A 57,671-nucleotide genomic window follows, 5' to 3' on the forward strand; every position below is an offset into this window, starting at 1 on the left:
GAAGCGGTTCCGCGGAACACCAGCCACAACGATCACGACGTCCGATCATCCCGGACGACCGTACGGTCGGACGGTCGGCCAGCCCGGTCAGTCGATCACGGTCAGGCCCTTGCCGACGACGGTGATGCCGCCCGGACTGACCGTGAAACCGCGGGCGCGGTCGCGTTCCTTGTCGACACCGACCTGCGCGCCCGGCGAGACCTGCACGCTCTTGTCCAGGATCGCGTCGCGCACGACCGCGCCGCGGCCGACGACCGCGTTGTCGAGCAGCACCGCCCGGTCGATCTCCGACCAGGAGTTCACCCGCACCCCGGGCGAGAGCACCGAGGAACGCACCGTCCCACCGGAGACGATCACTCCGTTGCTGACGATGCTGTTCACCGCGCTGCCGGTGCGCAGTGGATCATCGTGGACGAACTTCGCCGGCGGCAGCGACGGCACACTGGTGAAGATCGGCCACTGCCGGTTGTACAGGTTGAACACCGGGTCGAGAGCACACAGATCCATGTGCGCCTCGAAGTAGGAGTCCAGGGTGCCGACGTCACGCCAGTAGCCGTGGTCGCGTCCGGTGGTGCCGGGCACGTCGTTGGCGGCGAAGTCGTAGACGGCGGCGGTGCGCTGCGCGACGAGCATCGGGATGATGTCGCCGCCCATGTCGTGGCGGCTGTCCTCGTCGGCGGCGTCCTTGCGCAGCGCGTCGATGAGCACGTCGGTGGAGAAGACGTAGTTGCCCATGGACGCGAACACCTCGTCCGGGCTGTCGGGCAGGCCCGGCGGGTCGGTCGGCTTCTCGAGGAACGCCTCGATGGTCCGTCCGTCCGGCCCGGTCTGGATGACCCCGAAGCCGCCGGCCTCGGCGCGCGGCACCCGCAGCCCGGCCACCGTCACCCCGGCGCCGGACGCCACGTGCTGGGCGACCATCTGCCGCGGGTCCATCCGGTACACGTGATCGGCGCCGAAGACGACCACGATGTCCGGATCGTCGTCGTAGACGAGGTTCAACGACTGGTGGATGGCGTCCGCGCTGCCGGCGAACCAGCGCGGCCCGAGCCGCTGCTGCGCGGGCACCGGGGTGATGTAGTTGCCCAGCAGGTTGCTCATCCGCCAGGTGGTGGTGATGTGCCGGTCGAGGCTGTGGCTCTTGTACTGGGTCAGCACGGCGATCCGCAGATAGCCGGCGTTCACCAGGTTGGACAGGACAAAGTCGATCAACCGGTACAACCCGCCGAAAGGAACGGCGGGTTTTGCCCGGTCGGCCGTGAGCGGCGACAGCCGCTTACCGGCTCCCCCGGCCAGTACCAGGCCGAGGACCCTGGGGCTCGGCACGGTCAGGCTCCCGTCTTGCGGCGCGATGGGACGACGACCCGCGGGATCTACCCCCCTGGCCGGCGGGAAACCTCCCTGAAACGAGCGGATTCCACCGGGATGACCAGCTCACCGCCAGTCGCCACTTGCGACCCTACAAGTCCAGTTCGCCGGCTCCACCGGGGGTGCCACCCTCGCCCGACCGGGCTACGCCCCGCAGCCACCCGGCCGCAGCCACCACCACGACCGCCCCGGCCGGCTGTCGCTGCCCAACGGCAACACCCACCGACAAGGCGTCAACATCGTCCGGGTGCGGCGCATCTTGCCGGGACTGCCCGGCCAGCATCTCAACAGGCCGGCGGATAGGGTAAATGCCCCGACCTGGAAGTAAACGGAGGAAACCGGTGGCAGCGTTATCGGACATCGAGCGCCTGATCGCGCTTGAGGACATCAAGCTCCTGAAGGCACAGCGCGACCGGTTCGTCGACACGAAGGACTGGGGCGCCCTGGAGGCACTCCACGCTCCGGATCATCGTTCCGAGAACGGCGACTACCCACCGTGGACGACCGCCACCGAAATGATCAAAAATGTGCGGGTCATCATGGAGCGGCTCAGGACCGCACACCACTCGCACACCCCGGAAATAACGTTCGACTCACCCGTAAGAGCACGGGGTATCTGGGCGATGACGGGTGTTTCCATGTGGGACCAGGGCGATGAGGAGCACTGGTTCGTGGCCTTCGGGCACTACTTCGAGACCTACGAGAAGCGGGACGGCCGCTGGCTTTTCACCAGCCGGAAGCTCACCTACCTCTTCAGCAGGACCTCGCCGGGTGGGATCTTCCCGCCGCCCGCACCGTCGCAGACATGACCGTTCACAGGCCGGTTGCGGACGCCGTCCTCGAGCCCTTCCGGGCGCGGGTGACCGAGGCCGAGGTCGCGGACCTGCGCGAGCGGCTCGGTCGCACCCGCTGGCCCGACCAGCTACCCGGGACCGGCTGGGGCCTCGGCACCGACCGCGGCTACCTGGTGGATCTGTGCGGCTACTGGCGGGACGCATACGACTGGACGGCCCTCGAACGACGCCTGAACGCCTTCCCCCAGTTCCGCACACACATTGACGGTCAGCGCCTGCATTTTCTGCATGTCCGCTCGCCGGTGCCGGAAGCCAGGCCGCTGCTGCTGGCCCATGGGTGGCCGGGCTCGATCGTGGAGTTCTGGGACGTGATCGGACCGCTGACCGATCCAGCTCGGCACGGGCTCGATCCGGGTGTGGCCTTTGACGTGGTGGTACCGTCGCTGCCCGGCTTCGCCTTCTCCGGCCCGACCACCGAATCCGGCTGGGACAGCCGGCGGATAGCCCAGGCCTTTCTCGAACTGATGACCAGGCTCGGTTACCCGCGCTTCTTCGCCCAGTGCGGCGACTGGGGCAGCACCATCGTCACGTTGATGGCCGATCTGGCTCCGCGGCGAACACGCGCGGTCCACGTCAACTTTCCCCGGCCCTGGTGCGAAGCCGCCTATCCGACGCTCTGCCACTGGACACAGATGCCCCGCGGCGGCCATTTCGCCGCCCTGGAACAACCCGACCTCCTCGTCGCCGACCTCCGCACGTTCTTCGGCAACCAGGAATTCTGACCCGGATCCGCCAGCGGCGGCCGAAGCCGAGGACCTGTGGATCATCTTCCACTCCGTGGGCTCACCCTGCGCCTCCCGTCCGAACCGCCGCGCGCCTCCCCCACCGGAGGGAGTGCAGTTCCGACGGCCGGGGGATCCGCTCACCGCATCGATGTCGTTTCCTGGTGCCATGACGACCAGGGAACGACGACCTCCCGGGGCATGCATTGACGTTCGGGATGTCAGCAAGCACTACGGATCGATCGCCGCGGTAAGCCGGCTCACCTTTGCGGTGGAACCGGGTCGGGTCACCGGTTTCCTCGGTCCCAACGGGGCGGGCAAGACGACCACCATGCGGATGATGCTCGGCCTCGACCGGCCGACCCGCGGTGAGATTCTGGTCAGCGGCCGTCCGTACGTGCGGTTCCAGGAGCCGTTGCGGCAGGTCGGTGCGCTTCTCGACCCGTCCGCTGTACACCCTGGGCGGCGGGCTCGTGACCAGCTGCTGGTCCTCGCCAGGAGCAACCGCATTCCGGACGCGCGGGTCGACGAGCTGCTCGACCTGGTGGGGCTGGGCGCCGCGGCCAGACGCCGCATCGGCGGGTTCTCGCTGGGGATGCGCCAGCGGCTTGGGCTCGCGGCCGCACTGCTCGGCGATCCTCAGGTGCTCATCCTGGATGAGCCGCTGAACGGTCTCGACGCGGAGGGCATCCAGTGGGTCAGAGGCCTCCTGCGGGATCTCGCTGACGATGGCAGGGTCGTCCTGGTCGCCAGCCATCTGATGAACGACATGGCGGTGACCGCCGACCATCTGATCATTGTCGGCCGGGGTCGGCTCCTGGCGGACGTCAGCATGACCGGGTTCAGCGCCCGGTACGGCCACGGACGGGTACGTCTGCGTACCACGCGGCCCGAGCGGCTGGGTAAGGCTCTGGCAGCGGACGGGTTCGCCCTCACACCGGTGAACGGTGGGGCGTGGGAGGTGCCCGAGGCCCGCACCGAGCAGGTCGGTGCGGTCGCGGCGCGGGAAGGCGTGCCACTCCAGGAGCTCCACCTGCGCGAGGACTCCCTGGAGGAGATGTTTCTCCGCATGACGGCGGATTCCACCGAGTTCGCCGTCGCGCCTGGAAGGGCATTCTGAGGTGGCCCTGAAACCCGTTCTGTATTCGGAACTGACCAAACTCCGGTCGCTCAGATCGGTCGTCTGGTCGTTGGTCCTGGCGCCTGTCCTGCTCCTCGGAGCCGGTTGCCTCGCGTGCGGGGTATATGGTGACGGCGAGGCGGCCCAGGATGGCTTCGATCCCCTGGCACTGGGATTCTGGGGAGTGAACTTCGCCCAGGTCGCGGTGGCGGTCTTCGCCATGCTGGCCATGGGTGGGGAGTACGAGAAGGCTACAATAGTTCCCTCGCTCACCGCGGTTCCCCAACGGGGCCGATTCTACGTTGGCAAGATCCTGGCGACCGGAATCCTGGCTGTGAGCGCAGCGATTCCGGCCGCACTTCTGACGTTCTTCCTCACCCAGGGCCTGCTGGCCGGAAACGGAGCGTCCCCTGGCAGTCCCGGAGCGGCACGCGGCATGATTTCACTGATCTGCTATTTCCCACTGCTGGCCGTCCTGTGCGTGGGAATCACCACCATCTTCCGCTCGCCGGCCGCGACGATGGGGCTGTTCCTTCCGTTTCTGTTCCTGCTGTCACCCCTGAGCATGGCGGTTCCGAGCCTGCGGACCTTCGCCCAGTTCCTTCCCGATCGGGCCGGACTGTACGCGGCCATGAGTCTCCACGCCGATCCCGATATCGTCTACAGCGCATGGCTGGGCATACCGATCATGGCCGTGTGGACAGCCGCGGCGGTCTTCGGCGGCTGGCAGGTGCTGCGCAGCCGTGACGCATAACCGTCGGGAGGAAGGCCGATTTTTTTCTCCGCCCTGTTCCGGTCCGCTGTCTACACACGCTGGCTGCACGTGGCCACGGGTGGGATCTTCGCCGGCATCTGTGTCATGGTGGTCCCCGGTTTCGGCGAGTCCCTCCCACGTACCCTGCTGGCCTGTCTGGGCTCTCCGCTGCCGGTCCTGGCGCTCGCCGCGCTCGTGCCCGGGACCCGCCAGGCAGAGGGCGTCCAGGCCCGCTGGCTACTGCGGCCACCGGACAGCGCCGAGATCGGCCTCGCTCCCTCACGCACCCTGACCGACCGCTGGCGCACCGGCCTCTGGCTGGTGTTTCGTACGTGGTTCGGCGTCGTCGTCCTGGCTGTGACGGTGAACATCGCCGCCCTCGCCGGGCGGCTCGGGCTCGCCCCGTTGCGGTCGGCGCCGCTGCGGTTCGCCGGGATTCGACTTCTGGGCAGCGACTATCTCCTTCTGGGTCCGATCCTGGTTGCGCCGCTGGTCCTCACACTGCTGTGGATTGTTGTCGGCGCCGGCGCGCTCGACCTGCGGGTGGCTCGGGCGCTGCTCAGTCCGTCTCCGGCCGAGCGGCTGGCGCAGGCCGAGCAGCGGGCCGAGCAGCTGCTGGAACGCAACCGCCTCGCCGCCGAGCTGCACGACTCCCTGGGCCATGCACTCACCGTGACCGTCCTGCAGGCTGGCGCCGCCAGGCAGGTCGCAGCGACCGATCCGGCGTTCGTCCAACGCGCCCTCACCGCCATCGAGGAGGCCGGCCGGCGCGCCCTGGACGACCTCGAACGGACCTTGGGGATCCTGCGTGACGCCCCGGTGGAGGCTCGGGCCCGGCCTGCCCTGGGTGAGCTCGACGCGCTGCTGGACGCCGCCCGGATCGCCGGCACTCCGATCCTCGCTGACGTCGAACCGCGGGTCGCAGACATCCCCGGCATCGTGTCACGGGAGGCCTACCGAATTCTGCAGGAGGCCGTGACCAATGCGCTGCGACATGCACCGGGCTGCCCGATGACGATCAACGTCGGAGTGGACGGCCCCCAGCTGAGATTGCGTGCCGTCAATCCGCTACCCGCGGGGTCGGGCAGCCCACCCCGACAGAACGGCAAAGGCCTGCGCGGAGCGCGCGAGCGCGCGGTTCTCCTCGGCGGCGAGTTCGACGCGAAATCCCAGGAAAACCACTGGATCGTCGAAGCTCGACTGCCGTTGGGTACACAGCCCGGGTCTGCGTCCACATCCCGCACCACTGCCCGTTCCAGATATGACACCGCGCCAGGTACGGGATGACCCATGGTTAGGTTTGCCGGGTGACGATTTCGGTCCTGCTCGTCGACGACGACGAGCTGGTACGCGTGGGGCTGCGGGTGATCCTGGAAGCCGGTGGCGAGATCAGCGTCGTCGGGGAGGCCTCCGACGGTGCACAGGTCGTGCCGCTGATCCGCACGACACGTCCGGATGTCGTGCTCATGGACGTCCGCATGCCGACGGTCGACGGGCTGGCGGCCATCCGGACGATCCTCGCTGACCTCGCCGAGCCGCCGAGGATCCTCGTTCTCACGACCTTCGAGCTGGACGACTACGTCTACGAAGCGCTCCGCTGCGGGGCGCACGGATTCCTGCTCAAACGAGCCCGACCGGCCGAGATCGTGCAGGCCGTCCAGATGATCGCCGCCAGCGAGACCCTGCTGTTCCCCGAAGCGATCCGGCACCTGGCCGGCAGGCGGGGGAACCGCACCGCCCGTGCGACGGTGCAGCGGGCCATGCTCACCGAACGGGAGTCGGATGTGCTCCGGCTGGTCTGTGCGGGAATGTCCAACAAGGAGATAGCCGGCCGCCTGTACCTCGGCGTCGAGACCATCAAAACCCATGTCGGCAGCGTGCTCGCAAAACTCGGCGCACGCGACCGCACCCAGGCGGTCATCATTGCCTACGAGGCCGGCATCGTCTGAGTCCCGGACCCTGGCGGCCTCCTACGTGTGGGTTTCGAAGGCGGTGACGAGGGCGGCGTAGCGGCCGCCGCGGGCCAGCAGTTCGTCGTGGGTGCCGATTTCGGCCACGCCGCCGGTGTCGACGACGGCGATCCGGTCCGCGCTGCGGACCGTCGACATCCGGTGGGCGATGACGAGGACGGCCCGGTCGGCCGTCGCCGCGACCACCGCGGCCTCGACGAGCCGCTCCGTACCGGGGTCGAGGCCGGACGTGGCCTCGTCGAGCACGACGACGTCCGCGTCGAGCAGGCACACCCGGGCGAGCGCGACGAGCTGCCGCTCGCCTGCGGACAGCAGCGATCCGCCCTCGCCGACCTCGGTGGCGAGGCCGCCGGGCAGGCGCTCGAGCCAGTCGCCGGCGCCGACCGAGGCCAGTGCCCCGGCCAGCTCGCCGTCGGTGGCGGCGGGGCGCACCGCCCGCAGGTTGTGGGCGAGCGTGCCGGTGGTGAGCTGGCCGTCCTGGGCGACCATCACGACCCGTGACCGCAGTGCCCGCCGCGTCACGTCCCGCAGGTCCACCTCGGCATAGCGGACCTGGCCGGCGGTGGGATCGAACAGTCGGGCCATCAGTTTGGCGAGCGTGGACTTGCCGGCGCCGGTCGGCCCGACCAGGGCCACCCGCTCGCCGGGGCTGATCGTCAGGTGCACCGCGTGCAGGACGTCGGGCTGGCCGTCGGCATACCGGAAGCCGACGTTCGCGGCGTCGAGCGAGCCGACCGCCGGCAGTTCCCGGGTGCCTTCGGGCAGGTCCACCGGCTCGTCGAGCAGGCCGTAGATCTTGCGCAACGCCGCGGCCGCCAGTTCCAGCGTCGTGACCAGGAAGCTCAGCGACTGCACCGGCTCGAAGGCGAGCAGCAGGTAGAGCACGAAGGCACTGAGGGTGCCCACGGTCACCGCGTCCCGGGTGGCGAGGGCGCCGCCGGCGGCCAGCACCGCCGCGATGCTGCCGACGGTCGCGAACTCCATCGCGGTGAGGTAACAGGACTGGAGCCGTACCGCGGTGATGTTGGCGCCAAGCTGGCGGCGGCTGCGTCCCCGCAACGACGCGATCGTGCTGGCTTCCTGGCGATACGCCCGGACCACCCGCAGCCCGGCAAGCCGTTCGGTCAGTTCGGTCACCGTGTCCGCGACGCGGTCGCGCACCCGGGCGAACGCCGAGCGGGAGGCGCGGCGAAACCACACCGTCGCCGCGAACAGGGCCGCCGCCGGCAGCGCGCAGACCAGCGCAAGCTGCCAGGACAGCGCGAAGAGGATCGCGACCAGGAACACCAGGGTGAGCACCGCCTGCGTGAACGGCACGACGCCGAGCTGGACGGCGTCCTGCAGCGCGTCGACGTCGGCGGTCAGCCGGGACACCAGCACCCCGGCCGGGGTCCGGTCAAAGTAGCGAACCGACATCGCCATCACATGATCGACGGTGCGGCTGCGCAGCTCACGCACGAACCACTCGCCGATCCGTCCCACCAGCTCGGCCTGCAGCCGGGACAGCACCAGACCGGTCACCGCCAGACTCAGGTAGAGGATGCCGGCGCGAGTGATCACCCCGGTGTCGGGCCGGTCTCCCACCAGGCCTTCGTCGATGGCGTGACGCAGTATCCACGGACCGGCAAGCGCCGTCGCCGTGGTCGTGGCGAGCAGCATCACCGCCAGCGCGACCATCGGCCAGCGTGGCCGCAACAGCAGCAGCGTCCGTACCAGCAGCCCATCGGGGCTTCGCCGGGACGTCACGGCGTCACCAGGGCGTCACGGCGAGCCGGGGCTTCGGGGTCGGGCCCGTCGGGGCCTGCCGGGCCGTCGGGACTGACCGGGCCATCGGGCTGGGTGGCCAGCACCTGCCGGTAGTAGGGCGAACTCGCGAGGAGTTCCTGATGGGTGCCGGTGGCCGCGACCCGGCCGCCTTCGAGCAGGACAACCTGGTCGGCGAGGGCGATGACGGCGGGACGATGGGCGATCAGGATCGTCGTGCGCCCCCGGATGACGGTCGCCAGCGATGCGACGATCTCGGCCTCCTTGGCCGGGTCCACCGCGCTGGTCGGCGAGTCCAGCAGCAGCACCGGCGGGTCCGTGACCAGTGCGCGGGCCAGCGACAACCGCTGTCGTTGGCCGCCGGACAGGCCAAGGCCCCGTTCACCGACCGGCGCGTCACAGCCGCCCGGCCGGCCCGCCACCACGTCCTGCGCACCGGCGAGCCGGACCGCCGCCCGCAGCTGATCATCGTCGGCCGTCGGCGCGCCAAACCGAAGATTGTCGCGGATCGTGCCGCTGAACAGGAACGCGTCCTCGAACCCCAGACCCAGCTGGGCGCGCAGTTCGGTGAGCGACCAGTCCCGGACGTCACGGCCGCCGACGTGAATCCGACCGGCGTCGACGTCGTAGAAACGGGGCACCAGCGCGGCGAGCGTGGTCTTGCCGCTGCCGGTCGCACCGACCACGGCGACGCAGGTGCCGGCCGGCACCACCAGGTCAAGCTCACGAAGGACGTGCCGCTCCGGCGCGTAGCCGAACGTCACCCCCTCGAACCGCACCTCAAGCCCCCCACCAGACCCGGCGGGCGGCGCCGCGCTGGCCGTGGTGGCCGGGCTGCCAGCGCTGGCCGTGGGCTCGATCGCTGTCGGTTCCGGTTGCTCGTCGAGGACCGCGGCAATCAGTCTGGCCGACACCGCCGATCGCTTCAGCTGTGACGCGGTCATGCCGGCGATCCGTAGCGGACCGACAATGATCAGGCCGAAGTAGCTGAACTGGACGAGTTCGCCGACCGTCAGAGCCCCGTGGGCGACGCGGAGCCCACCGATCCACAGCACGCCGACCAGGCCGAACGCCGGCAGCAGCTCGACGAGCGGCAGGTAGGTCGCCCGGACCGAACTGAGCCGCAGCGCCGCCCGCTGCACCTGGCCGGCCTGGTCGCGGACGCGGCGCCGCTCGTCATCCTCGGTGCCGAGGCCCTTCGTGGTGCGCACCCCGGCGATCGACTCCTCCACGATGCCGGCCAGCACCCCGAGCTCGGACTGCAGCGCCAGGGCCCGCGGTCCCAACTGCCGGGTGAACCGAACGGCGACCGCGAACACCGCCACGGCTGGCGCCAGGGCGACCACCGCCAGCACCGGGTCGATCCAGGCCAGCAGGATCGCCGTCCCGACCAGCATCGCCACGTTGGAGACCATGATCGGAATATTGATCAGGGGCTGCTGGACCTGCTGCAGGTCGGTCGTGACCCGGGCGAGCAGCACACCACTGGGATACCGGTCGTGGTACGCCGCCGGCAGCCGCACCATCCGCGCCAGCAGCCGGTCCCGCAGGTCGGCCTCCACCACGAAGGCAAGGGACTGCCCGAAGTAGCGGCGCAGCCCGGCGAACCCGGCGCCGACCACCGCCAGCCCGGTGAAAAGCGCGACCCCGAGCCACAGCTGGCCGGAGTCGCCGCCGAGTACCCCGGCGTCGATGGTCCGCGCGACGAGCAGCGGCGCGGCGAGTTTCGTCCCCGTCCAGAGCAGGCCGGCACTGATCCCGGCGGCCAGCAGCCGCGGTTGGCGACCTACCGCCGCCGTGACCAGTGCGAGTCCCGGTCCGCCCCTCACCGCCTGACGCCGTCGGACGGACCGGGGCCACCGATCACGGCCCGGTCCCCGACGCCGGCCAGGCCCACGATGAGGGTGATCGTCACGCGGAACCGCCGGGGGCCGCGGCCAGCGCCGCCGACACCGGGGCGATCGCGTCGCGCCGGGCCGCCTCGCCACGGTCGCGGCGGGCCACCTCCTCGCGCACCAGCGGAATCAGGTGGCGACCGTAGTCGATCGCGTCGTCATACGGGTCGTAGCCGCGGATCAGCAGCGTCGTGACGCCGATGTCGACGTAGTCGAGCAGCGCCGCGGCCACCGTCTCCGGTGTGCCGACCAGCGCCGTGGAGTTCCCGCCGCCGCCGATCGCGGCGGCCAGCGGCGTCCACAGCGCCCGGTCGTGCAGCTCACCCTTGGCCGCGGCGGCCAGCAGCCGCTGCGAGCCGACGTTCTTCGGCGCGTTGCGGTCGTTGCCGAAGCCGCGGAACTCCTTGAAGTAGGCGGCGGCCTTGCCGACGTTCTCCTTGGTGGACGCCAGGATCCGGTGTGCCCGCTCCCAGGCGAGTTCCTCGGTGGGCCCGAGGATCGGCCGGAACGACACGCTGATCCGCGGCGGGGTGGTCCGCCCGGCCGCGGCCGCGGCGGCGTTCACCGCCGCGATCTGCTGGGCGGTCTCGGCGAGCGGCTCGCCCCAGAGCGCGAAGACGTCGGCGTGCCGGCCGCCGACGCGGTAGGCCGCCTCCGACGATCCGCCGAAGTAGATGGGCAGGTGCGGCTGCTGCACCGGCAGCACGCCGGACAGGTGATCGTCGAGCTGGTAGTACCGGCCGTGGTGGGAGAACGGCTCGGTGGCGGTCCACGTCCGGCGGACCACCTCCAGGTACTCGTCGGTGCGGTCGTAGCGCTCGTCCTTGTCGAGGTAGTCGCCGTCGCGGCGCTGCTCGACGTCGCTGCCCCCGGTGATGATGTGGATCGCCACCCGGCCGGCGGTGAAATGGTCGAGCGTGGAGAAGTAGCGGGCCGCGACGGTGGGGAACACCACCCCGGGCCGGTGCGCGACCAGATAGCCGAGCCGCTCGGTGTGGGCAGCCGCGTAGGCGGCGACCTGGATGTTGTCGACCGAGCCGCTGCTGTACCCGATGAGCACCCGGTCGAAGTCGGCGTCCTCGTGGGCGCGGGCGAACCGACGGGTGAAATCACGGTCCACGACGGGACCGGGAGTGAACGTGCTCGCCTCGGAACCGGGGCGGGTGGCGATCAGACCGACGAACTCAACCGGCATGGTGGGGTCTCCTTCCGGACGGGGACAGGTGGTGGTGGCACGGGGACCCGGCGCACGGCGCCGCTGTGTCGACCAAGTCGATCGGCAAGATGAACTTCACGCCGCGAGGTGCCCAGGGCGAATCCGCTACGACGCCCTCTGGCGCGCGGACCCACCCCGGTTCTCGCGGGACGGCGTGGTGTTCTCCGTGAGCGGTGGCCCACCCCGAGGCGGACCTGGATCGTGGGCGCCTGGTCTTCGGGGCCTGGATCCGTGGGCGCTCAGACCGTCGGCGGCCTGCCGTGACAGAGCGCGCTCGACACCCGTCGCAGACTGATGTGGCGCCGCTGAGCTGCACGCAGGCCCAAGGTCATGTCCCGCAGACTGACCGAACCGGACGAACCTGTCAACAAAAGACCAACCAGTGACTACATCGCCACATAAAGCCAGCGTAGAGCCCGTACCCCTACGTAACAGCTGGTCGTCTGCCCGCCACCACAGTCCGCCTCCTCGACCACATGGAGCCCCCCGCGTGACGTAACTGGCGGCGTACGGTCGGCTCGAGGTAACCCGAATCAGGGAAAGCCACCACATGACGAAGAACGCCGAGGGGCGTTTCACGGTCTTTCCTGTGCATCCGGGTCACGACATTCCGATCGGGACACCGCGTCGGATCAGCGGAAGTTACGAACAGGCCGGACCGTGAAAAACTGGACACGATGAGTCAGGGAACGTGCCGGCCGACCAGGGTTGCCATGGGAACGTCATCCGGAGCTTACGTGTCGTGAACACCCGCTGGTGACTATCAACCGATGGCGTGTCTTGAGTTCCGGCTGCTCGGCCGCGTCGAGGTGTATCGGGACGGAGCACCGGTGGATGTCGGCGGCCCGAAACACCGGGCTGTCCTTGCCTCGCTGCTGCTGCGCGCCGGCCGGGTGGTGTCGGTCGACCAGCTCATCGACGATCTGTGGCCGCAGCAGCCGCCGACCCGGGCGGCCGCCACGGTGCAGGTCTTCGTCTCCCAGCTGCGCCGGGCGCTGGAACCGCAACGGTGCCGCGGGACGGCGGCGACCGTCCTGGTCACGGCGTCTCCCGGCTACCTGCTCGACATCGACCCCCACACGGTGGACGCGCATGCCTTCGCCGATCTGGTCGCTGACGGCCGGGCGGCGCTCGAGGCCGCGGACCCCGAGCGGGCGGCCCGGCTGCTGCTGCGCGCCGAAGGGATGCTGCGCGGCCCGGCGCTGGCCGATGTTCCGTCCACGCCGTTCGCCGGGGCGGCGGCGGCCCGGCTGACCGAGCTGCACCTGGGTGCGGTCGAGGACCGCATCGACGCCGAACTCGCTTTGGGCCGGCACGTGGCCCTGGTCGCCGAGCTGGAGCAGCAGGTACGCCGGCATCCGCTGCGCGAACGGCTGCTGGCCCAGCTGATGCTCGGGCTGTACCGGTGCGGGCGGCAGGCGGATGCGCTGGCCGCCTACCGCGAGGCCCGCCGGGTGCTGCTCGACGAGCTGGGGCTGGAACCCGGTGTCCGGCTGCGGCAGCTGGAAGCGGCGGTCCTGCGCCACGACCCCACCCTGGCCTGGTCACCGGCGGTGGCCGCGCCGACCTCGGCACCCGAGGGCACGGTGGCGGACCACGGTCCACCGTCCGTGGATCGGCCCGGCCGGGTCCTGGTGGTCGACGACACGGCCATCAACCGCACGATCCTGGCGGCGGCGGTGACCCGGCTCGGTCACGAGGTGGAGACGGCCGACGACGGCCACCGGGCCCTCGAGCTGCTGCGGGCCGCCCCGGACAGCCCGCAGGGGTTCGACCTCGTCCTGCTGGACCTGCTGATGCCGGTGCTGGACGGCTACGCGACGCTGACCGCGATCAAGGCGGACCCGACCCTGGCCGCCATCCCGGTCATCATGGTGTCGGCGGTGCCGGAGCTGGAGAGCGTGGTGCGCTGCATCGAGCTGGGCGCCGTCGACTACCTCCCGAAGCCGTACAGCGCGACGATGCTCCGGGCCCGCCTCGGCGCGTCCCTGCAGGCCAGGCGGTCGGCCGCGGCGCGGGAGAAGGCCCTGCAGGCCGAGATCGCCACGCTGCGCGCCGAGGTGTCCCGTACGCGGATCGGCACCGGACCCGATCACCTGTGAGGCTGTCCGCGAACCGGCGACCGATGTCGCTGCGCGGGCTGGTGCGGGGTGGTGTCGGTCTCGGTGTGCTCGTGCTGGCCGCGCTGCTGCTGGTCAGCCTGAAGGCCGAGAGCAGCACGCGGCAGACGGCGGCGGCCGAGGCGCGGCGGTCGCAGTCGCTGCGGCTGGCCTACGAACTGCGCCAGACCTCGGACGACCTGACCCGGATGGCGCGCACCTACGTGGTCACCGGGCAGGCCCGCTACCGCGTCTGGTTCCAGGAGATCCTCGCGATCCGGGACGGCACGGCGCCGCGTCCGGCGAACTACGACAACATCTACTGGGATGTCGTCACCGACACCGGCCGGCGGCCCACACCGTCCGGTCGCCCGGTCGCCTTCGCCACGCTGGCCGCGCGGGCCGGGTTCACCGGCCAGGAGCTGGGCCTGCTGACCACGGCCAAGGCCCGTTCGGACGCCCTGGCCACCGTCGAGCAGCAGGCGTTCGCCCGGGTCGCCGCCGGCGGCGCGGCCAACCGGCAGCGGGCGACGACCATGCTCTTCGACGCCTCCTACCTGCGGGCCAAGGACGAGATCATGGCGCCGATCGGGCAGGTGCTGACGCTCGTCGACGCCCGCACGGCCCGGGAGACCGCCCGGGCGACCCAGGCGGCCCGGGGCTGGTCCGCGGGCGCCATCGCGGCGGCGCTGCTGCTGCTCGGCGGCATGGCGGTGTTCGCCGCCGTGACCCGCCGGGCGGTGCTGCGTCCCGTCGCGGAGCTCGACGCCGCGACCGCCCGGATCGCCGCCGGGCACACCGACGCCCCGGCCCGGGTCGCCGGGGTCGGCGAGCTGCGTTCCCTGGCCCGGCGCTTCAACGAGATGACCGGCCGGGTCCAGGGCCGCACCGCCGAACTCCAGCTGCTGCACCGGGTGGCCGACACCGCCCATCGCGCCACCGACCTGGCCACGGCCGCCACCGACATGGTCGATCTGGTCCGCGCCCACACCGGCTGGCCCGCCGGCCGTGCCTACCACCGGGACGGCGACCGACTGGTGCCGTTCGTCCAGGTGGACGGCGTCGGGCCGCTCCCCTCCGTGACACCGGCCGCGCTCGCGGCCGAGGCCGCCCCGCCCGGTCAGGCCGTGTGGCTGCCCGACCTGCCGGGGATCGCCATCGCGGTGCGGGCCGGACGGGGCGCGGCGGCGCGGGTGGTCGCCGTGCTGGAGTTCCGCACCACCGACGCCACCGCCCCGGACGAGACGCTGCTGGCCCTGCTGGCGGACGTCGCGGCCCAGCTCGGTCAGGTCGCCGACCGGATGCGCAGCGCCGATGCGCTGCGCGGCGCCGCGTCCGCCGCGCAGCGCGCCAACGCCGCCAAGAGCGACTTCCTCGCCACGATCAGCCATGAGATCCGGACGCCGATGAACGCGGTCATCGGCATGTCGGGGCTGCTGCTGGACAGTCCGCTCGACACCGCCCAGCGCCATCTCACCGAGATCGTCCACGACAGCGCCCACTCGCTGCTCCTGATGATCAACGATCTGCTCGACTTCTCCAAGATCGAAGCTGGTCAGCTCAGCCTCGAACGGGTGCCGTTCGAGGTCGGCACCTGCGTGCGGGCCGCTGTCGACCTCGTCCGCGCCGATGCCGCGACCAAGGACGTCACGCTGACCTGCACCCTCGAGGCCGGCACCCCACGGGCCATGGTCGGCGACCCGACCCGAATCCGACAGATCCTGCTGAACCTCCTGAGCAACGCCGTGAAGTTCACCGAGCGGGGCGAGGTGACCATCACCGTGGGCGCGGTGCCGAGCGCCGTGGCCACGCCCGCGGGCACGGCGCCCGGCACGTCCGACGGCTGGTACGAGTGGCGCTTCACCGTGCGCGACACCGGGATCGGCATCCCCGCCGAACACCTGGAGTCGATCTTCGAATCGTTCACCCAGGTGGACGCGTCCACCTCGAGGCGCCACGGCGGCACCGGGCTGGGCCTGGCGATCTGCCGGCGGTTGACCACCCTCATGGACGGGACGATCCTCGTCACCTCCCGGCCCGGTTCCGGCACCACGATGACCGTCGCCCTGCCCGCGGCGGCGGCGCGGATGCCGCCGCGGACGGCCCGGCCCGGCCGTTCGACCCTGCCGGTTCCCCAGGCCACCGCCCTCCCCCGGGCCAGCACGGCTCTCCCCACCGCGGCGGCCCGCCCGGCCGCGGTCCGCCGGATTCTGGTCGCTGACGATCATCCGGTGAACCAGCGGGTGGTGCTCCTGCAGCTCACCGGTCTCGGCCACCGGGCCGATCTGGTGAGCAGCGGCGCCGAGGCGGTGGCCGCGGTGCGGCGCGCGCACTACGACGTCGTGCTCATGGACGTCCAGATGCCCGACGTCGACGGTCTGGCGGCCACCCGACGGATCCGGGCGCACTTCGGTGGACGCGGCCCGTGGATCATCGCACTCACCGCGGGCGTGCAGCCCGGTGCGCGACAGGCCTGCCTGGCCGCGGGCATGGACGACTACCTGACCAAGCCGCTGGTGATCCCCGACCTCGTCGCCGCGCTGGCCCGCGCACAGCCACCGGGCGGCGACCCCACCCTGGACCCGGCCGCCCTCAACCGGCTGGGCGAGCTGGTCGGGGGCGACAGCGCGGCCCTGTCCAGCCTGATCACCGACTTTCTCACCGACACCCCGAAGCTGCTGGACGCCCTCACCACGGCCGGTTCCGATCCCGTCGCGGTCCGCCGCGCCGCCCACACCCTGAAGGGTCTCGGTGCCACCTTCGGGGCCACCGGCCTCGCCCGGCTGTGCCAGCGGATCGAGATCCGGCCCGGCGCCGACGACGAGCTCGCCCTGCTGCTACCGGAGATCGCCGCCGAACACGCCCGCGTCGCCGCCGCCCTGCGCACCCTCGTCTGACCGCCGTGGCCGCCCGGCCACGGTTCCCCCCGCTGGCCCCGGCACCCGGCTGACCCGGCACCTGGCTGACCCGGCACCTGGCTGACCTGGCACCTGGCTGACCTGCGGCGAGGGCGCTTGGCCGCTGCTTGGCGGTTGCTAAGCGGTGCCCTGTTGGCTGACCAGCAGGGGTCAGCGCCGCCCCCGTCGCCCCGCCACCCGCTCCCGCGGTGGCCTCGGACCCGCGCCTGTGCCCCCTGAGAAAGGCAGTCCGCGATGAGCACCGTCAGCCCTCCGCACGACCCGGCCACCCATCCCGGCCCACCCTCCGACCACACCGGTGCCGCCTCCAGCGCCGCGTCCGGTGCCGGGAAGGAGACCCTCGAGGACTACACCCTCCGGTTCGCGCCGCGCAGCTACCGGCGCTGGGGCACGGGAATGGTCGCGATCTCGGCCCTCGGCGGCATCGCCTATCTCGCGGACTTCGCCATCGGGGCGAACATCGGCCTTTCCTACGGGACGACGAACGCCCTGTGGGGCATCGCGGTCTTCACCGTGGTGATCTTCCTGACCGGTTTCCCGCTGGCCTTCTACGCCGCCCGTTACAACCTGGACCTCGACCTGATCACCCGGGGCAGCGGTTTCGGCTACTACGGCTCGGTCGTCTCGAACGTGATCTTCGCGTCGTTCACGTTCATCTTCTTCGCCCTCGAGGGTTCGATCATGGCCCAGGGTCTGAAACTGGGCCTGCACATCCCACTGTGGCTGGGCTATCTGACGTCCACCCTCATCATCTTCCCGCTCGTGGTCTACGGGATGAAACTGCTGTCGACCCTGCAGCTGTGGACCACACCGCTGTGGCTGGTGCTGATGGTGCTGCCGTTCGGCTACCTGCTGATCCGTCATCCCGACTCGATCAGCGCGTTCTTCGACTACGGCGGGCAGGACGGCAAGGGCGGTTTCGACCTCGGTTCGGTCTTCCTGGCCGCCGGCATCTGCCTGTCACTCATCGCCCAGATCGCCGAGCAGATCGACTACCTGCGTTTCATGCCGCCGCGCACCCCGGAGAACTCGCGCCGCTGGTGGACCGCGATGGTGCTGGCCGGGCCCGGCTGGGTCTTCTTCGGCGCCGCCAAGCAGATCATCGGCATGTTCCTGGCCGTCTACCTCATCGCCAACGTCGCGGACGGCGCGGGCGTGGCGAACCAGCCGGTGCACCAGTTCCTGGAGATCTACCAGGATGTCCTGCCGCACTGGGCGGCGCTGGCGCTGGCCGTCGCGCTCGTCGTGATCAGCCAGGTCAAAATCAACGTGACCAACGCCTACTCCGGCTCGCTGGCCTGGACCAACTCGTTCACCCGGATCACGAAGACCTACCCCGGACGGCTCGTCTTCCTCGGTTTCAACCTGCTGGTCGCGCTGATCCTGATGGAGGCTGACATGTTCAGCTTCCTGAACACGATCCTCGCCTTCTACGCGAACTGTGGCATGGCCTGGGTGGTCGCGGTGGCCTCCGACATCGTGTTCAACAAGTACCTGCTGAAGATCTCGCCGCTGCGGCCCGAGTTCCGCCGCGGCATGCTCTACGCGATCAACCCGGTCGGTTTCGGCTCGATGATCCTGGCCGCCGGCATCTCCATCATCGACTTCTACGGGGGCCTCGGCTCGGGCCTCAAGCCCTACTCCCCCCTGGTCGCGATCGTGCTCGCCCTCGTCCTGCCGCCGATCCTGGCCGTGGCCACGAAGGGGAAGTACTACCTGCGGCGCACCGACGACGGCATCGACCTGCCGATGTACGACGAGTACGGCAACCCGTCCGGCGAGACCCTGACCTGCCATGTCTGCGAGCAGGAGTACGAGCGCCCCGACATGGTGCGGTGCGCGACGCACGACGCCTACATCTGCTCCCTGGACCTGTCCACCGACAAGGTCGGCGACCACGTCCTGCCCGCCCAGGCCTGACCTTCCAGACCGACCCGGCCCGGCCCTGACCCGCCCGGCGCACCGTTCTCGGAGTCAGCATTCACCGCGTGGGGCCTCCTGGTCGCCGCACGCTGCGGACAGTGAATGCCGGCTGATCGTCAGCCGAGCAGGGCGGCCACCATCGGTGCCGGGATGGCTCTGACCGGGCCGTCAAGTTCCAGAATGGATTTGGTGGCCAGGATTCCGCGGCCGTACTTGCCTTCGATGCGGCGAGCCTCCGAGCGCCAACCCGAGTCGATCCACTTTGATTCGATGGGAGTGGTCATCATCGGGCCGGCGGGGCTGGGAACACGGACGGGGCCGAGATCGATCTCGGCCCCGGAGCCGGTACGGGAGTATCCGATCGTGTCGTCGGCGATCCAGCGCCCCTCGTCGTGCGCCTCAATGGCACGCGCGAGCGCGACGGCCAGGGCCATCTCGGAGAGCGCGGTGAACGCCGGGCGTGACAGGCCGGGGCTGGTCAGTGCCGGCAGCCAGGCGAGAATCGGGTCGGTCAGATACATCTTGGGCTGAGTACCGGCGATGATCCGTCCTTCGTCCGTGCGCTGACGACAGCGCAGTGCGGCATGCGAGTTGACCAGCCGGATGAGGCGGCGTTCGAACAGGTCACGGTTGGGATATCCGAGCTCCGCCGCGGTGCCGGTGAGGTTCAACGGGCTGGTCATACGCTCGGCAAGGCCGGCGAGCAGCAGCGGGACGGAGTCGGTCGGCGCGTCTGGATCCACGTCGGCGCGCAGCCACGCAAGCAGGTCGCGCAGGTAGGCAGGACTGACGCCGCCGGTGCGCTGATGCTCGGCGACCGCCCGGGGAAAGCCGCCACAGCTCAGATAGTCCTGCCAGGCGAGATCGAAATCGTCGACGCCGAACGCGAGGGCGGACAGTGCATGAGCCGTCGGCGCGCTGGCCAGCTCGCCAGGATGCGTGATCGGAGGAAGCGGCAACTCAGGGCGGGTAGCGGCGAGGTAATCCCGAAAGCTCATGGGCAGCAGCTGGCGGAGGCGGTGCCCGGAGCCGGAACCGGCCCGTCCGGCGAACAGGTTGCCCTGCACGTCCTCGGTGCTGACCCAGCGGCTGCCGGTGGCGACGACCGTGTCATCGCCGAAATCACCGGTGTCGCGGGCGGCCTTCAGCACACTGCTCCAGCCGATGATTCCGGAGATCTCGTCGAAGAGCCACACTCGCCGCCGAGACTCCGTTCCGTCGACGGAACGGGTGAGGGCACGCCCGAGGGTGACCAGTCGTCGTAGGTCACGAGCGGCCATCCCGTCACAGGACAGGTAGATCACCTGCCGCGGATCCACCTCGGGGTGGGCACACAGATGCGCCGCGGTGTCGAGGAGCGCGACCGTCTTGCCGGCGCGCCGGGGACCGGTGAGCACGGTGAGACTGCCCTCGGGCGGACCATGGGCGATGTCGTCGAGGATGCGGGACCGGTAGCCGAGGTCGTGGCTGGCCCGATCGCGCAGCACGCGGTTGGCACGGGTCCAGGCCGTCGGGTCCGTGCCCGCCGCCGCACTCGCCCACCACGGGTTCGCATCAGCGAGCAGGCGGCGCAGTTCGTCATCTCGCACCGACCGAGACTATCCATCAGCACCACAGAAGGAGGGGGTAAAGGCACCCCCGGCACCACAGAAGCAGGGGGGTACGAGGCAGGCGGCACCACAGAAGGCGGCAGAGGTTGCTGTGCCTCGGCCCGGCGGGGCGCGGGTGGGCGGGTCAGCGGGGTTCGTCGCCGCGCAGGGTGACGCGCTGGATCACGCGGTGGGCGTCGCCGAAGTCGCCGGCGACGGCGTGCTGGGTCGCCCGGTTGTCCCAGAAGGCGATGGTTCCCGGCTGCCAGTGGTAGCGCACCGTGAACTCGGGGCGGACCGAGTGCTGGTAGAGGAAGGCCAGCAGAGCGTCGCTCTCGGCGATCTCGAGTTCCTTGATCCGGGTGGTGAAACCCGGGTTCACGAACAGGGACCGGCGGCCGGTCTCCGGGTGGGTGCGCACGACCGGGTGCTCGACCGACTCGAGCTTGGTGAAGCTCTTTCCCTCCCAGTGCCCTTCGCCGACCAGGTCGAGGATCGCCCGGAACTGGTCCTCGCCGTCGTGCACGGCGGTGAGCGTGCCGAGGAACCCCCGCAGCGCCGGACTGAGATCGGCGAGGGCGGCCTCCTGGTTGGAGAACAGCGTGTCGCCGCCGGCCGGGGGCACGACGACCGCCCGCAGGATCGAACCCAGCGGTGGGCGCGCCACGAACGTCACGTCGGTGTGCCAGTGCAGGCCGCGGGAGACACCGCCGATCCTGCCGTAGGTGGCGGCCAGTTGCCGGGCGACGCTGTAGTCGATCTCGAACACCTCGGGCTGGTCGGCCAGGCCCGGGATGACCGGGTGGCCCTCGGTCGGCTCGCCGAAGCGGCGGGCGAAGGCGAGGTGCTCGGACGGGGTGAGGTCCTGGCCCGGGAAGAACACCACCTTGTAGTGCAGCCAGGCGGCGCGGATCGCGGCGATCTGGGTGTCGTCCAGGGTGCGCAGGTCGAGGCCGCGCAGTTCGGCGCCGATGGTGCCCGACAGCGGGACGACGTCGAACGGCAGCTCGGGTGCCACGGACCCGGCGGGCGTCTGGTCGGTGCTCGCCGTGGTGGCGGCCCTCGCGGTGGCGGCCGCGTCGGTGGCGGCGGCCCTGATGTCCGCGATCCTGGCGTTCGTGTCGGTGGTGACGGTCATGACGGAACTCCTTCGTGATGGATACCGGCGGCGCTCTCGTCGATGCCAAGCTCCCGCAGCAGCCGGGTACGCAGCGCGGTGAACGCGCCGTCTCCGCGCAGCCGGGGGTGGGGCAGCTCGACCTGGAGGTCGAGGGAGAGGCGTCCGTCGGTGAGGACGAGCACGCGGTCGGCGAGCAGGATCGCCTCGTCGACGTCGTGGGTGACCAGCAGGACGGTGGGGCCGTGCCGGCTGCACAGTTCCTGGACCAGGGCGTGCATCCGGATGCGGGTCAGGGCGTCGAGGGCGCCGAACGGTTCGTCGAGCAGCAGCAGCCGCGGCTCACGGACCAGCGCGCGGGCGAGGGCGGCGCGCTGCGCCTCGCCACCGGACAGGGTCTTCGGCCAGTCCCGCTCGTGGCCGTCGAGGCCCACCTCGCGCAGCGCCGTCTGGCCCCGTTCGACCGCCGCCGCACCGCGCTGACCGAGGGTCACGTTGTCGAGCACGCTCTTCCACGGCAGCAGCCGCGGATCCTGGAAGACCACGGCTCGGCGCGGCGGCACGAACAGGTCCCCGCCCGCGTCCGGGTCGAGGCCGGCGAGTGCCCGCAGCAGCGTGCTCTTGCCCGAGCCGCTGCGTCCGAGCAGCGCCACGAACTCCCCCGGCGCGGCCCGCAGGTCGAGGTCGCGCAGCACCTCGCGCGGCCCGAACGACCGGGTGAGACCACGCGTCTGGAAGCCGACCTGGGTGCTCACCGTCCCGGCTGCCATCTCAGTACCTTTCGATCGAGGAGTCGGATGAGCCCGTCCGAGATCAGGCCGAGCAGGGCGTAGACGACGAGGCAGAGCACGATCACGTCCGACTGGAAGAACGTCTGTGCGCGGATCATGAGATAGCCGATACCGGAGTGGGCGTTCATCTGTTCGGCGAACACCAGCAGCAGCCAGGCGACGGCCATGGCCAGGCGCAGTCCGACGAGGAAGCCGGGTAGCGCGCCCGGCAGAACCACATGGCGGATCAGGGCGCCGCGCCCGAGTCCGGTGACGTCGGCGAGTTCCCGCCAGCCCGGGTGCAGCGACTTCACGGCCACCGACGTGTTCACGTAGATCGGGAACGCCACTCCCATCACGATCAGGCTGATCTTCGCCGTCTCCCCCAGCCCGAGCCACAGGATGAGCAGCGGCTGCAGGCCGATGATCGGCACGAACCGCAGCATCTGGACGTTGGCGTCGACCAGATCGTCGCCGACGCGGGTCAGGCCGGAGGCCAGCGCCAGCACGACGCCCAGCGGAATGCCGATCCCGAGCCCCCACAGGACCCGCCGCAGCGACGCCCACAGCGCACTGCCGAGCGTCCCGTCACGGACGAGATCCCAGCCGACGGTGAGCACCGCGGACGGGCCGGCGAGCACCCGCGGGCTGAGCCAGCCGGCACTGGCCGCGAGCTGCCAGCCGGCGACCAGCAGCAGCACTCCCGCCAGCCGTTCGACGCCGCGGGGGACCCGCCATCGTGACCGCGTCCCCTCCCCGGCCCGGCGTGTCGGCAGCCGGAGCAGACCCCGCGGTATCTCGGCAGCCACCCCGGCACCACCGGTCCGCGACGCCCCGCCCGACACCGCCGCCACCTCCGGCGTCGCCTCGGCCGGCGTCGCCTCGGCCGGCCTCGCTGTCGTCGTCACCTCGAGGCTCGTCACTGGCCCTGCGCCCTGGCGATGACCTGGTTGAACCGGGAGTCGAACTCCTCGGCGACGTCGACCTTCGCCGGGATCTCACCGGCGCCCTGGAAGAGGTCGGCCAGGCGCTGCTGGGCCGGGACGATGTCGCCGGGAAGCTGGAAGAAGGCCGGTGTGCCGGTCTTCGCCAGGATCGCGTTCGCCCGGGCCGGTGTCAGACCGTACTGCTTGACGTAGACGGCGTCGGCGTAGACACCCTGGTGGGAACCGAGGTAGGCGAACGCCTTCACCAGCCGGGTGAGGTAATCGGCCTCGGCGGCCGTCTTGGCGCTGCTTTTCAGCGCGGATTCGCTGGCGATGACGAAGCTGGAACGGTCGGGCAGCTCCGTGGTGGTTCCGACCTCCGCGGCGGTCGGGTTCTTCGCCAGATAGGCGCTGGTGAGCGGTTCGACGGACAGACCCGCGTCGGCCGAACCGCCCTGCAACGCGGTGGCGACCTGGGTCTGCGCGATGTCGACGGTGGTGACATCCGACAGTTTCAGCCCGGCAGTGTCGAGGGCCTGCAAAAGCACCGCCTCACCCGCGGTGCCCTTCTGGTAGGCCACCTTCCTGCCTTTCAGCGACGCCCAGCCGGTGATGTCACGGCGCCCCGGGGCGGTGAGCAGCTGGTAGCCGCCGACCTTGTAGCTGAACCCGGCCACCGCACGCAGCCCCTGCCCACCGGCCTGCGCGAAGATCAGCGGTGTGCTGCCGACGAAACCGGTGTCGAGCGCCCCGGCCTCGAAGGCCTGCAGCATCGGCGGACCGCCGACGAACGTCGAGTACTCGACCTTGTAGCCGAAGTCGGTGTCCTGGCCGGACAGGTGCAGCAGGTTCTTGAGGAAGTCCAGCTGGTCGCCCACCCGCAGCGTCGTCCCGGCCGGGATGGTCGTGCTCACCGCCACCGGGGTGGTGCCGGCCGTGGTCCCGCCGCCTTCTGGACGGGTCGACGCGCTGCTGTCGCACGCGGTGAACACCACGGCCAGCGAAACCACGGAGAGGAAAAGGCTGGCGACACAGGAAACGAAACGAGAACGCACGGAGATCCCAGTTCTTGGGCAGCATGGCAGAACCGGCCACGGACAACGGGCCGGCTACGGAGCCGAACGGCGGAAAAAGATCAGACGCCCCGGAACCGGGGGCCGAGGAAAACGAGCGGGCGACCTTGGAAGGTCAGCCCGAACAGAGCGCGCTGCAGATGCGCTTCAGGTCGACACAACGGCGCAGGGTCAGGCCCTCGCCACGCGCGCTCGTCGACATGCCGACCACAATCGCCTATTCCGATCGGACTTGTCAACATGGTGCCGCTCATCCACCCGATCGCCCGTCGGACTGCACCGGGTCGCCCGATACCCACACCCCACCCAGCGGGGCCGAGTCAGTTCGGCAGGAGGGTGAAGCGGACAGGTTGTCGAAGGACCGCGGAGGCGCCGGTGAGGTCGGCGAGGCGGGTGGCGAGGGTGGCTTCGGCCAGGCGGGGTGGGAGGGCGGTGCTGAACTTCAGCCCTGCCAGGGCCTCCTCGGTGACATGCGGCAGGCAGAGGCGGGACTCGAGGTCCGCCGTCGCGGTCTTCCACAGCTGCGGGGTCAGGTCGGTACGCAGGCGAAGGTAGGCCGCGGTCGGGACCTGCAGCGCGTCGGCGAGGTCACCGAGGCTCGCGGTCAGGGTGCGGTTGGCGCGTTCACCGGCCCAGGTCCACCAGCGGACGTCGGTCAGGTCCGCGGTACGGACGATCATCGTGCCGCCAGGGTGGACGACGTCGAGATGGTCGGCGCGGACGGTCGCGAGCCGCTCCTGGGCGCGGCGGGTGAGCGGCACCGCCGGGTCGGCGCCGAGCAGGACGTCCCGCATCGCTCTGGTCAGCTCGAAGGACAGGCCCGTGTCGGTGGAGCTCAGCCAGCGGGCCCGGCCGCCGCGGTCGGCGGGTTCGACGAAGCACCGGCGACGTTTCCAGTCGATGTGTGTGACCCGCCAGCTGCGACCGCCGAGCAGGAGCAGGCGCGGGCCCTCCACCTCGTCGGTGAGCAGCACGGGGTCGGTCCGCCCGATCTCATCGCGGCCGGACAGGACGGTGAACTCGGGCGCGGCGGTGAAGACCGCGGTCAGCTCGGCGAAATGGCGGCGGCCGAACGCACGCTCGGCCTCGGGGCCGATGAACAGCATGCCGCCGTCGGAATCCAGGTAGCCCATCCGGACGAGGTGGCGCACGATGGGCTCGGCGGAACGGTCGAACGGGGCTAGGCCGTTCCACTGCTCGACCCAGGTCCGGTCGCCGACCCGGTTCTCCTGCAGACAGTAGGCGAGCATCTGTTGGGCGACGATGTGGCGCGGTTCCGGCGGGGGGACGACGGGCTCGACCCAGCCGCGTCCCCAGAGCAGCAGCAGTCCGGCGGCGTGGACGAGGGCGCTCTCGGACAGGGTGAGGAACAGGCAGTTGCGGGCGGTTCCCGGACGGCGGCCGGTGCGGCCGAGGCGTTGCAGGAACGAGGCGACCGTCGCCGGGGCGTTGATCTGGATGACGCGGTCGAGGTCGCCCACGTCGATGCCGAGTTCGAGGGTGCTGGTCGAGACGATCACGCAGTCCCGGGCCTGCGCGAACGCCTCTTCCGAGCGGCGCCGTTCGTCGACCGACAGCGAGGCGTGCGACAGGAACGTCGTCACGCCGAGCGACCGTAACGCCTGGGAGAGCTCTTCCACGATCTTCTTCGAATCGCAGAAGACGAGTCGCTTCTCGCCTCGGTGTAGTGCCGCGAGCATCTTCGCCGCGTTCGCGACCGAGCCGACGTAGTCCAGCTCGATCTCGCCGACTGGTGGGGAGCCAGACGCGCCGGCTGCCGGTGCCGCGTCGGCCAGATTCGGGGTGGACGACGATTCAGGCCCGGCGGGTGCCAGGTCGGGGGCGATGACCTGGGCCGGGCGGTGGCCGGCGCGGGAACCCTGCAGCCAGCGCAGCAGTTCCGGCGGGTTGCCCACCGTCGCCGACAGGCCGATGACCTGCAGCTGTTCTCCGGTGTCGACAACACGCCGCAGCCGTTCGAGGACTGCGAGCAGGTGCCAGCCGCGATCGTCTCCGGCGAACGCGTGCACCTCGTCCACGATGATCGTGCGAACACCGGCGAAGAAGCCGCGGTGGTCGGTGCGGACGCTGACCAGCATCGCTTCCAGTGACTCGGGCGTGGTCAGCAGGACATCGGGATGTTCGCGGCGGATCCGGTTGCGACGGCTTTCGGTGACGTCCCCGTGCCAGACGGCGGCGCGTCGGCCGAGCCAGCCGGTGTAGGTCTCCAACCGCGGCGCGAGGTTGTTGAGCAGCGCCTTGAGCGGACACAGGTACAGCACGGACGTGCCCTGCCAGTCCTCGCCGGCCATCCGCGACAGGACGGGAAACAGCGCCGCCTCGGTTTTCCCGCCCGCGGTCGGGGCGAGCAGCAGGGCGTCCGCTCCGGCGAGCAGCGGCTTGACGGCTACCTCCTGCAACGGCCGCAACCCCGGCCACTGCAGGGTGTTCACGATGTGGTGCAGCACCACCGGGTGCAGCAGGTCGACGGCGTCCGCGTCCGTGCCGTGGAAGGGCAGCGGCGGCGTCGGCGGTGTTACGGGAACCGGCGGTACCGGTTCGGTCATCCCAGGTCCAGGTCGATGTCATCGGCCCTGGTGGCGGCGGCGTTACGTTCCAGGTCGCTCATCTCGGCCGAGGTGAGGGTGAGCGGGTAGTCGCGGCGCGGGTCGAAGTCGTCGAACTGGTCGACGCGGTCGAGGACGTCGCCGACCAGTTTCTTCAGAAACAGCCGGGGGGCGACGCCGACCTTCCCGCCGAGGCGCCCGGCGACCGCGCCGGCCAGCTCCCGCAGATAGGCGTCGTCGGCGAGGCGCTCGATCCGTCCCACTCCTGCGCCGGAGGTTCCGGCCGTGTACAGGTCGCGGACCCGTCCGCCGAGTTCCACCAGCGATGCCTCGGTGAAACCGGGCAGGCGCAGCTGCACGGCCCGCGGGTTGTCGAACTTCGGGTCGGCGGTGAAGTCGGTCGCCAGTCGCTGCGCGAGCGGGGCCAGCCGGGCCGCGCCCTGCGGGCCGTCGTAGAAGGCCGGCGTCCCGGTGATGACGAGGAACAGCCCCGGGAACCGGCCGCTGTGGACCTCGTCGATGAGCTGGCGCAGCGCGTTCAGCGCCTTGTCCCGCGCGTCGGACCGCACCCGTTGCAGGGTTTCGACCTCGTCGAGGACGACCAGCAGACCGCGGAAGCCGCTGTCACGCAGCACCGCCAGCAGGCCCTGCAGGAAACCGAGCGCACCGAAATGGTCCAGGTCGCCGCGCACTCCGGCGGCCCGTCGGGCACTCGCCGCGACGTGCGGCTGCCCACCGAGCCAGGCGAGCACGGCCGCCGCGGTCGCCTCGTCCCCGCCGGCGAGTGCGGCCCGATAGCCGCGCAGCGCGGCGGCGAACGCGGGTGCGGTCCGGGCGACGTCGGCGAGGCGGCGGTCGACGAGTTCGGCCACGGCCCGGTCCAGCACCTCGGCGTTCACACCCGCCGCGGCATCGGTGGCGAGGACGTCCTCTTCCAGCGCGTAGAACCAGCCGTCGACGACCTGGCGCAGGGCGCTGGGCGGGAACGTCGCGGTGGTGAGGCGCTCGGTGAGCCGGCGGTAGACGGTTTCCAGTCTGTGCAGCGGGGTTTCGTTCTCCGAGATCTGCACTTCGGCGACGGCCAGGCCCGCCTTCTTGGCGCGTTCGGCGAGCCAGCGGGTGAAGAACGTCTTTCCGGAGCCGTACTCGCCGCGGACCGCCTTGAACACCGAACCGCCGGCGGCGACGGCGGCGATGTCCTCGGTGGCGGCCCGCTCGAACCGGTCCAGCCCGACCGCGAGCAGGTCCAACCCGACCGCGGGCACCGCGCCGCGGCGCAGCGCGTCCAGCACCTCCCGGCGTCGTGCCGCGCTGACGCCGCCGGCGCTTCCCATGCCTTCGGCGCTCACTGCGGCAGCCCGAACTGCTGGCGCAGCAGGTCGACGTTGAGCCGCAGCGTGTGGCCGTCGTCGAGCTCGTCCAACACCGGATAGTTGTCGATGTTGAACAGGCGGCGCAGGTTGACCGCGAAGCCGCCGGCCCGCCGGGACAGCTCGCCGGCCCGTTCGGCCACGACGGCCGTCGCCAGCGTGCCGTTGGCGTCCAGCAGTGCCCGCACCGCGGCCTCCACCTTGCCCACGTCCAGTGGCCGAGCCAGGCCCCCCAGCTGGGACTGGAACAGCTCGGAGCCCAACAGCCCGGCGACGAGGCGGTCGACCGGGTTCTCCCGACCACCCGTCGGGGATGGGGCTGTCGACGTCGTGCTGTCGGCGGCTGGGGCGGCGCCGGCGCCTGGACCGGCTTCGCTGGTAGCCGGCTGGGGCAGCTCGAACAGGGCCGGGCCGGCCTGTTCCGTCGTGGGCCGGCGACGCTTGCGCGGAGCAAGGACCGTCTCCGCAGCCCCGCCCGCGACCTCGCGGTCGGCGGTGCGTGGGCCGATGCGGACGGTGTCACCGTCGAGGCCGGGGAGCAGAGCGGATGTCTGCGGGGACCACCAGCGGGGACGCTGATCGGGCAGCGGACGCCAACCGGGAGGCAGGCGCTGGTGCGTCGAGGTCGCGGACAGCCGGAACGGCAGGAAGGCCAGCACGGGAACGGTCGCCTCAGCCGGCGATGCCCCGCCGTGATAGCCGCCCTTGCGGCCCAGATAGTGCAGCGCCGGGTCCCAGAGGGCGACGATGCGACCGCCGGGTACGAGCACCCGTGGCCCGGTGAGCACCACCTCGCCGTCACCAGTCGCGTTATTGCCGGCGTTACCGGCGTTGCCAGCCGGGACACGATGCCGTGCCGATGCGGCGTCAGGCGCCGCGAGTCCCGCCGCGCCATGATCGACGATGTGGCCGTGGTCGCTGGTCACGATCACGACCCGGTCGGCGTTGCGGGCGTAGGCGAGCACCGCGCGCAGTCTGCCGAAGTCGGCCAGGCTCCAGCCGACGTCATCACGTTGGCGGCCCTTGTGGAGGGTGTCATCGACCGTGTTGATGACGACGGCGACCAGCGGAGTGTCCGAGGTCAACGCCTGGATGAGGTCGTGGTCCAGCGGGGAGCCGGGGGCGCCGTCCAGATCGGCATGGTGGAACAGCGGGGCGCGGCGCCTGCCCCAGCGTGGATGGTGCTCGAACGCGGCCTTCTCGGTCGCCTTGTCGCCGCGGGCCAGCTTGCCGGCCAGCAACGACGTACGCGAGGTCTCGGTGATGGTCGGCAGCACGGCGAGAGCGGCCCGCCGGCGGGCGGAGCTGGCCGGTTCCCCTGTGACCTCGCCCGGAGGAGAGCCGAGCGGGTCGCATTCCTGCCAGCGGTCGCGGCGCAGCTCGGCGGCGAGCTGGGTGGCGACGGCGACGCTCAGCCCGTCGAGCACGACCAGCACCGCGCGCCTGCCGCCGCTGGCACCGCTGGCGGTCACGACCGGTGCGACAACCCGGTCAAGGATCTCCTCGACGAGCAGGGGCCCGCCGGGCCCGGCCGGGCCGGCCGTCCAGTCGGCGAGCAGCAGCGCGAAGGACGCGTCGAGGGCACGCCGCCGCCGGGCCGCGACACGGAACAGATCGCCGTACACCGTGCCGACGGCGGGCGCCAGTTCTCCGCTCGCCAGGGGGCCGAGTGCGACGTCGACCCACGCCGAGTCGTCCAGGTGCGCGTGCAGGGCGGCGGGCAACGTCGTCGGCCCGTCCGGTCGGTCCCCGTTTCTACGCTTCGTGCCGGACGTGCCGATCTCGCCGGTGGTGCCGGAGGTGCTGCTGCGCAGTGAGCCGGTGGGCTGGGTGGCGAGCCAGCCCACGATGCGCACCACCATCACCGCCCGCTCGACCTCGGTCCGGTGGATGCTCGCCAGGTGGTGCGCGCGCAGCGAGCCGACGGCGGCCACGACGTCGTGCGTGGCGGTCGCGAGCAGCGCGCGGTTGACGCCCGACTCGGCGGACGTCAGGAAGTCGCGGATCGTGGTGGCCACGAGTGACAGCCGATGGTGGAACCCGGTCCGCAGGATGTCGCTTGCGGCGCCGGCCGCTCGGCCGTCGAGCTCCTCGAGCAGACGTTCGGCGGTGTCGAGCAGGGCTGGGAGCTCGTCGTCCGGGTGCAGGGTGGACGACGTCGCGCCGAGGCCGAGGCGGCTTGTACCGGGGCGCGTCGAGGCGAGTGTGGTCGTCACGACCTCGCGGGTGGCGTCGGCGAAGGCGCGCATCGCCGTCTCGTCGAGCCGGGCGTCCCCGAAGTAGCGTTCCACCCGGACCTTGGCCCGTTCGACGGCCGCGGCATCCACGGCGGCCTGTCGGGCGGAGCCGTCCGGGTCAGGGTGGGGCCACAGGCAGTCGCACACCAGACCGAGGGCGAGCGCCCGGTCGCCGTTGCCGGCGGCGACCAGGGTGAACAGGGTCCGCCCGGCACGGCCGGTCCGGTCGCCCAGGTAGGAGGTCAGGCCGGTGCGCTCGTCGCCACCGAGCCGGCGTACCGCCTCGGTGGCGCCGGGGATGGTCGTCCAGCGCAGCAGGGTGGCGATGTCGAGGTCGGCGGCGCCGAGACCCAGCTCGGTCAGGCCGAGCCGGACGGCGGCGAGTTCGGCGAGCGCGTCCTCACGGCTGAGCAGGCCGCCGGGCCGACGCGGCCAACCGGCGGGCGGGCGGGCTTCCAGCAACGCCTGGATGATCCAGCGATCCTCGGGGGCACGCAGCCGCGGGTCGGCCTGGGCTGCGCCGAAATCCTCCAGCACGGCCGCCCACGGTTCGATGACGTCGACCCGCTGGCGGTGGACCTGCGCGAGCACGGTGTCGCCGAGAACCTCCTCGTCGGCGTCGGTGAGCAGTACCAGCCAGCCGTCCCTGACCGGGTCGCGGGCCCAGCGGGTGATCTCCTCCAGCACCGCGAGCGGCGACACGCAGGGCACCACCCGCACCGGCCGTCCGCCGGCGGCGAGCTCCACAGGCGCCGGCCAGTCCGGCTGGGCGCGGACCAGCAGGATGCGCGACTGGCCGCCGGGGTTGGTGTGCGCGGCGCGTTGCAGCCGGCCGACCCGGACTTTGACGACATCCGGGGTCACCCGGGGAACGCCGGTGCCGGCGAGGCTCGCCGTGGTTGCCGGGCCGGTCACGGTGCCGGCTGCCAGCTGATCTCGATCTCGCCGGGCCGGTCGCCGACGTGGGCACGCAGTTCGGCCAGAGCCTGGTCCAGGGCGCTGGCACGGATGCGCCAGCGCCGTGCGGCCCCGGGCGGTGGCTCGACTTTTCCTAGCTCGATCTTCGACGGATCGACGATCGGTGGCGTGACGACGACCGGTGGCGTGACGACGGGCGGCGGTGTGATGACGAGCGGTGGCGTGACGACCGGCGGTGGCGTGATGACGGGTTTGACGGCTGTCTGGGTGGCGCGTCGAATCAGCGCGGTTCCCTGGGCGCGGGCTGCGCTGAGCACCGTGGCCAGCGGGCTGATCACGTTCTCGTCGGCGGCGCCGACGGCCCGGATCCGATCGAGGATCTCCCGAGCCTCGGCCTGGTACGGCTCGGGCAGGCCGGCGATGACACCGAACGTCTCGTCCCAGGGCGCTGCCGTGATCGCCGCGGTGACCTCGGCGGCATGGCTCATGCTGACCAGGAGTCGCTTCGCGGAACCGGCGAGGTCGGCCCGGGCGAGACGCGCCACAAGCTGCGGGCCGGCCTTGGGGTCGTCCAGCGCCGAGAGCAGGTCGCGGGCGGCCCGCGCGGTGCGCAGCCGGCCGCCGGTCGTGCCCTCGCCCGCCGACTCGGCGCCCGCGCCGATGCCGATGCCGGTCTGCGGATCAATCCCGAGATCGACCGCGTGCGCCTCCAGGGCAACGACCAGCTCCTGGCTGGCCGCCCAGCGAAGCCGGGCCTGCTCGACCAGCTCCTCGGTGAAGGCACGCAGCAGCCGGCCCCGCAGCAGGGCCGGCGGTCGCACCCCGAACAGCGCCTGGGCGCGTTCGCCGGCTTGCGCCCATTCGGCCGGGTCGGGCAACGGCTGCTCGCGCAGCGTCATGTCCTTGCTGATCGCGGTCAGCTCGGGTGGTGGCGCCAGCAGGCCGCCGTACCGGTACCAGGCCCGGTCGGTCTGCTCGGCGTACGCGGCGACGACCAGGTGGGCGACGTGGTCGTCCAGGCCGCGCGCCTTGGGTTCGTCGATCCAGCGCAGCAGATCGGCGACCCGCAGCTCACTGATGCCCGAACCGGTCGAGCTGGAGCTGGACGAGCCGGAGCTGGACGAGCCCGGGCCGGCGTTGAGCGCGGTCTGGGCGGCGCGTCGGGTGAAGTGGTCGACCCATTCGCGGCCGAGCGCGAAGCGCACCTCGTGCATCACACCGAGTCCGAGCGCCGGGGCGATCCGGCGCATCGGCCCACGGTCACTCTTCGCGACCTCGATGGATCCGCCGTCGGCCTCGGCCGCCTTCGTGACGTAGCCGAGCACCAGCCTGAGGTCGGCGAGTTTCACCGGCACACGGGTCTGGTCGGGGTCGAGATCCGGGTGGCCGGGGAACTGGTCGGCGAGCAGGTCGCCGACCAGGCGGCGGACCGCGTCCCGAAAGGACGCCCCGAGCGGCAGCGTCGGGTTCAGACCGGGCCACAACGACCGCAGATGGTCGTTGAAGTCGGCGGTGACGTCGTGTTCGTCCTTGGACGTGAGCCCGTAGGCCGAGCGCAGCGTCGTCTTCGTCTTGGTGAGCAGCGCGTCGTAGCGGCTTTTCAGGACGCTGCGGGCCCGCTGGCGGTCGTCGGCGCTCAGGTGCTGGGCGTGGCTGTCGAACCGGTGGCCGCCGCCGGCGAGCAGATGGTCGAGGCGGACGAGCATGCCCAGGTCGACGAGGCGGGACGCGGTGAAGTCGGCCGGTATCCAGCTGACGGTCCGGTGCTGGACGCCGGCGCCGCGTAGCCGTTCGATCCGCGCCCGGGCGTTGACCGGCGGTTCGGCGGCGTCGTCGAACGGGTAGTCGACGACGATCCGCCAGGACTCCGGGTCGAGGGGGGCGAGCTGGTCGTCGCGTAGCTCCGCGCCGCGCACCGAGGCGAAGATGACCTCGGCGGAACGCTTGCTGCCCCGCCAGACGAGGTCGAGCCGGTCACCGAACGCCTCGCCGGTGACGGTGACCCCCAGCTCCTCGACGAGGATCCGCCGTACCAGGGCCCGCCGGTTGCCGGCGCTGTCGTAGCCGACGGCGGAGTTGAGGATGCTGTCGACCTCGACGCCGACGAGCTCCAGCCCGACCCCCGGGTCGCCGCCTTCGACAGGCAGATATTTGATCTCGCCGAACTGGCCGGCCCACCGTTCGACCTTCTTACCGACCTGACCGGCCTCGCCGCCCGGGATCGGGCTGGTGATGCTGCCGTGGTTGAGCGCCGACAGCCGCCGCGGGGTGAGGTTGTGCAGCGCCGGGACGCTCGGGGCGAGGGCGGCGAGCAGCAGCGTCTTGACCAGCCGGTCGTCGGCGGTGAACCGGCGGACCTTGGTGGCGAGCACCTGGTCGACCGCGGCACCGGTGGCCTGGGCCCGGCGGACCTGCGCCAACGCCTCCTCGTCGAGACCCTCGGCATCGAGCAGGTACGGGCGCAGCCGGCGACCGTAGAGCTTCTGGGCGGCGTCGAACTCGGCCTTGAGCACGTCGGTGAACGGCGTGTCGGCACCCCTGGTGATGACGTCCCACAGGTCACCGAGCGGGACGACCTGGCCGAGGCGCAGGTCGTCCCGGTGGTCGACGAGCAGTTGACGCATCAGCTTCAGCGCGGTCCGGTTGCGCTGTAGCGCGGAGGAGACGTGGACGAGGGTGTCCATGAACGCCGGGCTGAACGGGTAGGACAGCCGGAAGGCGTCCCGGTCGGCGCCGATCTGGGAGCTGCCGCCGAGCATCGTCTCCCACACCTCCGCGCGGACCTTCGCCGTCGTCTCGAACGCCTTCTCGATCGCCCGTGCGGCGTCGGCGTTCGACGGCTTCAGCAGCCGCCGGTTGGCGATCAGGGGGAGGTTGCGGTCCTCAAGGATGATCTTGTCGAAGCGGCCGTCGGCGAGGGTGAGCACGTCGAGGAAGCTCAGCCGCACGTCGCCGGCGACCTGCTCGCCGACCAGTTCGCGCAGGTCACGCTGGCGGGCGATGAAGCTGACGATCGGAACGGCCCGGGCGCCCAGCCCGCCTTCGACGAAGTTGGTGACCTTCTGGACCTCGCGGGAGACGAACGACGGGTCACCCATGTTGTTCGCGAGCCACAGGATCAGCTCGTCGAGGAACAGGATGACCGCGTCGTAGCCGAGGTCCTTCGCGTGCCGGGCGATCTCGGCGAGACCGGCGTCCAGGGAGATGAAGCCCTCGGCGTCCTCGCGCAGGTCACGGTAGGTGTTCGCGAACCAGGTGGAAAGCAGGTCGGAGACCAGCCGGCGGCGGGCGGCCGGGCCATGGGCAGCCGGGGCGAGCGCCGCGTCCAGCTCGGCCGCCGTCCAGGTGGCGTCGTTACCCCACTCGTCCTGCTCCTCACCGCTACCCGGCCCGCCGATGCTCTGCCCGCCGGCGCCGGAGCCGGAGCCGGCGCGGTTCAGTTCGGCGAGGAAGGTGGTGTCACCGACCTTGGCCCGGACGTTGCGGGCCTCGTCCAGCAGCGCTTCCGCGCGGTGCACCGCGGGGACCTGCGCGTTCGGGTGCAGGGTGCGCAGGTGGTCGGCGTAGCCACCGAGGACGCGCTGCTCGATCGACTTCGCGCCGAGCAGGTGGAACGGGACCAGCAGGAACTTCTTGCCGGCCAGGCCCGCGTCGTGCTTGCCGAGCACATCGGTCAGCCGGTCGTCGAAGCTGTGGGCGGCCGGCTCGCCGCGCAGAAGCGCGTACAGCACCGCCATGAAATGCGACTTGCCGGACCCGAAGGAGCCGTGCAGGTAGACGCCCTTCGACGCCCCGGTGCTCACCGCCTGCGCGATCAGGCCGAGCCCCTCGTCGAAGTTCCCGACCAGCCGGTCGGTCAGCACGTAGTCGCGCATCGTCGCGGCCGCGTCGGTAACGCCCTCGGTGAGCTTGAGGACGAAGTCGCTGTCAGACGTCCGCTCCGGAATATCGATGACCTCGCGCAGCAGCGGCTGGGACGACGGGCTGGTCATACGACACCTCGGCGGGTCAGGCGAGCGGTCTGGTCATGCATCCGAGTACGGATGGTACGGACGGGGTCCGTCACTTTTGCGCCGCCTTCCGGCCACGGGCAGCCGGCGCCGGGCGCCAGCCGGTGAGGACGTCGGCGGTCACGTTGTGCCGGCCCATCACGTCAGCGAGAAACGCGTCGTAGACCTCGGCGGGCGATCCGTCGTAGAGCGGGTCGACCTCGTTGTGCCACTGACGCACCCAGGGCATCACCTCATGCAGACCGGCGAGCAGCGGGGTGAGACGTTCGGCGTTCCAGCCATCGTTGTCTTGTCGTTCAACGATGAGGGTTGCCAACGCCTGGGCCTGCTCGCGGTGATCCCAGCCGGCCCAGCCGATCAGCAGCGTCGGGTCGTTGTCCGGCCCGGCCGGCTGGTAGGAGATGAACCTCTCCTTGGGCACGTCCAGCTTGCCGCGCGCCCGCCAGTAGCTGGGCTTACGGAAATCGGCCTGGGCGTACTTCGGCGGCACCGGAATACTGTCGCGGATCGCCTTCGCGGCCTCCGGAGTCGCGGCGGTATCCTCGGCCCGCTGCTGATCCCAGACCGACTCCCAGTCGGCCCGCTTGACCAGGCCGGAGTCCTTGTAACGCAGGGCTGCCAGGAACGGGACGTGCTCGTTCTCGACCAGATCCCTGACGACCCTGTTCAGGCTCTCGCCCGGACGGTAGATCTCGGCGACGGCGACGAAGTCCGCGTCGGCCGCCAGCTCATCGGCCAGCCGGCCGGTCGTCCACAGCCGGGGCTGGACCATGCCGTCAACGTCGGCGAACCACAGCTCGCGGGCTTCCAGCCGGTCAAACAGCCAGTCCCGCAGCGCCGACTCCTGGAGCTTGTCCCACCCCTCGGTCGCCCAGCGACGCTTGTACTCGGGCTGCTCGATCAGCCCGATGTTCCGATCGGACTCAATGACGGAGATCCGCTTCTCCACCAACGCCCGATACTCGTCAGACCAGTGCGCAGGTAGCTCGGTGATCGGGGTGGAACCATGCCGGACGAACCACTCGGACGTCTCCTCGCCGGCCGCGATCTTCCCCGCCAGCACGACCTCGAATGCCCGCTCCCCCAGCCTGATCTCAGGAACGTCTGCGATCGGCAACGTCAGCTCGTCGGCAAGCAGCCCGTACTGCCGGTAGACCTGCCAGTCAAGCTCCTCCTGCAAGGCAACCATCCGTGCGCGGATGGACGTCCACTCAGCCTGCGCCGCGGCAAGCCAGGCTCGCGTCGGCACCCGGTCTGCCGCCGCCGTTGGGCTCACCGCCTCCAGCCGCTGCACCAGCCCATCCAGCTCCCGGGCCAGCTCCAACGGATACTCCGCCGGCAGCGGGAACTCCTGAAGTTTGGTGCCGGTGAACTCGTAGAAGTGCTCCCACTCGAACCGTGCGGTCGACCGCTCTCCGCCCCGGTTGCCCTTGTCGTGGCTGACCTGCTTGAGCCAGAAGCATGCCGTCGAGCTGTTCAACACCCCCAACAGCCGCAGATGCTCCTCCTCCGACGCCTCCACCGGCAACTTAATAACTGGCGCAGAATCTTTTACTGGAACACCAGCACGCTCAAGAAAAAAGTGATTATGCGATGCCACCAATGGATATGCAATAGTGAGAGTGGAATTCATTTTCGAGCGATACAACTCTCGCCATTCATACCAAGGTCTTCCGAGGTCGCGAATCGGAGTACCAAACCGCCTACGAACTGAAAGGAGCGTTCTCATCGGCCAGAGGATTTGAAGCATTTTTCCGAGGCCGTACTCGTCACGCAATTCCCAATTTTCCGAGTAGGGTACGAGCAACCATACCGGCTCACTCAGACCCCAATCTCGCACGAACGAACCTTCAATAGAGGGCCCGAGGAATTCGGCAGTCCTGAGAGCTGACGCCGTACGTCGAGCGACGTATGCAGAATCCTCTCCCGTCGTCACCATTCTCCCAGCTGCAGCGATAATACTGGAAAGCGGCGACCGCCCATCATTAAGCAGCTCGACTAGGTCAGCAGCCCCGCCACCAGACAGGCTCCACGGATGATGGAAGTACCGTTCACCCGGAACGTCTGCACATGAAACCCATGGACTCACACTTCCCGGAAGATCGTGTTGTTTCTTTATGGCAGACCAGACGAGCCCCTTAGAAGGCTCAGTCGGAATATTCGGCTCGCCACGAATTCCAAGCACAGAGCGAACGGCCGCCCCCCGGCGCGACTGCTGTCGACGGCCGATAATCATGACCGTCGGTGTTCCATGGTTCGGAACGTACGCTACCGACATGTCAATTACCCTGGATAGGGTGATCTTTGGGAGAAAGTTGCGCACCAGCTTGACACCAAACTCGCGCTTCATGAACGAATTTGCCGTAATCTGCCCTACGAAACCTCCACCTTTTCCGTTCTCCGGGAGCGCAAGCCCGAAAAATCGTTCAAAAAATGGGATCGTAAAAGCATATTCACGATAGCAATTTTCATAACGATCGCGATATGCTTCGGAAATTTTCTTGTCCGCCACCTGGATATACGGAGGGTTTCCTACGACCGCATGATACCGACCTTCGCTGAGAATTCCGGGGTGATTGACAAGATCCTCGGTAGCGTAGGCGAATTCGGCAAACTCGTCGAGGGCGTCGCCAAATATGTCAGGCTGGCGATTCTTGATCAGCGAGTCGCCTGTGGCCACGTGCAGCGGAAAAGCATAGCCGGCCGCCGCATCCAACGTTGTCAGCCCGATGGCCCGAAGCGCCTCGATGGTCAGGCGGAACTTGGCAATCGCGGCTGCGTACGGGTTGATGTCCACGCCGTGGACCGCGTCCAGGGCCAGCCGGACTCGTTCGAAGACATCGCGATCGGGAGCGTGCTTCTCCCATTCGGCGAGCAGCCGTCGAAAGGCTCCGATGAGGAAGTGGCCTGAGCCGCAGGTGGGGTCGATAAGTTTGACGACGTCGTAGCCGAACTCATCGATGGCGGGAGTCAGGGTCAGGTCGAGGATGAACTCCTCGACGAACTCCGGGGTCTGGAGCAGGGCGTACTTCTTGCGGACGTCCTCGGAGAGGTCCTGGTACAGGTCGCCGAGGAAGCGGGTGTCCCAGGTGGCGTCGGTGAAGTCGTGGATCAGGGTGCCGGCCTCGGTGCGTCGTCGCCAGAAGGCGAGGAGGTTCTTGGCGGCGTCGTGGGTGGGTGGGATCTGGAACAGGGCGTTATGCCGTCGGTCGAACAGGGCAGCGCCGACCGGCACCTTGGCGATCTCGTCGAAGGAGGCCAGCAGCCAGTCGCGGGCCGTCTTCTCCGGGTGCCGGGTGTAGAAGTCCTCGGTGCGTTCCTCGGCCAGGGTGAGGCGGGCCGTGGTGGGGCCGGCAAGGAACGGGTCGACGATCAGGCCGTTGTCCTCGCAGAAGCGGACGAACACCGTGCCCAGAACCCAGGCGACCGCCGCCTGGGTGACCCGCTCCCCGAGCCAGGCCGACCAGGTCGCCGCCGTTCGGCCGACGTCAATCGCCCGGTCGTACTCGGCGCGCAGCCGTGTTCTGACCTCGGCCATCTCGTCGACCTGCGCCCGCAGGTCCTTTTCCAGCTCTTTCACTTGCCGCTGGGCGTCCTTCAGCAATGCCACCCGGTCGATCACAAGCCTCTCCCCCACCCACGCAAAACAGATATCAGCGGCTTTCCAGTGGTCAGGACGCCTTCCCAGCCCGCCCGGGCTCGGCGTCGCCGGACCCGGACCGGTGCCAGTTGGTCGTCCAGGCGTCCGGCAGTGCGACCCACTCGCTCTCGGTCGCCACCTGGACCAGAGCGCCGTCGAGGCGCGGCGGGCGGGTCGGCTCTGTCGTCGGGCAGAGCACCCAGACGGGTCGTCCGCCGGCGCGGGCCCGCTCGGCGAGCGCGAACAGCACATCCATGCCCCGGCCGGCGTAGCGGCCGAAGATGCCGGCGTCGTGCAGCAGCAGTGGCGCCGGTCCCCCGTGCGGCCCGGTCCCGCCGGAAGCGTCGATCAGCCCGGTGAGCAGGGGTGCGGCCCTCTCCCAGGCGGTTCGGACGTATTCGGCGAGGTTGCCGGCGGCGCGGCTGCCCGGTTCGGCGGTGTCGGCGCGCAGGATCGTGGCCCAGGTCGGTCTGGGCCGGGGGTCGACCTGGGCGTGCAGCGCGTCGAGGAAGACGGCGGCGACGTCGACCGGCGCGGCGGCGAACCGGTGCGGCAGGGCCAGTTCCGTGCGGGCGGCCAGGTAGCGGCTGCGCCGGACGGTGAGCGCCCGGAACCCGCCGGCCTCGGCGGCGGCGGCGAGCCGCTGCTCGGTGAGCGACGCGGCCGCCTGCTCGGGGCTGTCGTACGCCCGTCGGGCGGGGCGGCTGCCCAGGTTGGTGGGTTGGCGCACGGACGGTGTCGCCCGCGAGCCGAGCCCGGTCGAGGTCAGCAGGCGGTAGGGCGGCACGTAGCAGTCCCGGGCCGCGTCCCATTCGAGGACGAACCCGGCGTCCGCCAGCGGGCCGTCGAGCGCGGGATGGGTCGGCAGGCTGGTCGTCAGCCCGGGGAAGCGGGTGGTGACACGTTCATGGATGGCCGGCACCTCGAGTTGCGGCCGGTCGAGGCGCTCACCCGGACCGCCCGACTGCGCCGGGATCGGCGTCGGCCGGGGCGGTAGCACCCCGGCCTGGGCCAGTCGCAGCGCCCGGACGAGACCCAGGTCGCGCGGGTAGATCTCCAGCCGGGCGTTGGCGGCGGCGTTGCGGGACGCGGCGGCGGCGAGCCGGACGAGCCGCTGCTCGTCCAGCGCCGGCAGCCCGGCCAGACCGTCAACCACCCCGGCGCTATCACCCGCCGAACCAGCCTCGTCGGCGTTGCCCGCGACCGGAGCGGCGGCGGCGCGGACGGCTGCCAGCTCCCGCAGCACGGTCGCCGGGGCGGGGATCTCCTCGGTCTTCGCCAGCCGGTCCGCGGCTTTGCCGAGGGCGATCGCGTAGGCGAACAGCGCGGGCGCGGTGGGTGTGAGCGGGTTGTCGTCCTCGGCTGCTTCCAGGGCCACGAGCGTCCGGTCGTAGAACCTCCGGCGCGCGAGGGTGGGCTCGCTGTCCCGGTCGACGGTTTCCAGGGCGGCGCGGACCGTGGCCGCTCCCAGCGCTCGGCGCTCGGCTGGTGGCCGTCCGCTGCCATGGCCGGCCAGGATGGCGGTCACCAGGTCCTCGAAGCCCATCACCCGGCCGGCATCGGCCAGGATCTCGACCAGCTCGTCGCGGACCGAGCGGACCGCATGGTCGGCATGCCAGGCCTTGCGGCGCGCGATGAGCACCTGCGCGATCCGGCCCGGCGTGACCCCGACCCGCTCGGCTATCTGCTGCTGCGGCGCCCACAGGGGCACGTCCGGGAGCCGTCCCTCGCCGTCGGGGAGGCCGAGCAGCAGGCGGGTCGCCTCCCGTTCGGTCGCGTTACGACCGCCGGGCAGGGCGCGGGGCAGCAACCGGCCGGCCATCTCCTCGACGGGCATCCGGGCGTAGTCGGCCGCGGCGTCCGGGGTGTTCACCGAGGGCGGTTGCTGGCCGGCCGGGCCTGGTTGGTTCGCCGTCGCATCCGGATCAGCACCGGTCGTCATGCCGCTGCCGGCCGCGGCCGCCGCGGCGGCGGCGAGGGCACGACGCCACTGGCGGATGCGGGACTGCAGCTCCTGACGGGTCTTCGCACCCGTGCCCGGCAGGCTGATGATCTCCTTCGAGCCCAACGCGAGCAGGTCGCCGACAATCGTCGCGTTCAGCCGGTGCGCCGCCGAAACCGCTCGCGGTGACAGACCCGCGGCCTCCAGCGGGGTTTCGCGCGTCGCCACCGCGGCGGCCGCGTCACGGGCCCGTCGCGCGGACTCCTCGTCGGCGACGTCCCCGGCGACCGCCGGCCCGGGAGTGGCGACGAGGGATTCGCGGCCCGTCGGATGTGCTCCGCCACGCGGCGAAGGATGAGCGGTGTTCGTCGGCGGGGTCGAGTCGGCGGCGCGGAAGACGGCGTGCCAGGCGTCCCGCATGTCCTTCAGCGCGGCGAAGCGTCGGGCGGCGTCCCGGTCGAACGCGCGCAGGAAGAAGGACGTGAGGCCGGTGCGGATCGCGGGGTCGAACGCCTCCGTCGCCACGGTCGGCGGGCCCTGGGTGAACCGGGCCTCGGCCGATCCGTCCCCCCACAGTGGCAGCTCGCCGGAAGCCATCTCGTGCAGGGTGACGGCCAGCGCGTAGCGCTCCGCGTGGTCGTCGTAGGTGGTGCGGATGCCGGTGCCGAGGAACGGGTCCAGGTAACGGGGGGTTCCGGCGGCGAGGTCGCGTACCGAGTGGTTGGCCAGCGAGAAGTCGATGAGGACGAGCTGGTAGGTGCGGTTCGGCCGCCTCCTGATCACAATATTGTCGGGTTTCAGGTCGCGGTGGGCGACGCCCTCGCCGTCCAGGTAGTCGACCGCGCCGAACAGGTAGTCGCTGTAGGTCTCCAGCTCGTCGACCGACAGGCGGCCCTCGCGCAGCTTGCGGGCGACGCTCTGCTCGCCCGCATGGTCGAGGACGAGGACGGCGCGCCCGCCGATCAGCAGCGTGTCCGGTCGGGCCAGGCGGATCACCCGGGAGTCGCCGAGACGGCGCAGCACCGAGGCCTCGTGCGCCAGCCGCGCGGCACGCTCGTCGGAGAGGGCGACCTTGAGGACCTCGTCGCGGTTGGTCCGCTCGTTGTGCGCGAGGAACGCCCGGCTGGTCGAACCGGTGCCGAGGCGCTCGCGGACGCGCCACTCGCCGCCGAGCAGATCGCCGCGCTGGGCTTCCAGCGGGTCGGGCTCCGGCTCGTCCTGGCCCGGCGGGTTCGTCGGCGACGCCGCCCCCATCCCCTCCCCGGAGGCTCCGGCGTCGTCGGCCGCCGAGTCGCCCGCCGCGGAGTCGCCGGCCGCCGTGGCATTGCCGACCGCTGCGGCCGGGTCGGGGCGGGCGAGCTCCTCCTCCACCAGGCCGAGCCAGTCCAGGAAATCTCTGGCGCTCTCGTGCCGCTCTTCGGGCAGCGGCTGGGTCGCACCCGCGACCAGATGGTTCGCCGTTTCGGAAAGCGAGTCGACGACCTCGGCGGGATGCAGGGCGCCGGACTGCTCCAGGCGCGCCTTCAGCGCGTTGGGGCTGTCCGCGGGCGGCTGGCCGGTGAGGATGAGATAGGCCAGCGCGCCCAGGCCGAAGACATCGATCCCGACCGGGTCCGGGAAGGGCGCGCCGATCTCGGGTGCCAGGTAGCCGCCTGCGGCCAGCTCCAGATGCGGCAGGAACCGGGCGGCCGGCTCGATCGCCAGCGCCATCGACGTCCTGCTCATCGCGCTGGTCAGGACGCCCGTACCCGAACCGGAGCCGACGTCGCGGGCCGCTGCCTGCCAGTCGCTGATGACCAGCCGGGGCGCGAGCCAACCCTGCTCGTCGCCGGTCTGTCGGCTGCTGTGGCGGCCCGAGGGCACGACCAGAACGCTGCGGGCCGCCAGCGCCCGGTGGTAGAGGTGACGACCGTGCGCGTAGGCGACGGCCTCCGCCAGCTGGCGGATCATTTTGAGTCGGGTTTCGGCGTCCAGGCGGTCGCCGTAGCGATCGAGGTACTGGTCGAGACGCAGTTCGTCCGGCCGATGCCGGAAGATCAAAGCCGGGCCGGCCTCGTGGCTTTCCAGTCCGTCCACCTGGACGATGCCCGGATGGTCGATCCCGTGCAGCACCAGGAACTCGCGGCGGGCGGTCGCCTCACGGCTCGCCCGCTCGGCCTCGCCCGCGGCCCGTTCGACGAGGTAGATCCGCACGCGGCGGCGCTCGGAGGCGACCTGGGCATGGGTGGCGTGGTGGTCCTGCCAGGTCTGGCCCGAGTCGAACGCCGGGAACTCCAGCTGCCAGGAGCCGACCTGCTGGTGGCGGCGGCTTCGCGCGATCCCGACCGTCGGTAGCAGCTTGGCGAGCGCCTTCGACAGGTCGGGGAGGATCCGCTGTCGCTCGTCGCGCAGGGGCGCGTCCAGCAGGCCGGACCAGATCGACGGCAGCGCGCTTCTGCCAGCGGCCGTGCTGGCCGCTTCGGGGCCGAAGATCCAGTGCAGCTGGTGGTCGGGAAGCTCGACCCGCAGGGTGGGGTTCGACAGAAAGACCGCTGGCTGGATGAACGGAACCCGGACCCGCCCCTTGCCCTGCGCGCGGTTGGCGTTCTCCAGCAGGGACCGCAGCTCCTTGGACTTCTGGTTCGCCAGGTGCAACGGATTGTCGAAGATCCGCGGCTGGCCGGAGGCGCGATGCTGGGTCCAGTTCGATCCCGAGGCAGTCAGCCGTCCGGCCAGACTTTTGATCTCGATGAGGTAGACCCCGCCGCGGGCGATGACCAGCAGGTCCACCTCACGGATGTGCCCGGTCGTCGCCGTGAACGTGAAGTTCGACCAGGCCCGGTAGGGCTCGGCGTCCGGCAGCAGCGTCCTGACCTGCTCCAGCGCCTCCCGCTCATGGGAGAACTGTGACGGCGTGACCGTCTCCCACCGGCCCTCTCCCTCGCGCACACCGACCCCCGCCGTCGTCGCGACGCCCACCCCCAGACGCCGCACCCCCATTTGTCGCAATGAGGGAGACTAGACCACTGTGCTACCAGAGCGAACCAGTGGCCACGCTTGGTCGCAATCACCTCCGCACGAGCATCCGGTCGGCCACTGAACGCAGCACGGGAAGCCGACATCCTGGGCCGTAGGCTGGTGCGGTGGGAGGTCGCGGGGTGGACGGGCGCGCTCAGCCGGTGCCGTTCCTGCGCCGGATGCGGGTACGGGGCTTCCGGTCGATCCGCGACGCGGAGGTGACGTTCGGGCCGCTGACGGTGCTGCTCGGGCTGAACGGCGCGGGCAAGAGCAACGTTCTGGACGCGGTGCGGTTCGTGGGCGACGCGCTGACCAGTTCGCCGGGCCAGGCTGTCACCGACCGCCAGGGCCCCGCCGTGGTCCTTCACCGCGGGTACTCAGCTGCGGGTCCGGGCAGGATGCACCTCGAGGTGGACGTCGAGGTGCATTCGCCACCAGGCTCGACCAGCACCGGCGACCAGCTGCTGACGGCCCACTACGCCTTCGGGCTTCGGTTCGACGACGAGGCCGAGGCCGGCACAGTGATCGAGCATGAAGAGTGCACGGTCACCAGCGCCGAACCCGGACTGTCAGCGAGTTACCTGGCCCACCACGGCCGGGTTCTTCGCGGTCCTGACCAGTTGATGGGGCCGGTCGCGGACACCGGCACGCTGGTGCTGCCCGCCGCCGCCCGCTGGCTGCCGTTCGCCCCCGTTCAGGCCGCGCTGCGCGGGATGGCGTTCCACGCCCTGAGCCCGGCCGCGATGCGGCCCGCACACCCGCGTGCCGCGCAGCTGACCCTCGACCCGGCCGGCGGACGACTCGCCGAGATCCTCGACCAGCTCGCCGCCCGTAATCCGGCCGCGAAACAGCGCGTCGATGACTATCTCGGCGCGATCCTGCCCGGCGCGCTCGGGATCGACACGTTCACCATCGACCAGTACCAGACCGTCCGGCTACGCATGGCCGACCCGACCGCCGAGCAGGGCGTGGCGGTGTTCCCGGCAATCGCGATGTCCGACGGAACTCTGGCCGCTGCCGGGCTGCTCACCGCGCTGTTCCAGCCCGGCACCTGGACCGGTGCGGTCCCGCTCGTCGCCGTCGAGGATCCCGAACTGGGGCTGCACGCCAGCGCCATCGGCGCCCTGTTCGACGCGCTCACCGAGGCATCCGAACATGTCCAGGTCATCGTGGCCACGCAGAGCGCCGACCTGCTCGACCGCAAGGACTTCCCACTCGACGCGGCCCGCATCGTCGAAACCCGCGACGGCGCCAGCGTTGTCCACGAACTCGGTCAGCCGATCCGCGAGGTCGTCCATCGCCACCTCGCCACCCTCGGCGAACTTCAACGCTCCAACCAGCTCACCCCCTGGCCCGACCCACCCGTTGCCGACCCACCCGTTGCCGGCACAGCACCGTGAGTCCGCCAGGACCGGTCATCGCGACCGTCGTTGAGGGCGAAGGCGAGGTCACCGCGCTGCCTGTGCTGCTACGCCGGCTGGCCTACCAGCTCGGATACCGGACTGCGCACTTTCCCAAACCCCATCGCCATCACCGCGGCGCCCTTGTCCAACCCGGCGGCCTCGAGCGCATCATCGAGCAGGTAGCCGTCCTCACTCCCACCGCGCCGGCGATCCTCGTCGTGTTCGATGCCGACGACGACTGTCCTGCCGCGCTGGCTCCGGCCCTGCTCGCCCGCGCCCGGGCCATCCGGCCCGACCGGCGCATCGCCGTCGTGCTCGCCAACCGCGAGTTCGAGTCCTGGTTTCTCGCCGCCGCACCCTCACTCGCCGGGATCCGCGGGCTGGCCGCCGACCTCAAAGCCCACCCCGACCCGGAAAACCCGCGCGACTGCAAAGGGTGGCTCACCCACCAACGCGTCGACGGCCAGCGCTACCGGCCCGCCGTCGACCAGTCCGCCCTCGCCGACGCGATCGACCTCGCCGCGGTCCGCCAGAACGCGCCGTCCTTCGACAAGTTCTGCCGCGATGTCGAACGTCTGCTCGTCGCCGCGACAAGCAACCAGCACAATTAGCACGGTCGGCATTTCCCGACACGGCGACATCTGCGCGGTCGCGAGGTGGCACCGACACCGGCGGCGGATTCGTCCTCGTTCTCGGCCCCACAGCCTTGGTCGCCGTGCTCGATCTGGCCCGCGCCGCACGCCCACACCGGATGGCCTGCGGGTAGGTCGGAACAGGTCAGCGTGGCGTGAAAGTGCAAGAGGCCCGGAGCGCTATGCCAGCCGCCGGGCGAACCGGTGGTACATCCGTTCGCCGAACCGTTCCGCCTCGTACTCGCTCCCACCATGGCCGGCCGCCAGGAAGGAGCGGTGATGCGCGATCTCGTGGAAGATCGTGATGATCGCCGTCCGCCTGTCCGTGAGGGCGAGGTCCGACAGTTGGATGAGTGGTCGCCGCCGTGACCCGAGAAGCGGCCGGCCGCCTCCGTCGTGCGGGCTCGCTCCGAACGCGGGCTGGCCCCGCGGCCCGGGCAGAACACGCACATGTTCGATGTCGTAGCCACGCACGCTCAGGCCGTGCCGACCCAGCGTCGTCGTCACCTGACGGACACTGACCGCCGAAGCAACCTTTCCCGTTGACCGTCCTCGTACGGCCTGATTCTCCATTGCACACCCCGCAACCAGTCACAGTTTCCGTTGAACTGGACCGAGTGCAGCAGGATGAATATTGACCAGTCGATGGCTACGGATGAACCCGGCGGAAGCCGGAAGCGGCTAACGATGCCAGATCCCTGACCTGCACGATGACGCGCGGCGGCGCGTGCTCGTATGCTGTCCCGGAACGTCCGAGGCGGGGGGCCGGAGGGGTGACAACGCTGAGCGCAGCCGATTCCGGTGATCTCTCGACGGTGCGTTCGTGGAGTGATCTCGCCGCCCATCTCCAGGGCATCCAGAAACGAAGCGGCCTGAGCCTCGGCGATATCCAGCGGGCAGCAAAGAAACTCGCGGCCTCGGGTTCGCCGTACTGCGAACTGCCCACCAGCACCGTGAGCGACGCGCTGAACGGTCGCAGGACGATCAGAAACGACCTGCTCAGGACCCTGCTCGAGGTCCTGGAGGTGCCGTCCGAGGAACGACAGAAGGTACGGCAGGCATGGCAGCGGCTGAGCACGAGCGTCGGCCAGGGGCCGGCCCTCGCCGGCCACGTCGCCGAGGCAACCGGCCGTGATCTTGGGGTCCATCCCGCGATTCCGCTTTCCGACGGCTTCGGCCGGCCAACCATCGGCGGCGGCAGCGGCGAGTTTCCCCGCTATGTCGAACGGGATTTTGACCAGACCCTCCGCGAGATGATCAAAAAGGGTCTGCAGGAGGGTGTCTTCGTCCTGCTGCTCGGCGGTTCCTCCTGCGGTAAGACCCGATCGCTGTTCGAGGCCGTCCGGGCGCTCGTGCCAGGTTCGTGGTGGCTGGCGCAGCCGACGACCACCCAGGAGATTCGCGATCTCGTCCAGGTGCCGACCGAGGACACCGTGCTCTGGCTGGATGACTTCCACCAGTTCCTCGGTGCCGATCCGCCGCTGCGTCAGGCGGACTTCAAAGCCCTCCGCAAAGCGGGGATGATAATCGTCGGCACGGTCTGGCCCGTCCATTATCATTCACGCCGACAACTGGACTACGGCGATACCGGTGACATCTACGCCGAGGATCGGAAGATCCTCGAAGCCTCGGAGCTGATCCCGGTCTCGGCCCAGCTCAGCGAGGGCGAACTGCGGCGTGCTCGTGCGCTCGCGCCGACCGATCAGCGCGTGGCGACCGCTCTCAGCATGGTCGACACGGGATTCACCCAGGTCCTGGCGGCCGCACCTGACCTCGTCCATCTGTGGGAGGTCCCGCCTACGCCGTACTGTCAGGCGGCCATCTCCAGTGCGGCGGACGCGCGCCGGCTTGGTGTACGCGTCTCGCTGTCCACCGACACCCTCGCCACGGCGATGGCCGGCTATCTGACCCGCTCGCAACGTGCCTCGCCCGCGCGGACCTGGCTGGAACGCGCGTTGGCGCACGCCGCGAGCCCGCGCCACGGTGAGGTGACCGCGCTCATCCCGGACGGCGACGACGGCTCGGCGGAGACGTTCGACGACCACCGAGCGGCCGTGTCCTACCGCGCGGCGGACTATCTGACGGAATACATCGGTCGGGCCCGCCGGACCATCTGCCCGCCGGAGAGCCTGTGGCAGGCACTGGCCAGGGACCTGCGCGGCGCCGAGGATCTGCGCCGGCTGGCCGGCGCGGCGCTGGCCCGGATGCGCTACACCTACGCCGAGCGCGCACTGAGCCGGCTCCACGACGAACATGACGACTCCGCGGCCAGCGCGGAACTCATCGCGCTCCTGCGCCGCCAGGACCGGCTCGACGAGGCCCTCGAGGTCGCCGACGTGTCGCTGGCGGCGAAGCCCGCCGACCAGCAGCGACGGGACCGCTGGGATGCCCTGATCCGACTGCAGGTACACGTCGACAAGCTCCGGGACCCGGCGAAGGACGATCCCCACAGCGCGGCGCAGCTCGCCGAACTCCTGGCCGACGGAGGACGGGCGTACGAGCTACGCAGCCTCGCCGAACGGGGCAACGCCCGCGCGGCGGAGAACCTCGCCGAGCTCCTGGCCGAGCGAGGCGCCGTCGTCGAACTACGGGAACTCGCCCAGCGCGGTGAATGGATGGCGGCCGAGCTGCTCGCCGGGCTGCTCGCGAGCCTCGGCCGGGTCTCCGAGCTGGAGGCACGCGCGAACGCCTCCGATGCCGCCGCCAGACGCCACCTGGTGCGTGTACGCGACAAGCCGCGCGAACCACCGTCCGCGGATCAGCTGAACCAGCTGCGGGCGGTCGCCGACAGCGGCCGCGAGGCCGAAGCCAACGAGCTGACCCAACTGCTCTTCGACGCGGGCGACCGGTTCGGGCTGCTGGCCGAGGTGAACGCCGGTACCCACCGGGCCGCCGAGCGATATCTGGCGCTACTGGCCGCCGATTCCACGGTCGACCGGATCACCGTACGCACCATCCGGGCCTATGGCCTGGATGCCGACGGCCGGCCCGCCGACGCCACCACCACACCGTGACCATCCAGCACGCCTCCGGGCGGGCCGATGCGGGACAGCAGACCCGCGAAAGGGAAACCGTGGCCGACGACGATCTCACCCCCTCCGACGGAGCCGTCCTGCTCGCCCTGATGGCGGAGGCCCGCGCGATGCTCAACACCGAGCTCTTCGAGCTCTACGGCATCGACGTCCGCAAGCCTCAGCGGGACAAGCTCAACCGGCTGCGGCTGCTGCGCAGCGTGCGCTCCCGTCGCACCTATCAGCATGACCTGGACGAGAAGGGCTGGGTGCGGCTCCAGACGCCGGTGGATGTGAGCAGCCCGCGGGCACGGGCCATCGGCGGAGCTCTGCTCGCGGTACACCTGAACCTGCTCAACCGGGTGGTGCCCCGCAGCGAGTTCGAAAGTCTCGGCGAGATGTTCTCCCGCGCCGCTGTCACCCCGACGCGCCGGCCGGGAAACCTGGAGATCCGGCTGCGCGGTGCCTACACGGCACTCACCGCGGAGCCCGGGGGTTGGGTGTCACTGACCAGAATCCGACCGTTCTTCACCGACGTCGCACCGGCCGACCTCGATGCGGCGCTGGTCAGTCTCAGCCGGGGCGGCGACGTCAACCTCGTCCCGGAGAACAACCAGAAGATGCTCACCGACGCCGACTGGGCCGCGTCGGTTCACATCGGCGGTCAGGACAAGCATCTGCTCGCCATCGGAGTGTGATGGACAGCGCGCAGCGGACCGCCCTGGATTCGATCCAGCTCACCTGGGCGCCGGTACCGGACGACGTCTGGCGATCGCTTTCCTACCATGTGGACGGCCTGCATCCAGGTGTGGTCCAGGCGGTGGAGATCGGTCTGCGCGAAGCCGCGGACAGCGCGGACGCCAGCCCCATCGGTCTGGTGCTGCAGGGCCAGCGTGGCTCCGGTAAGACCCACCTGCTGGGCTGGCTACGGCGCGAGGCCCAGGAGCAGGGTGGCTATTTCTTTCTCGTCAGCCTCCTGAGCACCAAGGACATCTGGGTAAGCATTCTGACGTCCATGCTCGACGGGCTGGCCCGACCGATGGCGGACGGTGAGACCCAGCTTCGCGTGCTCCTCCGGCGGCTCTCGGCCCGAGTGGGCGTTCCGCCCGCGGAGCGACGTGCGCTGCTGGGCGAGACCGAGCTGACGAAGGAAAAGCTGGACCTGTTCATCTCCGCGATCTCCGCGTCGGACGGCTACGTCTTTCGGACCAGTCGGGACACCGCCCGAGCGCTGGCCCTCAGCGCGTCCCCGGGCACCGACCACCAGAACATCGCCGACGACTACTTCGCCTGCGACGAGGAGAGCACACCCGGAGACCGTGCGTTCTGGGGAATGCGTCGCACCACCCGCACGGCGGAGGAGATCGTCCAGGAGCTGTCGCGCCTGATCGCGTTGACCGGCCCCTCGGTGATGGCCTTCGACCAGATCGACGTCCTGCTCTCGCAGTCCAATCTGCTCGTCGACTCCGCCGCGGCCGGCAGCGAGCCCAGCCACGCTCCCAGCCAGGCCCAGCTGCTTCTGCTCGACAGCATCGCCGGGGGTCTGATGACCCTGCGCGAACGGACCAGGCGCACCCTGACGGTGGTCGCCTGCATCCCCGGCTCCTGGGATCTGATCAAAAAGAAGGCGGTCGACACTGTCCGCGACCGTTTCCGGGAAGCTCCACAGCTGAAGTCGATCAACCGCCCGGACCTCGCCCGTGAGATCGTGGCGCAGCGTTTCAAGCCCTACTTCGCGGCGGCCGATTTCGACCCACCGTATCCGACCTGGCCCATTCATCCGGACGCCTTCTCATCCGGCGGGGACTTCACCCCACGGCAGCTTCTCATCCTCATCGACGCCCACATCCGCGCCTGCCGACTGCGCGATGAGGCCACTGAAATGCGCACCCTCAAGGAGAAGACGACGGGACCACCCCTGAAGGTGGATCCCGACCTTCCGACCATCAGCACGACTGTTCTCGCCCGCTACGACGAGCGATTCGCCGAGCTGAAGCACAAGGCGGATGTGATCACCCCGCTGGAGCCCGACACCGAGGACACCGCGGTGCCGCCCCTGCTGGCCGCCGGCCTCACCGCGTGGATTCTGGAACGGCCGGACAGCCCGAAACGCTTCTCGATCGATCCCGCGCCGAGCGGGCGGCCGGACCTGCACGCCCGGTTGCGCCTCACCCTCGCCGAGGATATCGAGGACGAGGTTCACTGGTGCTTTCGCGCGGTCAGCGGTGGGCACCACGGAAACGCCGCGCTGAACCGACTCCGCAGATCCATCACAGCCGCCGCCCTGGACCCGGAGATCAGCAAGCGAAAGCTTTTTCTACTCCGCCAGGAGGACTGGTCAACCGGGGCCAAGACGCGCGAGTCGCTGGACGTCGTGGAAGCCTCTCACGGCGACACCCTGGCGCTCGACCACGAGGATCTGCGCATCCTCTCGGCGCTGCGGACGATGCTCGACGAGGACCGGAGTTCACCGAGCCACGGGACGTCCGACCTGGGCCAGTGGCTGCTGGCCCGACGCCCCACCGAGACGGTCACGGTGTTGGGTAAGGCGCTCCGCGATGTCGCCGACTGGCTGCCCCCGGAAGCGAGCGCCACCGTCACGCGACCCAAGGACACGCCCACGGAGGCGACCTCCGTCGCGGATACCGCTGGGAGCACCCGAACCACCGGAACCACCGGGACCACCCCGCTGGTGCGACCGACCCTCGATATCGGACACGATCACGCGACCGCCGAGCCCGTGGCACTCGAGTTGGAGGCCCTGCGCAAGCATCTGATCGTCATCGCCGGCTCGGGTTCGGGCAAGACGGTGCTCCTGCGCCGCATCGTCGAGGAATGCGCCCTGCGGGGCGTATCCGCGATCGTGCTCGATCCCAACAACGACCTGGCTCGCCTCGGGGACGCCTGGCCAGAGCCGCCGAGCCTCTGGGGTGCGGACGACGGCCCCAGAGCCGTGGAGTACCTGGACAACACCGAGGTCGTGGTGTGGACCCCACGCCGCGAGGCCGGTCGTACGCTCAGCTTCCAGCCCCTGCCGGACTTCCCGGCCACCCTGGCCGACCCTGACGAGTTCGCCGAGGCCGTGGAAGTGGCGGTCGCCGCCCTGGTGCCGCGGGCGATGCTGGACGGAAGGGCGGCGAAGGCACATCTGGGCCGCGCGGTGCTGCGCCGGGCCGTCGAGCACTTCGGCCACCGGGGTGGCACCCGGTTGACCGGCCTGATCTCCCTTCTCGCCGATCTACCGGCGGACATCATCGACCTGGACGGCGCCGAGAAGATAGCCGCGGGGCTCGCCCAGACACTCAGCGCCGCGATGGTCAACGACCCACTGTTCGGCGGCTCCGGCACGCCCGCGGACCCCGGCGTCCTGCTCACCCCGGCGGCGGGAAAGCGTGCCCGCATCTCGGTCATCAGTTTCGTCGGTCTGCCCGACGAGGGCGTCCGGCAGAGCTTCGTGAACCAGCTTCAGATGGCGCTCTTCTCCTGGATCAAGAAGAACCCCGCGGTGGACCGTCCCCTGCTCGGGCTGCTGGTCATGGACGAGGCCCAGACGTTCGTCCCGTCGGGTGCGATGACCGCGTGCACCCAGAGCACACTCGCCCTCGCCTCCCAGGCCCGCAAGTACGGTCTCGGCCTCGTGTTCGCCACCCAGGCACCGCGCGCCCTGCACAACCGGGTGCCAGGCAATGCCGCCACCCAGATGTACGGCCTGCTCAACAGCCCCACGCAGGTGGAAGTGGCCCGGGAGATGGCGAAGGCCAAGGGCGGCGATGTCCCGGACATCTCACGCCTACGCACCGGCGAGTTCTACGTCGCGCTGGAGGGCGAGGCACCGCGCAAGATCCGAACGCCCCTCAGTCTGAGTTACCACCCACGCGGGCCACTCACCACCGAGGAAGTGGTCGCCCGCGCCCGGCAGTAGACCACGGTGCGCTCAGCGCCGGTCCGACTTATAATAAGATCATCGGTATATGCTGACCACATGGGTATCGATGAGATGCGGGAACCCACGTTCCTGGTGCTGGCGGCGCTCGCCGACGGGGCCAAACACGGGTATGCGCTGATCGGGGAGGTCTCGGCGATCTCCGGCGGGCGGGTGACGTTGCGGGCCGGCACGTTGTACGCCGCGCTCGACCGGCTGACCGGGGAGGGCCTGGTGCGCCAGAGCGGCGAGGAGGTGGTCGAGGGCCGGCTGCGCCGCTACTACGACCTCACCGAACCGGGCGCCGAGATTCTTGCCGCTCAGGTCGACCGGCTTCGGTCGAACGCGGCCGAAGCCGACCGCCGGCTGCGGTCCCGGCGGCGGCTGGGAACGGCACCGGCATGACCACGTCTCGGCTTGAGATCGCCTACCGTCGGCTGCTCCGCTGCTACCCGCCTCGCTGGCGCCACGACCATGAGGACGAGCTCATCGCCACCCTGCTGGACCTGGCCGACGCGACCGGTCGCACCAGACCGAGCCCGGCGGACATCGCGGACCTGGTCGTCCACGGCCTGGCCACCCGACTCGGCGTATCACTGGGCCTGGTGCCCGTGGTCGTGCGGCAGCGGACCGCGATCCTGGCCCTGTCGTCCCTCGCGGTGCTGTCGGCGGGGCTGTTCGTAGTCGCGGAGGTGGTACCGAAACCTTTGCCGGCCTATGCGGGCAATCCGCCGGGCGCCGGTCTGACCTTCGGGCCGTTTGTCACCCTCGGTGCGGCGATCTATCCGCTGCCGGTTGCCGCCCTCGTCGCCGCGTCGGCCGGAGCACGCCGCACAGCTCGCGTGCTGCTGGGCCTGACGTGCATCGCGGTGTGCGCTGCTGTGCTCGTGGCCGCGTGGACCGATATCGCGCGGCCACCGCTCTATCTGCTCGCCGTGCTGTTCCTGCAGGCGGGGATGGCGTCGGCGGGGATGCCAACGGCGCTCCGCCGCCGCGACCTGTTCACCGCGGCGGCGCTGTTCTGCCTGTTCTTGGCGGCGGCCGGAACTTACAGTCTCTCCCTCGTCCATTCCAACGGCTATGTGTATTACAACAACCCATTCGCCGCCTACCGAGGGCCGGACGGTCTGGTCGACAGCATCCAGAGGATCCTCCCGGCCACGGTCCTCGTGGGCGTTGCAGCCGCGACCGTGATCAGCCTGAGGCGACCCGGCTGGGCCGTCGCGGTCTTCGTCGTCGGTGCGGCCTGGTCACTGATGCCCATCGCCGAGTCGATCCGCTACTACCCGTGGGGATCGGCGAACGACGTCGTCAGCGGCGGCTTTCTCCTCGCCGCCGTCCCCGTCGTCCTTGCAGCCGTTATGGACCTGTCCCGCGCTGCCAGCCCGCACGGGTTGGGATCCGCACCGGTACGTCAGGGATCAGCACCTCCCAGCAACGACCCCGACCAGGGGTGACATCACCTGGGTCTCGGGCAGTCAGTCCGGGCCCGGACCCCGCGGGGACGGCTCCGGGCGCCGACGAACGGAACGGTCATGACTCTGCCGGCCGGCTCGGTGGCAACCGCAGCGCTGTGATCCCGCCACCGCCACCCCCCGCAACCGGCCCCACAGCAAGATCCACCTATACGGGTCGGTTGGGGGCATATCGGACACGAACACCCCCACGGCGACCCGTGTGCACCCTGCACACCCGTAGCCTACTGAAAGCGGCGTCACAGAAGGTGACCGTGGTCGAGGGAAGGCGTCGCGTCGCATGAACAAGCCAGCGGAGTCGGCCACGGGACGAGCTCGAACCGTTCGCTACGGGCGGCATCGAGGGGAGGTGCCGCACCGCGGTCCGCTCGGCGGTCGCCACCGGCTAGCGCGCCGTCCACAGCATTCCGCCCACCGCCTGGATGAGCGGGGGTCACCGTCCGGTCTCGATCACCTGCCCGTCGGCGGGACGGGCGGGACGGGCGGGATGGCGAGGCGGTCTGGCGGCGGGGCCTCGGCCGCTTCGCGGATCCCAGGGTAGCGTGCCGCCGTCGCCTCGTACCAGCGTCCGTAGCGGCGGGCGCCCCACGGTGCGGTGAGGCCGTGCAGGACCACGCTCATACCCACGGTGAGCATCACCACCGTGACGATCTGGTGCTGTTCGGGCAGCCCGCTGGTGGCGACCAGATCCGCGAAGACGATCGACGCCAGCCCCCGTGGCCCGAACCAAGCCACATACGCCACGGTCGGCGGGGCGACCTTCGAACCACCCAACGAGACGGCGACCGGGATCATCCGGATGACGGTCAGGCTGAGCAGCCCGTAACCGAACGCCGTCCAGGTCGCGTGGGCGAGGGCCGGTGCCAGCAGCAGGGCGCCGAACAGCACCAGGCTCACCGAGACACCGAGCTGGGCGACATCCTGCGGCGTCTGCTGAGCCGCGGCCAGGCTCTCCCGCCCGACCAGGCCGGTCACGAGACCGGCGGCCCAGGCCGCGATGAAGCCGCTGCCGTCGATCAGGTCCGCCAGCACGTAGGCGAGCGTCGCCATGGCCAGCAACGCGAGCGACTGCCACAGCCGACTGGACCAGCCCCTGCGCGCCGACCACCGCAGGGTCAGCGCGCCACCGGCGCCCAGCGCCATCCCGATGGCGCCGGAGGCCAGCAGGGCGCGCAGAAACACCGACACGGCATGTCCGTTGCCGACGGTGTTCTCCTCCTCCAGTGCCAGGGCCAGGAAGATGGTCACGAACGGAAGTGCCAGCCCGTCGTTGAGGCCACCTTCGACGTTCAGCGCATGTCGGATCAGCCGGGGAACCCGCCGGTTGTTGATGACCGGCAACCCGAGGGCCAGGTCGGTGGGTGCCAGGATCGCCGCCAGCAGCGCTGTCTCCCACCGGTCGAGGCCGGGAAACAGCACCGATGCCAGCAGCCAGCCGACGGCGATGGTCAACGGGAATCCGATGCCCAGCAGCCGGCCGGGCAGCGGTGACTCCGTCGCCCAGGGGCCCAGACCGGCCCCCATCGCGTCAGTGAACAGCACGATCACCAGGGTCAGTTCCAGAACGGCGGTAACGCCATGTTCGCCGACGGACGAGGTGATCAGCCCCGAGACCTGGTCGCTGGCCAGCAGACCGGCCGCGGTGAACACCAGCGCGCCGCTGATCGGTGTCTGCCGCAGGCGCCGCTCCACCAGCGCGTAGGCCATCAGCGTCACCGCCACGACCGCGACCGCGGACTCCAATGCCGTTCTCCTGCCTCACATCAGTTCGCCCAGGTCATCAGCGGAGAGTGCAGCCGGCGGGGAATCATCCACGTGCGGCCGCACAACGATCAGGACTCTGATCGGACGCATTCATGACCGCCGCCGCATCCTCCTCCTCATTCCCCGGCCGAACCAGTCAGACCCCTGGTTCAGAGCCCCGTGGTCAAAATCCGGCCAGAAAGGATCCGAGTGCAGGAGGGCGGTTGCCCCCGCACCTCGTGGGCACCCTTGCCGTAGTGGACTGGAGGGTGGCATGTGCAGATGGATGGGGTATCGAGGAGATCCGATCGTCCCGTATTCACTGTTGTACGAACCCGAAAGATCACTGATTGCCCAGAGTGTCAGACATGGGCCGGACCTGCTCGAACCCAACGGCGACGGGACCGGCCTGGGCTGGTACAGCCGGCGCAGGACCCCGGCGATCTTCCGCAGCGACTCACCCGCCTGGGGCGATGAGAACCTTCGGGAACTGGCCGAGGAAATCAGCTCCCCGATGTTCCTCGCGCATGTGCGGGCGAGCACCGGAACATCGGTGCAGAAGACGAACTGCCATCCGTTCCGCTATGGGAAATGGATTTTCGTGCACAACGGGTACATCGACAGCTTCGGCTCGCTTCGCCGTGAGCTGCTGATGGCCGTGCGCCCCGACCTGTTCGGCAACATAAAAGGCAGCACGGATTCCGAGCTGATGTTCCACCTCGCCCTGACGTTCGGCCTCGAGGAGGACCCCATCGGGGGGTTGGAACGCATGGCCGGTTTCGTCGAGAGTGTCGGAGCCGCCGCGGGTGTCGCCGAACCCCTGCAGATGACGGTCGGGCTGGCCGACGGCGAGACGCTGTTCGCGGCCAGATACGCCAGCGGGCCGGTGGTCAACACGCTGTACATGAGCGAGAGCGTCGACGCGATCCGGATGCTCTACCCCGAACACGAGCGCCTGCAGCACATGCCCGGCGACGCCCGCGCCATCCTGTCGGAACCGCTGAGCGAACTACCCGGGGTATGGCGGGAAATACCCCCGTCCACGGCCATCGTCGTCACCGAGACGCCACATCAGCGCACCTTCCGTCCACAGCCACCCGGGTAGGAAGAGGGAAGCCGCCCCGGGTTCTCATGTGGCACGCGACGATCGCGGGAGGAACCAGCATGAACGCCTATCCACCGATCGCGGACCACGGTCTCGTGGGCGACCTGCAGACCGCGGCGCTGGTCGCCGCCGACGGAACCCTGGACTGGTGGTGCACCCCACGGTTCGACTCGCCGAGCATGTTCGCCTCGTTGCTCGACAGCGATCGCGGTGGCCACTGCCGGCTGGCCGCCGATCTCGGTGACACCGAGGAGGTCGGTGTCCGGCAGCTCTACCTGACCGACACCGCCGTGCTCGTCACCCGGTTCATGGCCCCGGGCGGGGTGGGCGAGGTGGTCGACTTCATGGAGCCCAACCCCTCGAGCACCCCCTCGACACGCCATCGGCTGATCCGGGTCGCCCGGGTGGTTCGGGGCAGTCTGCCCTTCGAGCTGCTGTGTCGGCCACGGTTCGACTATGGTCGCGCGTCCCACACGTCGCGCCATCTCGACGACGGATCGGTGGTGTTCCACGGACCTGACACGGATCTGCACGTGCAGGCGACCGCCCCGATCGTGCTTCATCCGGACGGCCACGACCTCTCCGCCCGTTTCACCCTCGACGCCGGCGAGCTGGCCGCGG

At 70.4% G+C, this 57,671-nt stretch carries 36 protein-coding genes (1 of these 36 only partly in view); 19 read left to right on the forward strand and 17 right to left on the reverse strand.

Features of this window, described 5'->3' with window-relative positions; all coding sequences use genetic code 11:
- Positions 1–87: 87 nt before the first annotated feature.
- Positions 88–1,326, reverse strand: coding sequence for a glucose-1-phosphate adenylyltransferase (gene glgC, locus MXD59_RS12175; protein ID WP_163549530.1), 1,239 nt, complete (start codon positions 1,324–1,326; stop codon positions 88–90).
- Positions 1,327–1,709: 383 nt separating this feature from the next.
- On the opposite strand from glgC, the gene MXD59_RS12180 reads away from it, so the two are divergent.
- The 6 genes from MXD59_RS12180 to MXD59_RS12205 all read left to right on the forward strand — a co-directional run bounded on the left by MXD59_RS12180 (position 1,710) and on the right by MXD59_RS12205 (position 6,767).
- Positions 1,710–2,177 (forward strand): nuclear transport factor 2 family protein, encoded by a 468-nt coding sequence (locus MXD59_RS12180; RefSeq protein ID WP_248824767.1) that lies wholly within the window; start codon positions 1,710–1,712, stop codon positions 2,175–2,177.
- Entirely contained in the window at positions 2,174–2,944 is a 771-nt protein-coding gene (locus tag MXD59_RS12185; RefSeq protein WP_248824768.1) for an epoxide hydrolase family protein, read from the forward strand. Before MXD59_RS12180 ends, MXD59_RS12185 begins: the two co-directional genes overlap by 4 nt.
- Before the next feature lie 169 nt (positions 2,945–3,113).
- The gene (locus MXD59_RS12190) at positions 3,114–4,064 is read left to right on the forward strand and encodes an ATP-binding cassette domain-containing protein (RefSeq protein ID WP_283096785.1); all 951 of its coding nucleotides are present in this window, start codon (positions 3,114–3,116) and stop codon (positions 4,062–4,064) included.
- Between the two features lies 1 nt (position 4,065).
- Positions 4,066–4,818: an ABC transporter permease gene (locus MXD59_RS12195; protein WP_248824770.1), complete on the forward strand. Its 753-nt coding sequence runs from the start codon at positions 4,066–4,068 to the stop codon at positions 4,816–4,818.
- A gap of 69 nt (positions 4,819–4,887) precedes the next feature.
- Positions 4,888–6,105 (forward strand): sensor histidine kinase, encoded by a 1,218-nt coding sequence (locus MXD59_RS12200; protein ID WP_248824771.1) that lies wholly within the window; start codon positions 4,888–4,890, stop codon positions 6,103–6,105.
- Positions 6,106–6,125: 20 nt separating this feature from the next.
- Positions 6,126–6,767, forward strand: a complete 642-nt coding sequence (locus MXD59_RS12205) for a response regulator (protein WP_248824772.1) — start codon at positions 6,126–6,128, stop codon at positions 6,765–6,767.
- A gap of 21 nt (positions 6,768–6,788) precedes the next feature.
- Here MXD59_RS12205 and MXD59_RS12210 read toward each other — a convergent pair whose 3' ends face one another.
- The 3 genes from MXD59_RS12210 to MXD59_RS12220 form a co-directional block, all read right to left on the reverse strand.
- Entirely contained in the window at positions 6,789–8,534 is a 1,746-nt protein-coding gene (locus tag MXD59_RS12210; RefSeq protein ID WP_248824773.1) for an ABC transporter ATP-binding protein, read from the reverse strand.
- Positions 8,531–10,381, reverse strand: coding sequence for an ABC transporter ATP-binding protein (locus tag MXD59_RS12215; RefSeq protein ID WP_248824774.1), 1,851 nt, complete (start codon positions 10,379–10,381; stop codon positions 8,531–8,533). Before MXD59_RS12215 ends, MXD59_RS12210 begins: the two co-directional genes overlap by 4 nt.
- Positions 10,382–10,463: 82 nt before the next feature.
- Positions 10,464–11,642: an LLM class flavin-dependent oxidoreductase gene (locus MXD59_RS12220; RefSeq protein ID WP_248815476.1), complete on the reverse strand. Its 1,179-nt coding sequence runs from the start codon at positions 11,640–11,642 to the stop codon at positions 10,464–10,466.
- 571 nt (positions 11,643–12,213) lie between these two features.
- Here MXD59_RS12220 and MXD59_RS12225 point away from each other — a divergent pair.
- The 4 genes from MXD59_RS12225 (at position 12,214) to MXD59_RS12240 (ending at position 18,600) form a co-directional block, all read left to right on the forward strand.
- Positions 12,214–12,327: a type II toxin-antitoxin system HicA family toxin gene (locus MXD59_RS12225; RefSeq protein WP_248824775.1), complete on the forward strand. Its 114-nt coding sequence runs from the start codon at positions 12,214–12,216 to the stop codon at positions 12,325–12,327.
- Between the two features lie 106 nt (positions 12,328–12,433).
- Positions 12,434–13,765: a BTAD domain-containing putative transcriptional regulator gene (locus MXD59_RS12230; RefSeq protein WP_248824776.1), complete on the forward strand. Its 1,332-nt coding sequence runs from the start codon at positions 12,434–12,436 to the stop codon at positions 13,763–13,765.
- Positions 13,766–13,788: 23 nt separating this feature from the next.
- Entirely contained in the window at positions 13,789–16,659 is a 2,871-nt protein-coding gene (locus MXD59_RS12235; protein ID WP_248824777.1) for a hybrid sensor histidine kinase/response regulator, read from the forward strand.
- A gap of 255 nt (positions 16,660–16,914) precedes the next feature.
- Positions 16,915–18,600, forward strand: a complete 1,686-nt coding sequence (locus MXD59_RS12240) for a purine-cytosine permease family protein (protein WP_248824778.1) — start codon at positions 16,915–16,917, stop codon at positions 18,598–18,600.
- A gap of 119 nt (positions 18,601–18,719) precedes the next feature.
- Here MXD59_RS12240 and MXD59_RS12245 read toward each other — a convergent pair whose 3' ends face one another.
- The 11 genes from MXD59_RS12245 to pglW form a co-directional block, all read right to left on the reverse strand.
- On the reverse strand, positions 18,720–20,192 hold the full coding sequence (locus MXD59_RS12245; RefSeq protein ID WP_248824779.1) for an AAA family ATPase: 1,473 nt from the start codon (positions 20,190–20,192) through the stop codon (positions 18,720–18,722).
- Between the two features lie 145 nt (positions 20,193–20,337).
- Positions 20,338–21,330, reverse strand: coding sequence for a TauD/TfdA dioxygenase family protein (locus tag MXD59_RS12250; RefSeq protein ID WP_248824780.1), 993 nt, complete (start codon positions 21,328–21,330; stop codon positions 20,338–20,340).
- The gene (locus MXD59_RS12255) at positions 21,327–22,079 is read right to left on the reverse strand and encodes an ABC transporter ATP-binding protein (RefSeq protein ID WP_248824781.1); all 753 of its coding nucleotides are present in this window, start codon (positions 22,077–22,079) and stop codon (positions 21,327–21,329) included. The genes MXD59_RS12250 and MXD59_RS12255 overlap by 4 nt, the downstream gene beginning before the upstream one ends.
- Complete coding sequence (locus MXD59_RS26950) at positions 22,061–22,987, reverse strand: ABC transporter permease (protein ID WP_248824782.1); 927 nt, start codon at positions 22,985–22,987, stop codon at positions 22,061–22,063. The genes MXD59_RS12255 and MXD59_RS26950 overlap by 19 nt, the downstream gene beginning before the upstream one ends.
- Positions 22,988–22,998: 11 nt before the next feature.
- A complete protein-coding gene (locus tag MXD59_RS12265) occupies positions 22,999–24,060 on the reverse strand; it encodes an ABC transporter substrate-binding protein (protein ID WP_248824783.1) in 1,062 nt (353 codons plus the stop codon).
- A gap of 338 nt (positions 24,061–24,398) precedes the next feature.
- Positions 24,399–26,645, reverse strand: a complete 2,247-nt coding sequence (locus tag MXD59_RS12270) for a DEAD/DEAH box helicase (protein WP_248824784.1) — start codon at positions 26,643–26,645, stop codon at positions 24,399–24,401.
- Positions 26,642–27,994, reverse strand: coding sequence for a BREX system ATP-binding protein BrxD (brxD, locus tag MXD59_RS12275; RefSeq protein WP_248824785.1), 1,353 nt, complete (start codon positions 27,992–27,994; stop codon positions 26,642–26,644). Before brxD ends, MXD59_RS12270 begins: the two co-directional genes overlap by 4 nt.
- Positions 27,991–31,167: a BREX-2 system phosphatase PglZ gene (gene pglZ, locus MXD59_RS12280; protein WP_248824786.1), complete on the reverse strand. Its 3,177-nt coding sequence runs from the start codon at positions 31,165–31,167 to the stop codon at positions 27,991–27,993. Before pglZ ends, brxD begins: the two co-directional genes overlap by 4 nt.
- The gene (locus MXD59_RS12285; protein WP_248824787.1) at positions 31,164–35,162 is read right to left on the reverse strand and encodes a DUF6079 family protein; all 3,999 of its coding nucleotides are present in this window, start codon (positions 35,160–35,162) and stop codon (positions 31,164–31,166) included. The genes pglZ and MXD59_RS12285 overlap by 4 nt, the downstream gene beginning before the upstream one ends.
- 70 nt (positions 35,163–35,232) lie before the next feature.
- A complete protein-coding gene (pglX, locus tag MXD59_RS12290) occupies positions 35,233–38,802 on the reverse strand; it encodes a BREX-2 system adenine-specific DNA-methyltransferase PglX (protein ID WP_248824788.1) in 3,570 nt (1,189 codons plus the stop codon).
- A gap of 49 nt (positions 38,803–38,851) precedes the next feature.
- The gene (gene pglW / locus MXD59_RS12295) at positions 38,852–43,690 is read right to left on the reverse strand and encodes a BREX system serine/threonine kinase PglW (RefSeq protein ID WP_372512050.1); all 4,839 of its coding nucleotides are present in this window, start codon (positions 43,688–43,690) and stop codon (positions 38,852–38,854) included.
- A gap of 194 nt (positions 43,691–43,884) precedes the next feature.
- Here pglW and MXD59_RS12300 point away from each other — a divergent pair, with 194 nt between their 5' ends.
- Together MXD59_RS12300 and MXD59_RS12305 are read left to right on the forward strand one after the other, a co-directional pair.
- Positions 43,885–45,159, forward strand: coding sequence for an AAA family ATPase (locus MXD59_RS12300; protein ID WP_248824790.1), 1,275 nt, complete (start codon positions 43,885–43,887; stop codon positions 45,157–45,159).
- Entirely contained in the window at positions 45,156–45,773 is a 618-nt protein-coding gene (locus tag MXD59_RS12305) for a DUF4276 family protein (RefSeq protein WP_248824791.1), read from the forward strand. The genes MXD59_RS12300 and MXD59_RS12305 overlap by 4 nt, the downstream gene beginning before the upstream one ends.
- A gap of 201 nt (positions 45,774–45,974) precedes the next feature.
- On the opposite strand, the gene MXD59_RS12310 is transcribed toward MXD59_RS12305, so the two are convergent.
- On the reverse strand, positions 45,975–46,301 hold the full coding sequence (locus tag MXD59_RS12310; protein ID WP_248824792.1) for a hypothetical protein: 327 nt from the start codon (positions 46,299–46,301) through the stop codon (positions 45,975–45,977).
- Positions 46,302–46,567: 266 nt separating this feature from the next.
- On the opposite strand from MXD59_RS12310, the gene MXD59_RS12315 reads away from it, so the two are divergent.
- The 5 genes from MXD59_RS12315 to MXD59_RS12335 are packed head-to-tail and all read left to right on the forward strand — an operon-like array spanning position 46,568 to position 54,184.
- A complete protein-coding gene (locus MXD59_RS12315; protein WP_248824793.1) occupies positions 46,568–48,808 on the forward strand; it encodes a hypothetical protein in 2,241 nt (746 codons plus the stop codon).
- 59 nt (positions 48,809–48,867) lie between these two features.
- On the forward strand, positions 48,868–49,503 hold the full coding sequence (locus MXD59_RS12320; RefSeq protein WP_248824794.1) for a hypothetical protein: 636 nt from the start codon (positions 48,868–48,870) through the stop codon (positions 49,501–49,503).
- Positions 49,503–52,727: a helicase HerA domain-containing protein gene (locus tag MXD59_RS12325; RefSeq protein WP_248824795.1), complete on the forward strand. Its 3,225-nt coding sequence runs from the start codon at positions 49,503–49,505 to the stop codon at positions 52,725–52,727. The genes MXD59_RS12320 and MXD59_RS12325 overlap by 1 nt, the downstream gene beginning before the upstream one ends.
- 60 nt (positions 52,728–52,787) lie before the next feature.
- Entirely contained in the window at positions 52,788–53,132 is a 345-nt protein-coding gene (locus MXD59_RS12330) for a PadR family transcriptional regulator (protein ID WP_248824796.1), read from the forward strand.
- Positions 53,129–54,184 (forward strand): hypothetical protein, encoded by a 1,056-nt coding sequence (locus MXD59_RS12335; RefSeq protein WP_248824797.1) that lies wholly within the window; start codon positions 53,129–53,131, stop codon positions 54,182–54,184. Before MXD59_RS12330 ends, MXD59_RS12335 begins: the two co-directional genes overlap by 4 nt.
- Before the next feature lie 468 nt (positions 54,185–54,652).
- Here the strand turns inward: MXD59_RS12335 and MXD59_RS12340 are convergent, their stop codons facing one another.
- Positions 54,653–55,945, reverse strand: coding sequence for a cation:proton antiporter (locus MXD59_RS12340; RefSeq protein ID WP_248824798.1), 1,293 nt, complete (start codon positions 55,943–55,945; stop codon positions 54,653–54,655).
- Positions 55,946–56,231: 286 nt separating this feature from the next.
- Between MXD59_RS12340 and MXD59_RS12345 the strand changes: the two genes are divergently transcribed.
- Positions 56,232–57,050, forward strand: a complete 819-nt coding sequence (locus MXD59_RS12345; RefSeq protein WP_248824799.1) for a class II glutamine amidotransferase — start codon at positions 56,232–56,234, stop codon at positions 57,048–57,050.
- 59 nt (positions 57,051–57,109) lie between these two features.
- On the forward strand, positions 57,110–57,671 hold the start of the coding sequence (locus MXD59_RS12350) for a glycoside hydrolase family 15 protein (RefSeq protein WP_248824800.1). The gene runs 1,292 nt beyond the window's last position; the window shows 562 of its 1,854 coding nt (coding positions 1–562); its start codon is at positions 57,110–57,112; its stop codon lies off the right edge, out of view.

It is taken from the genome of Frankia umida, assembly GCF_023242945.1.
In the GTDB taxonomy this organism is placed as follows: domain Bacteria; phylum Actinomycetota; class Actinomycetes; order Frankiales; family Frankiaceae; genus Frankia; species Frankia umida.

Bases quoted from the DNA above. Each gene is read 5' to 3' on its own strand.
- MXD59_RS12185 (WP_248824768.1), top strand. From the start codon at position 2,174: ATGACCGTTCACAGGCCGGTTGCGGACGCCGTCCTCGAGCCCTTCCGG.
- MXD59_RS12190 (WP_283096785.1), top strand. From the start codon at position 3,114: ATGACGACCAGGGAACGACGACCTCCCGGGGCATGCATTGACGTTCGG.
- MXD59_RS12220 (WP_248815476.1), bottom strand. From the start codon at position 11,642: ATGCCGGTTGAGTTCGTCGGTCTGATCGCCACCCGCCCCGGTTCCGAG.
- MXD59_RS12225 (WP_248824775.1), top strand. From the start codon at position 12,214: ATGACGAAGAACGCCGAGGGGCGTTTCACGGTCTTTCCTGTGCATCCG.
- MXD59_RS12230 (WP_248824776.1), top strand. From the start codon at position 12,434: ATGGCGTGTCTTGAGTTCCGGCTGCTCGGCCGCGTCGAGGTGTATCGG.
- MXD59_RS12235 (WP_248824777.1), top strand. From the start codon at position 13,789: ATGTCGCTGCGCGGGCTGGTGCGGGGTGGTGTCGGTCTCGGTGTGCTC.
- MXD59_RS12240 (WP_248824778.1), top strand. From the start codon at position 16,915: ATGAGCACCGTCAGCCCTCCGCACGACCCGGCCACCCATCCCGGCCCA.
- MXD59_RS12250 (WP_248824780.1), bottom strand. From the start codon at position 21,330: ATGACCGTCACCACCGACACGAACGCCAGGATCGCGGACATCAGGGCC.
- MXD59_RS12255 (WP_248824781.1), bottom strand. From the start codon at position 22,079: ATGGCAGCCGGGACGGTGAGCACCCAGGTCGGCTTCCAGACGCGTGGT.
- MXD59_RS12270 (WP_248824784.1), bottom strand. From the start codon at position 26,645: ATGACCGAACCGGTACCGCCGGTTCCCGTAACACCGCCGACGCCGCCG.
- MXD59_RS12285 (WP_248824787.1), bottom strand. From the start codon at position 35,162: ATGACCAGCCCGTCGTCCCAGCCGCTGCTGCGCGAGGTCATCGATATT.
- MXD59_RS12325 (WP_248824795.1), top strand. From the start codon at position 49,503: ATGGACAGCGCGCAGCGGACCGCCCTGGATTCGATCCAGCTCACCTGG.
- MXD59_RS12330 (WP_248824796.1), top strand. From the start codon at position 52,788: ATGGGTATCGATGAGATGCGGGAACCCACGTTCCTGGTGCTGGCGGCG.
- MXD59_RS12335 (WP_248824797.1), top strand. From the start codon at position 53,129: ATGACCACGTCTCGGCTTGAGATCGCCTACCGTCGGCTGCTCCGCTGC.
- MXD59_RS12345 (WP_248824799.1), top strand. From the start codon at position 56,232: ATGGGGTATCGAGGAGATCCGATCGTCCCGTATTCACTGTTGTACGAA.